We start from the raw sequence: 57,671 nt of genomic DNA, 5'->3' as shown, positions 1-57,671 counted from the left end.
TCTTTAACAATTTCAGAAGCTACTTTATCAGAAGTTCCTCCATTCAATCCGTTATAAACCTCTACTAAAGTTTTGAAAACTCCACTTGGCTTCAATCTATATCTTGAATCTGAGTTAGCACCAGTCAAACTAAGGTTTGATTCAACCTGGATGTGTCTCAACATATCAGGACCTGGTTTTCTAGCTGCAGCATAAGAAACTTCTAAGCTAGAAGCGTTATAATCTCCTAAGAAATCTGCATTGAAAGAAACAACTAACTGAGACGTGCTAAGGTCGTAAACCGGTAATGCTCTTTGTCCGAAAACTTCCTGAGCTGCGTCTAATGCAGCGGCGTAAGGAATTGCATCGTAAGTTACTAATTCAGCAGAAGGATATTTAGCTTTGAAATCTCCAAACAATTTTTTGAAAGTTGGACTTGGGAAAGAGTGAGATAATACTACAATCTTTTTTCCACCAGCCTGAGATTCTGCTAAACCTTTTAGGATAAAATCATCAACTTTATTGAAATCTTCTTGCTCATCTCCATTCAAAGCGGGTTTTTTCACTTTATCATTATCATAAAGAGAAAGAACACTTGCCTGAGCTCTTGCATTAGTAGTTCCAAGAGAACCTGCAGCAGGATTAGGATCAATTCTGATTGGACGACCTTCTCTTGTTTTAACTAAAACGCTAGAAAAATCAAAACCATCAAAATATGAAGACGCATAAAAATTAGGAATTCCCGGAATAATATCGTGTGGCTTAACCACATAAGGAATTGTTTTGATAACCGGAGCTTCACAAGCCGCCAAAGTTACAGCAGCTGTAGAGAATCCTAACAACTTAAGAAAATCTCTACGAGACGTTCCTTCTTTATTAGAATCATCTAAGAATTCTTCAACCGGAATTTCATTCTGGAACTCTTTAGCAGCCAACTTTCCATTCAAAGTTGGATCTTTTAGTTCGTGAATACTTCTGAATTGTATTTTATTTGAAGCCATTTATACTTCTAATTTTGTTATTAATAATGACATTTACCACACTCAAGACCTCCAATTGCATCTACAGTGATCTTGCTTCCTTCACCATATTGTTTTTTCAACTTATCATGCAGATTTTTGAAGTATTCTTTATTATAACCGTTGTTCATATCTACTTCTGTAGTTCTGTGACAATCGATACACCAACCCATTGTGAAGTTGTTAGCCATCTGAACCACGTTCATTGTATCTATTTTTCCGTGACAAGCTTTACAAACAACATCAATCTTGTTAGCAGCATCTTTTTGTTTAGCGTTGAAGCTATTGATAATTGCCTGCTCGCCAGCTACAACGTGCTGAGAGTGATTGAAATATACGAAGTCTGGCATATTGTGAATTCTTGTCCACTCTACCGGTTCTGTTTTACCAGTATAAGCTTGTTTAGACTCATCCCAACCTACGTGTGCATAAAGCGTTTTGATTTGACTTGTGTAGAATTCTCTGTCTTTTCCTGGCTCGATGTATTTACCTTTATACTCAGAAATAGATCTGTGACAGTTCATACAAACGTTAAGAGAAGGTATCTCGGAAACTTTACCATACTTGGCACTTGAGTGACAAAGCTGACAGTCGATTTTATTTTCTCCAGCGTGGATCTTGTGAGAGAAGTAAATTGGTTGTTCAGGAGCATACCCTTTATAAACACCAACCCACATCAACCAGTTCCAAACACCGTAAGCAGCGAATAACGCCAACAAAGCAACGATGCCTTTTCCTACATAACTGTACTTCTCATATAAAGCAGAGAAAGAAACAACTCTTGTAGAATTAAGTTCTGATAATTCTGGAGATTGTTGAATTTTTACTAATTGACGAATTTTAAGCAACAACCAGAATAATAATCCCGCGATAGCGATCAAAGCCGCAATCATAATTTTAGAATCCAACTGTTGAGCTTTTGCAGCTTCGATAGATGCAGTAGTATCTACTGTTGCTGCGCCATCAGCTTCTGCTACTGGCTCTTCTTTTGGAGGATTGGTGGTATATTCTAAGATATCATCGATATCCTGATCAGAAAGTTTCCCTTCGAATACCTGCATCGCAACTTTTCCATTTTCTTCATAGATTTTGTTTGCGTATGCATCACCAGATGCTCTAAGCTTCTCATTATTGCTGATCCACTTATGAAGCCAGTCAACATCCTGACCGTCTTTTTTAACTTTTTCAACAACACCGCCAAGTGCAGGTCCTACAATTTTTTTGTCCAATGCGTGACAAGCAGTACAGTTTGCTTTGAAAAGCTCCTGTCCTTTTTTAGGATCACCTTGTGCATAAACGGAAGCGCCGGTTGATAACAATAGACCAATTGCTATCAGACCCTTTTTGTAATGCTTTCTCCAACTAATCATTTATATAATCTTGGGTTAGTAAAATTTATTGAGTTTACATTCAATTCCGCAAAAATAGCACTTTAACAAAAATTAAGACGACCTTATCGGATGGTTTTTGTCAAATCTAATTAATTTGTAAACGTTCTAAATAACAGAGTTTGCGTTTCATTCAATTTATTTTAAATTTGTAAAAAATAATTTTTAAATGAACCATCTGTTTAAGCTTTTCATCTTTTCAGCACTATTTTGTTTTTACCAAATTGATGCTCAATATGTTGTAAAAAAAGATACTTTATCGGGAACTGAACTTTCTTTCTCTCTAGACGAGCGTGTAAATGATGCTTTGGAAAAGATTGAGGACAAATGTGACCGTAATGCAAGTGCTCCTGTAAAAGCCCCAACAAAAGTTCTTGTTGCTAGCAGAGAACTTACAAATGCTGAAATTTGCAGAAAGAATCCAAAAATTATGGGTTTCAAAATTCAGGTAGTGATTGTAAAGAGTAACGATGAAGCTAGAAAAATTGCTACAGAATTCAGAGGTAACTTCAGAAATCTAAAAGTAGAAACCGATGCTTCCCTTAGACCTAACTATAAAATATTGGCCGGAAGTTACTTCTCTAAACAAAGTGCTTCAGACGATTTGAGGAACGTCTCGAAGTTGTATCCTTCGGCAAGAGTCATTCCCTACGCTGTCTTTTGTGTAGAAGCTAAATAAAAAAATAATTATTATAATCAAAAACAAAAACGCCTTCAGAATTCTGAAGGCGTTTTTTATCTGTAGTAAGTTTCCAAAAATTGGTAAAACTCTGTCAATCGATAATAATTATTAATTCCAAGATAGATTGTCATGATTAAAAGCAATCCGTAAAATAAACTTAAAGTAAGGCTTTTGTCCCGATAACTATAAAATAACCAACCTATCAAAAGTGGATAAACAAACACGAAATGTCCGCCGTAAATATAGGACGTATGCAGCCCGAATTTCAAAACGCAATGAACTAAAATATCAAATAAGAATGTCATTACAAGAATCCAGATCAGTTTGTTTCTGTAATTCTTGAAAACACTCCAAATCATTAATAATAAAATCAATCCGATAAAAAAATAAGGAATCACTGATGTGTAAACATCCATAAACAAAGCCTTATATTCAAAACCTTTTTTGTTGTGATAATCTCTGATAACCAAACTTGGAAACAAAATATTCCCGCCAAAAAACCAAGAGTAAATCATATCCCAAAGTGGCGTCACTTTTGGCTGAGAGAATTTATCATATTGCTCTTCGGTTTTGTTGAGGAAATTTTGGAAATTAAAATTCAGCCTCAACATAAAAAGGAATACAAAAACAACAACCGAAGTTGCAATTTTCGCGACAGCCATCCCGAGTTTTTTCCAGTTCCAGAAGATTTTCTTTTCAAACAGAAACGGAATATAAACTTTGACAATATTCGTAATCGTTAATCCACCGATAAAAACAGAACCAAAAATAGTTGCTCCAAACGAAATCGGCTTATCTTCCTGAATTTTCTTCGCAGAATAATAATAGAAAATCGAAAGAAACAGTAATGTATAAGTATAAGTTTCCGGCGTGAAACTCAACAAAATATTCGTCACAAACAATCCGTAAAATGCTAAAATTAATAAGCTGATTTTTATTGGAAGCTGGATAATATTATTCAGATACTTGAAGATTTGAACATTGGCAAGAGAAATTACAACGGTTGAAAATAATGATAAAATCAACCTAAAAACCGAATCATACCGATTTCCAGAAATCCATAATGCAAAATCCCTGATGCAATCGAAAAAATAATTGGACAAAGGATGTCTCTCAAAACCGCCACCAGTCTGAACTATCGCTCGGTTATCAAAACTGAAATAACCATCCCAGGGGATTCTGTCATCATAAACGATTCGGAAATCCTCTGCAATAAACCAGGCATTGGCTCCGTAAAGAATGATGAAGAAAAGAAAAATCAGTAATTCTGTTTTATTTGACGGAAAGACGATTTTCAAAAAGGATAAAATTTTGTTCAATAGTTTCAAACTCAAATATTTTCTGCAAAAATAATGTTTAAACTTAAATCTCGAAATCAATTTTACGAACTACAAGACAATTGACTACAACCTGTTTGATTATCATATTTCGATGGTCTCCTTTGATTGAACTCCGGAAAGCGGTTTTCATAAGGATTTTGTAAAGCTTCTTTCAGTTTGAAAAACATTTTGTAATCGCCATTTTCCGCATCTTGAATAGCTTCGAATAACAAATAATTTCTTAGAATGAATTTCGGATTTGTTTTAGACATTAGTTCCAAAGATTCTGTCTCTGAGATTTCATTTTTGAGCTTTCTTTCCTGATATTTTTCGATAAAAATTGACAGTCTTTTCAATTCATTTTCATTCAGGGTTCTGTAAAAAGAATTAGAAAAATCATCGGTTTTAATTTCTGAAATTGATTTTTCAAGGCTTTGGAAAAATAAAGTGTAATCCAAATTCAAATCCTGCATCAGCTGTTGCCATTCTGTGAAGAATTTTTCATCTTCTGCCAAAACCTCATCGAAACCAAATTTATCGGCTAACATTTTGTCGTGTTCTGTCCAGAATCGTTTTGCGTAATCGTCCAGAATTTTTTCCATAATTTCAGAATCGTTAATCAAAGGAAAAATGGCGTTGGCTAAAGCTGCTAAATTCCAATGAGAAATTTGTCCTTGTTTTCCAAAAGCATATCGTTTTCCCGGCAGATCCGTGGTGTTTGGCGTGAATTCCAGATCATAACCATCCATCATAGAAAATGGCCCATAATCTATCGTCAAGCCAAGAATCGACATATTGTCGGTATTCATCACACCGTGAACAAAACCAACGCGGTACCAATCGATTATCATCTTCAAAGTTCTGTAGCAAATTGCTTGAAACCATTCAATGTATTTATTTGGATTATTCTCTGTATTAATTTCCGAATAAAAATTTTCAATAGTATAGTCAGCTAATTGTTTTAATAAATCAGTTTGGTTTCTTGCGGACAATAATTCAAAATGTCCAAAACGAAGAAAAGATTCAGCCGTTCTTACAACAACTGCACCTTGCTCTTTTTGTGGATTTCCAGAATATTGGATATCCCGAATCACATCTTCCCCAGTTTTGGAAAGACTCAAAGCTCTGGTTGTAGGAACGCCAAGATGGAACATCGCTTCACTCATCAGATATTCCCTTATCGAGGAACGCAAAACCGCTCTTCCATCTGCGTGTCTGGAATATGGTGTTGCGCCTGCTCCTTTCCATTGGATTTCTGTTTGATGATTTCCGTTAATGATTTCGCCTGCATAGATTGCTCTTCCATCACCCAATTGTCCTGCCCAATTTCCAAACTGATGTCCGGCATAAGCCGTTGCGTATGATTTTATATTATCTGGAAGATTTTGCGCTGCTAAAAAGTCTTCATTATTTTCTAATTTTCCCAAACCAATTTCTGTCGACAACTCTTCATTAAAATCAATTAATTCAGTTTGATTAAAACAGGCAGGCTCAACAGAAGAAAACAATACATCAGGTGTTTGTCTCTGCATTAGATTTCCAGAGACATCTCCTGGAAATTTCTGAGTGAATTTTTGGGTAATACTTTTTATATTCATGTATCAAAAATCCCGCAATGCTGCGGGATTTATTTATTTGTTAAAATCAATATCTTCTCCTGAGTTCAAAGCCTCATTAGAATTATCTTCTTTTTTCACTGGTTTGTCAGGAACTTCTTTTACAGGATTTTTTAGTTCGTCGATGGTCTGTAATCCACCATCATCACCATACCCGTTTCTTAGATTATTGAGATCTGAACAACTTCCAGTCCAATTGGTTGGTTTGATAAATTTATCTTCCGGCAGAATATTCAAAGCTTTATCTGCGAACACTTTCTTCATATAAATAGCCCAAATCGGAAGTCCCATTTTTGCGCCTTGTCCTTCACCTGTGCTCCAGAAGTGTGTTGCTCTGTCTTCCCAGCCAACCCAAACATCGGTTGCCAATTTAGGAACAATTCCGACAAACCATCCATCTGAGTTTTTCTGTGTTGTACCTGTTTTACCCGCTATTTCTACACTGGCAGGGATCCCTCTTCTTCTCAATTCTCCAGAAGCCGTTCCAAATTCTGTTACACCTTTCATCAAATCGATCATAGTGTAGGCATACATCTCATTCATTACTTCTTTCACTACTGGTTTCACCTCTTTTATTACTCTTCCGTTGGCATCTTCTATCCTCCAAATCATTTCTGGCTTTGTGTAGTTTCCAAAATTGGCAAAAGTACTGAACGCGCCTAACATTTCATAAATCGTAATATCAGAAGTACCTAAAGCCATTGGCAAATGCTTATCAATAGGGCTGGTAACTCCCAAATCTCTTGCTAATTGGATGACATTTTCCGTTCCAGACATTTCAGCTAATCGAATTGCTACTGGGTTTAAAGATTTTGCAATACCTTCTTTCATCGTAACACTTCCTCCGCCACCTTTCACATACCAACTTCCTTTGGCATAGGGCGCATTGGAAATCGTTGAGCAAGGAGTCATTCCTAAATGCATAATTGCAGTTGCATATACAAATGGTTTGAAAGTAGATCCTACCTGTCTTTTACCTTGCTTTACGTGGTCATACTGGAAATGTTGCCAGTTGATACCCCCAACCCAAGCTTTGATATCTCCAGTTGCTGGTTCCATAGACATCAATCCGGCTTGTGCAATCTGTTTGTGATAACGGATAGAATCCCAAGGTGACATTTCTACTTCTTCCTCTCCTTGCCAAGTAAATCTGGTCATTTTTGTAGGCTCGTGGAAATCCATCATAATCGAATCTTCCGACATTCCTTCAGCTTTTAATTGTTTGTAACGTCCTGTTCTTTTAACTGCGGACATCATCAGATCATTAATCTGAGTTTTGGAAAGATTATAATAAGGACGATTGGGGTTACGTCTCATTTCATTATCAAAGTTTCTTTGAAGATCAGTCAAATGTTCTTTGATGGCTTCTTCTGCATATCTTTGCATTCTGGAATCCAAAGTCACATAGATTTTCAATCCATTCTTATAAAGATTCAGTTCTTTGCCTGTTTCTTTTTCATAAGATTCTAAATATTGCTGAATCTCTTTTCTCAAGTAGAATTTGTAATAAGAAGAATAACCTTCTTCCACTGTTTTGATTTCGTGGAAATCCACAACGATCGGTGTTGCTACAGCTTGATCATAAGTAGATTGATCTATGTAACCAGTTTCTAACATTTGCTTCAAAACAACATCTCTTCTGGTTTTTGCTCTTTCAGGGTTTCTGTACGGGTTATTTCTTCTCGGCGCTTCCAACATTGCTACAAAAGTCGCAGCTTCTGGCAATGTCAACTGATTAACAGATTTGTTGAAATAAACTCTGGAAGCCATTTCAATTCCTTTTGCATTGAAAAGGAAATCCATTTTGTTGAAGTATAAAGCAACAATTTCTTCCTTCGTATAACGTTTTTCAAGACTTACTGCAACGCACCATTCTTTCAGTTTTTGGAACGCTCTTTCTATTTTGTTCTGAGACGCATTTCCTGTAAACAATAATTTTGCTAACTGTTGTGTAATGGTAGAACCTCCACCTCTTTCTCCACCAAATCTTACAGCTCTAATAATTGATTTCAAATCAATACCAGAATGTTCCTTAAAACGCTCATCTTCTTTAGCTTGCAGAGCATAAACCAAATATGGAGGCAACTGTTTATAAGTTACTGGCTTAGTTTTTTCTTTCTCGAATTTCCCTAACAAAACGTTATCGGAAGAATAAATTTCCGAAGCAACATAAATATCAGGATTTTCCAACTCTTTTACATCTGGCATATCTCCGACGAAACCTTGAGAAACGGCGAAGAATAAACCAGAAATACCCAGCACAACAGCTAAAAATCCTATCCAAATGAACTTGATCCATTTTCGGATTTCCGATTTAGCTTTTCTCTTATCTGGCAGAGGGAAAGTTTTATTTTCAGCTTTTTTATTTTCCATTAATAAATTATGGCTTTAAGTTTTGAATTTTAATACCTAAATCTTCTATTCCCGGTAAGATATTTTTCCTCATTGCCTGTACAACTTTCACAGAATAATTACCGTTTTGAGGGAATTTGTAATTAAGCTTATATTGAAATAATGTTTCCTTTGTATCTCCAAATCCCGTTCCCAACCACTCTCCATTTGGTTTTGCCAAAACATAGTTGAGTGTATCTGTAGCAATTGCTTTTTTATTGTTTTCAACAGTCGCAATCAACCTAAGATTACTGTAAGGATAATCATTATTATTACGAACTACAAAAGTGATATTTTTCTGATTCTGAGCATCAGTTACATCAAAATCAAACTGTTGAACTTTCTTTTTATCCCATTGGTTACCAACATCATTTACCAACACTTTATCATCTCCGTTCTGGCAAGAAAAAAGTGAGATCAATAGAACAAAAGCAAAAAGTGATCTAAGCATTCCCTTCATTTTTAGGAGGTGTTTTCTTTTTCGGTTTTTTGAACGGTTTTTTGTGCGTTTTATTTTCCTGAGCTTGATTATTATCTGTCGCCTGAACACTTGGAGTCACCGATTTGTTTTCTACCGGCTTTTGTCCTTTCTGGCGATTTCTATTATGATTTTGCTTCGGATTTTTATTTTCTGAAACTTGCTGATTATCAACTGCTTTAATTTTTGGAGTAGCAGATTTGTTCTCTCCAGGTTTTTGTTCATTAGAACGATTTCTGTTTTCCTGCTGACGAGGATTTCTATTATCCTGTGATTTCGCAGGTCTGTTATCAACTTGTCTCGGGTTTCTATCTCTGTTGCTCTGACCGCTTCTTGGTTTTTTGAATTTCTTCTCAAAACGATCAACACTATTTTCCTGAATCAAATCCGAAGTTACCAAAGGATTTTCAACAACTTTCAGATCTTCCAAAGCAGGTGCTTTTTCACCATTTTTATTAATGGCAATCAACTTCTTCACTTCATAAATATCCAAATCATACCAAGCCATAGAATTCTCTACATAGGCAAACCACATTTTCTTTTTGAAAACATCGATTTTGATACAAAAAGCTCTTCCTTTCTCGGTATTCAGAACTGTGCTCGATGATGGAAAATCTCTAAGAACATCCAGATAACTATCCAGTTCGTAATTCAGACAACATTTCAGTTTACCACATTGTCCAGCTAATTTTTGAGGATTGATACTCAGTTGCTGATATCTTGCCGCATTGGTATTAACAGAACGGAAATCGGTCAGCCAAGATGAACAGCACAATTCTCTTCCACAAGAACCAATTCCACCGACTTTTGCAGACTCTTGACGGAATCCAATCTGCTTCATATCAATCTTCGTGCGGAAATTGGAAGCATATTCTTTTATCAACTGGCGGAAATCAATCCTGTTGTCCGCTGTATAATAAAAAGTGACCTTGGAGCCGTCTCCTTGGTACTCTACATCTGTAATTTTCATTTCAAGATTGAGTCCGTAAGCTATTTTACGGGCATCAATCTTGATGTTATTTTCTTTTTTTCTAAGATCTTGCCATGTTTCAATATCTTTTTGATTGGCAAGTCTATAAATTTTAAGGGCGTGCTCTTCTGGAACATTCTTCTTTTTCATTTGGATTTTAACCAATTCTCCAGCAAGACTTACTACACCTATATCGTGACCCGGACTAGATTCTACAGCAATGATACTACCAATATGCAAGGGCAGGTTGTTGACGTTTTTATAATATAATTTACGATCGTTTTTAAAACGAACTTCCACATATTCAGAACTTTTAGATTTTGAAGGATCAATATCAGAAAGCCAGTCAAAAACACTTAATTTATAACTATTCCCGCAGGTATCTACACTACTACACCCATTAGCGGACTTTGTGCCGCAAGAATGGGAAGAATCGCCGGATGTTTTACATCCACAACTCATATTTTATTTTTTATGTCTGATTGCAAAGTTAATATAATTTTTATTTAAGCTTAACGATAATATCTTTTAAAAATATTTTTTTATTAAATTTAAGTTAATACTGAATTAATATTAACAATTAATCAAAAAAAATAGCTTATTGTTAATATTTAATCAAATTCAATATTAGTAATTTATTATGATTTGCACTGTATTGTTTAAAGTTAAACTAAATTAAAAAAAAACAACAAAAACAATATAATTTCCTAATATTCAGAAACATAAAACAAAACTCAACTTAAACAATTATTCTACGAATAGCAATGTTTAACATTTTTTATGTTTTTTTTCGATTGTTATTAAAATAATTATAAATTTGGAACATTAATAATAATTATATGAAACGAATTTTAATATCAATGGCATTAGCAGCCGGAGTTATGACCTACGCTGGAGGTTTCCGAGTATCTCTACAAGGTGTTAAACAGCTGGCGATGGCTCACACTAGTGCTCACGCAGAGGATGCAAGTGTTGCATTCTTCAACCCAGCAGGGATTTCTTTCATTCCTTCAAAACTAAGTGTGGTAGCAGGAGGTTTTGGAGTATCAAATCAGATAACATATCAAAACACAAGTACGCTGCAGCAAACCGAAACAGACAATCCGCTGGGTACGCCAATTTATGCCGCAATAGCATATAAGGTTTTGGACAATCTTTCTTTAGGTTTTAGTTTCTCTACACCTTTTGGAAGCACTATCGAATGGCCAAGCGATTGGGAAGGTAAAGAAATCGTTCAGAAACTGGAACTGAAAAGTTATTTCTTCCAACCAATGATTTCAGTTAAACTGGCACCTTGGGCATCTTTTGGAGCAAGTTACATCTACGCCAAAGGAAAAGTGGACTGGACAAAAGCTCTGACTCAATACGGCGGACAGCTCAATCTTTTAGATGACAGCGCTACAGGACATGGTTTCGGTTTTGGTTTCTATTTCCAGCCAAATAACAATTTGGATGTCAGCGTAGCATACAGATCACCAGTGGATATGAAGGCAAAAGAAGGTAAGGCAACTTTTACGGTGCCATCTTCTCTGCTATCTAATTTTAATAGTGGTTCGGACAATTTCAAGGCTACACTTCCTCTTGTGGACGAATACACGATTGGTGTTACATACAAAGTTACACCTAAATGGTTAATTTCTGCGGACTATAATTACCACGGTTGGGAAAGATACAGCAAGTTGACACTTGACTTCAGTACAGTTGCAGCAGGAAATCAGCCAAATGATCCAACCGTCTCCGTATCACCTAAAAACTTTAAGAATACATCCAGTGTGCGTATCGGAACACAGTATGCGTTTAACGATATGATTTTTGGTAGATTGGGTTGGTACTATGATCAGTCACCTTATGCAGACAAAGATTTTATCCCTGAAACACCTTCTTTTGACAATTATGTTATAACAGGTGGTGTAGGATTTAAGTTCAACAAACTTGGAGTAGATCTTTCCGGAGCGTATGCAATGCCAAAGAGCAGAACATTTAACAATCCCAACCTGAATTTTTCGGGGCAGGCAAAGGCTGATGTATTCTATTTTGGTCTTGGATTATCTTATAACGCATTCTAATATTTGAATTAATTATGAAAAAATTATATATATCAACAGTAGCTGCAACGCTTTTACTTGCGACAAGTTGTCAGACAGATTTTGAAAACAGTACAGAGGACGTTGTAGTAACTTCAGGTGAAGCTAATTTCTCTAAGTATGTGTCTTTAGGAAATTCTTTAACTGCTGGTTACAGAGATGGTGCTCTATATGCAGACGGACAGAACGAGTCTTACCCAAGTATGATTGCTAAACAAATGCAATCAGCGGGTGGTGGAGAATTCAAGCAGCCATTGATGCCCGATAACAATGGAGGTCTACTACTGACTCTGCCGACAGGAAATGTACAGATAGCAGATACCAAAAGAGTAATTACCGGCTTCAGTGCAGGAACACCTACAATAGCTTTTGCTAATGATAACAAAGCAGCTACTATTACCAATACTGTGTTAACAGGCCCATTTAATAATATGGGAGTTCCTGGTGCAAAAGTATCACATCTGTTAGCTCCTGGTTATGGAAACGTTCAAGGTATTCTTGCAAAAACAGCTAACCCTTATTTTGTTAGATTTGCATCAAGCCCAACAACTTCTGTTATCCAAGACTTTTTAGCACAGAAACCAACATTTTTCAGTTTATGGATTGGCAATAATGATGCTCTTCTTTATGCTTTAGCTGGTGCTGATGATACTGTTGAAACATTAACTCCTGCAGATCAATTCGGAACCTATTATAATCTCTTGGTGTCTCAAATCAAGACTTCCGGAGCGAAAGGTGTAATTGCAAACATCCCAAATGTAACAACAATTCCTTCTTTGACAACCGTTCCTTATAATCCGTTAACAGCAACGTTGCTTGGTAAGGGAGATGTAAATGTTGGAAACGCTACGATTGACCAACTAAATAGTAGTTTATATGGACCACTTAATCAAATTTTAACTGCTTTGGGAGCTGGTGACAGAATTAAACCATTATCAAAAACTGCAACCAATCCTTTATTGATTTTTGATGAAAGCCTTCCTAACCTAGGTAATGCTATAACAACAGCCGCTTTAGCATCTGGAAACCCACAATTGATGGCGTTAGCACCTTATCTTGGTGCTACCTATGGTCGCGCCAGACAGGCTAAATCAACAGACCTTATCCCTTTGACTACGTCTGGATCAATTGGTACTGCTGCAACTCTTCCTCCAGGTATCCCAGCTAGTTTAGGCGCAAGAGGTGTTGCTTACCCGTTTGAAGACAAATATATTTTAACAAGCACAGAAGCTACAGCTATTGACACTGCAATTAACAACTATAATGTTATTATTAAAAAAGCAGCTGACGATAACGGTTATGCTTTTGTAGATGCCAATGCTAAAATGGTCGAATTGAATTCTGCATCTGGAATCCAGTGGGATGGCGTAAGATATTCTGCAAAATTTGTAACTGGAGGAGCTTTCTCTCTTGACGGAGTGCATTTAACCGGACGTGGTTATGCTATTATTGCTAATGAATTCCTTAAAGCGATCAATACGAAGTACAAATCCAATCTTCCTATGATCAGCCCGAATTCTTATTCCGGTGTTACTTTTCCTTAATCAGAAATTAACTTCAATATATCAATGCCGTCTCGTTATTCCAGCGAGACGGTTTTTTGTTGGTATCAAATAATATTTTCAAAATATAAAAATTTGATTATTTTTACAAAATGCTTTCAAAAAGAGTCAAATACGCGATCAAAACTTTGCTTTTCCTTAACAGGACGAACAATGCTTCATTATTTTCCGCTAAAAAAATATCGGAGAACGAACGTATTCCGCTCAAATTTTTGGAACAAATCCTGCGTGAACTTAAGCAAAACAAAATTCTCAAAAGCGAAAGAGGTGCTGAAGGTGGCTATACTTTTATGAAAGATCCTGCTGACATCAAAGTTCTGGATGTGATTAGAATTGTAGACGGACCTGTTGCAATGTTACCTTGCGCATCACTCAATTTTTATGAAAAATGTGCGGACTGCACAGATGAAGCTACTTGTGGCATCAGAAAACTTTTAATCAATGTTCGTGACAGTATGCTTCCAATTTTGGATACAAGCATCGCTGATATGACGAAATCTGAAAAGTTCCCTATCTAAACTATGTTCACAGACGAATATTTTATGAAGATGGCTTTCCAAGAAGCTCAATTCGCTTTGGAAAAAGATGAAGTTCCAATTGGTTGCATCATTGTTTCAAATGATAGAGTGATTGCTAGATCTCATAACCTTACAGAAACACTTACCGATGTTACGGCTCACGCAGAAATGCAGGCCATCACCTCAGCGGCTAATTTTCTTGGTGGGAAATACTTACAGAATTGTACTTTATATGTGACATTAGAGCCTTGTGTGATGTGTTCCGGAGCTTTGGCTTGGTCACAAATTTCGAAAGTGGTGATTGGCGCTAGAGATGAGCAAAGAGGTTTTATCAACAAAGGATTATCTCTTCATCCAAAAACCGAAGTTGTGACAGGTGTTTTGGAAAACGAATGTTCGGCAATCGTAAAAGACTTCTTTAAAAACAAAAGATAACTATAAGTCTTTCCCCAGGTAATACAAACCTTTCAAAGTGTGAAGTTTATCCGCAATATTGATTTTATTAGTCAAAGGTTTATAAACGTGGCTTACACCGCCGGTTGCGATAACGAAACAGTTATCATTAACCTCATCATTAATCCTGTCTATAAAACCTTCTACCATACCAAGGAAACCGTAAACCATTCCGCTTTGCATACAAGTAATCGTATCCAAACCTAAAACAGATTTCGGCTTTACCAATTCGATTTCCGGTAGTTGGGCGGTTCCTTTTATCAAACTATTGAGTGAAGTTATAATTCCTGGCGCGATGATAACGCCAACAGTTTCTCCATTCTCCGTAAGACAACTTGCTGTGAGCGCAGTTCCAAAATCCAAAATGATTTTTTTATTTCTCGGATATAGATTATGCGCCGCAACAAGATTTGCATAGATATCTGTCCCCATCTGTTTGGACTTTGGAATCACTCCGGATGGTATATTTCTGTCAACAATTATCGGAATTTTCTGATGAATTTTCTTAATCGAACTTGCTACCACTTTCGTTAATTGTGGTACTACAGAACCAATAATGACTTTATCAATCTTATCAATCTCGATTTTATAAGTCTGATAAAGCATCAGAATCTGAACAAAAAGTTCATCCGTAGTTTTATAGGGTTTGGTATTAATAACCCAAGAGATGTCGCAATTGTCATCATCAAACAACCCGAAACGGATATTGGTATTTCCTATATTGATTACAATGGAATTCATTTTTTGATTTTTGTCCGAAGTCCGATGCTGGAAGACGGAAGTTTTTTACCTATAGACTATAATATTTTTTGAATTGAAATCTTCTGACTTCTGACATCCTTCTTCTGACCCTTATTTCACTTCCAAATAATTATCCTGAGGATTAACATCCGCTAATCTTTGGCTGAAATCTATTCCCATTGCTGATAACTGAGATTTTGTATATGGAATCGTAAAGCTGTACTCCTGCTGAGTCCAAGCCCAGTAAGGTAAAGTCTGAATATTACCGTAAATGTCCTTCGTCTTCCAAACTCTGGTCAAATTCAACGGAATATTATAATTGATAACTTTTTTATCTTTTGTCAAAATACTGAAATCAATCGGCATCGGAACACCGCCTTTATTCACCAAAGTAATAGTTGTTGATTGAGGGTCATATTTCACATTCTTGATTCCGTAATCAATTGTTTTGGTTGTGTTAATCCAATAATGCTGGAACCATTTCAAATCCATCCCCGAAACCAATTGTGCAATGTGGATAAAATCTCTTTCCGTTGGATGTTTCATCGCCCATTCGTCGTAATATTTCAGCATAATTTTACTCAAATTTTCTTCACCCACGATGTAACCCAACTCTACTAAAAACGTTTCTCCTTTGATATAACTTGCATAAGTATAAGCTGTTCCGTTATCGTGATGATCACCTAACCAAACTGCAGGTTCCTCTTTACCCGATTTTGCGAAATTAGCATACGCTTTCAAAGCACCAACAAATGGATTCGGTTGTGATTCTCTTGGCGGGAATAATCTGTAAGAAACAAAATCTTCTGCATACTGCGTGAAACCTTCATCCATCCAAGGTCTCACACTTTCGTTGGTTGCCAACATCTGCTGAAACCAAGAATGCGCACCTTCGTGGAACATCAATCCGCTGAGACCTTCTACTGAATTTGCTTCGCCTAGAATCATCGTACACATTCCGTATTCCATTCCTCCATCGCCACCTTGAATGAATGAGTAACTTGGCCATTTGTAACGTCCGAAAGTCGCATTCATCAACTGGTAATATTTTGTGATGTATGGTTTCATTTCTGACCAATATTTTGTTTTTTCAGATTTTTGGTAAACCAAATAAACTTTTGGTCCATCCAAAATCGGGAAACTTTCCACTGAGTAATCTCTGTCAGCCGCCCAAGCGAAATCCAGAATGTTTTTCGCTATCCATTTCCAAGTCACTTTATTAGAAATATCTTCTTTTATCGTTGCACTGCTGTCATAACCTTTTACTTCCGTTGGATTTTCCAGATTTCCTCCAGCACCTATGATATAATCTTTATCGATTTTGATATTCACTTCATAATCCGAAAATGGTGCGTGGAACTCTCTTCCAACATAATCAAACGCAGCCCAACCGTCATAATCATATTCAGCGATTTTTGGATACCATTGTGTCATTGTCATATCGACACCTTCGCGGTTGTTTCTTCCAGCTCTTCGGATTTGCATTGGGATATTGGCGTCCCATTCCATTGTGAAAGTGGTGGAGGAATTTGGTTTAATTGCTTCTACCAAGAAAACCTTCATCACAGTTCCCTGAATCTCGAATTTCAAATCTTTTCCGTTCTGCTTTATCCAACGGATATTCTGTGCACCTTCTTCATTTTTAGGAATCTCTGACAATCTGGAAACCACTGTATTCCCTACTCTTTTTGCCAATCTTCCATCGGCGTTCACACCTTGAGACTGCACACGCTGGTCCATCATAGAACCTGCTTTGAAAGCGTTCCAATACAAATGAAAATAAGCGACTTTCAACTCATCTGGTGAATTGTTTCTATAATCCAAAGTTTGTTTTCCTTGATAAGTGAAATTAGCGGCATCCACATCAATATCCATTTTGTATTTAGCATATTGCTGATAATAAGGATTTTGCTGAGCGGATAAGAGAAAAGAGAAAAGAGAAAAGAATAAAGATATTTTTAGTTTTTTCATAGGAATATGATTCAACCTAAAAGGTTTGTTGATAATAATTTTACCAAAAATACTAAGTTTTTGTTGAATGGCAAGTGTGAAACCATATAAGGTCAGCTGTGAATGGAAATTTTGTAGATTTGAAAGAAGTAATAATGTTTATGAAAAAATTATCAGATATTATTAAAGAAAAAATCCAACAAGAAATTATTTCAGGAAGATATCCATTTAAGTATTCTTATGAACAGTTTCAAATGGACGCGAACAACTACAAGGAACTTACAGATTCCGTTAAATTATTAAATACTGAATTGAGAACAGATTTAGACTTCGAAGTTGAGTATTTTGATTTCATAATTAACAAAAACACTCAATTAATTTTATCGTTACGGGAATATTTTCAAATTTCTGAAAAAGCAGAAAAGGATTATTCTACAAGTGAATATTCATATAATGTCATTAATCATTTTTGGATGATTTTCACAGTTATATCAAATAATTATATTTCCTTAAAAGATTTATTTTTAAACGGTAAAGACTATCAAGGTAAAGTATTATTTAGAAATACGATTGAATTAACTGAACTTTGCATCAGCATTCTTGGAGATGAGGAATTTTACAATTTTTTCAAAAAGGAAAACAATATAAATCATCCATCTAAAAATTATCAGACTATAAAATTTGATAGTATCAAGAAAAAATCTAATAAAATTATTCAAGAAATTAAAAAACTTCCAAACAATAATATTGACAAGGAATTGTGGGATGAATATTTAAAAATGAGAGATGAATACTATGATGATGCTTCTAAGCATATACATTCTAACTTTTTCAATTTAATGTTAAATAGTCATATACCTTTAAAGAATTTTGGCGAATTAGATTTATCGGAATCCCTTGTTCATAATCTCACAGGAATAATAAGTTCGAAAACTGAAAAAAATATTGAACAGGTAATTTTATACGATTCTATCTCATATATGATTTTGATGATTCTTTTAGTGGATAATCACAAATTACATTTTTCAAAATTGGATTATAAAACTAACTATTTAACAATATTATCTGCAAATAATTGGGAGTTATTGAAATTTAGAAAGAAACATTGAATTTATTTTTTATAATCCAAAAACATTTCCAATAAATATGTTCAGATTCCTACGGAATGACAAAAAAGTGTTTTTATGTTGATTGTTGTTTTATGTTTAATCTGCAGTCCGACTTGAGCGGAAATCCTTTTTTGCTTGGCTTCAAATTCTATTTAATGAGAAACTTTCTGCAAAAAAGATTGGGAGCGGAAGGCGGATTAAGCTGCCCCAAATTTAATCAATCCTAAAAACCGGATAAAGACGATGCGTTTTCTCGTAATAGTCCGAATGCTTATAAACCCAATCCAACTGAGCTTGTCCGTCTTCTGCAAATTTTGGATTAATGGATTTTTCCAATTCGAAAGCGGTTTTCAAAGCTTTGTTATCTTTCAGAAGTTGGCTCGCTGTATCTTCGAAAACATAAGCCGAATAATATTCTTTCTGACCCAGAATCGCATCAAAGAAATTCCAGTTGAAATAGGAATCAACCGCTTCTGGCTCCAAAGTTTCTAACAGAAATTTCACACCGTCTTGATCCAATGGAACCAGAAAATCGCCAGTTCTGAATTTGGTTTTTCCCGATTCTTTGGTCACAAATGTGTCGTAATGCAGATAATGACCTTCGTAAGGATTCTGAACGGTTTTAAAATCTTTTATTCTGTATTGCTCCACCACAATCGTCGAATCCTGTTTGATTGGAATCATTTTGATTTGATTGAGTTTCAGCAAATCGATGATTTTCCATTCGGATTGTGGAATGACGTAATATTTTGGAATCGTGATTTCTTTTGCCGGAACATAAGTATTGTAGAATTTGACAGGTTTTGAAAACTTAGAATTTCTGTCGTACCAAAGTCTCGTTTTTCCGGAAACATCGCTTGGCTTATATTTGGCTTCAAATCCTTTGAAATCGATGTTCTCATACTTTGTAGAATCGAGTTTCCAAGCCAAAGCATATCGGTTTCCAACTTTGTATTGTTTCAGATTTTCAGCTCTTTTTTGCTGAATGGTTTTATAATTTTCATCGATATAATTAAGATTGTCAACCATATAATCGTAAGTGACTTTCACACGGTCTTTGTAAGGTTTCAGCATATGCGTTTCCACAACCGTCCCGATAGAATTGAAGAGCGTTGTGTAGCCTGTCGCATATCTCGGAGAATCCACAAAAGCAGGAAAACCACCATCCGGAACATCGCCGTGAATATTGACATAAGGAACAGAAATCACGCCTTTTTTCTCCATATTTTTCAGAAGCGTTCTCTGCATTTCGTCATTGAAATAATTGCCGAGAACATTCCCCAATCTTTCCTTATTTGTCGAAATATAAGTGAAAGTGTATTGATAATCTGCGCCATTACTAACGTGATTATCAATAAAAACATCAGGTTTCAGCCACCCGAAAATCTGCTGGAAACTTTTGGAATTTTTTGAATCTGTCTTGATGAAATCTCTATTCAAATCAAAATTCCTAGCATTGCCACGAAAACCATATTCTTCCGGACCATTTTGATTGGCTCTGGAGAAACTTCCTCGGTTCAGCATTCCGCTCACATTATAACTGGCAATCGCAGCGAAGATGACGTTCTTCGGCGCCTTGATTTTTCCGGTTGCCAAGTCTCTCATCAACATCATTGTTGCATCAATTCCGTCTGGTTCTCCTGGATGAATGCCATTATTGATAAACAAAACAGACTTTCCTTTTCTCGCTTCTTCGAAACTTTTTCCTGATGGATTAAAAATCACAACATCGATTGGCGCGCCGTTGTCATCTTCGCCTTTAGTTTCGTAACTGATTGACGGATATTGTTTTGATAATTCCTGATAGAACTTTCGCATTTCATCAAAAGTCGTAGTTTGATTATCGTTGCCTTTTTCGTAAGGTGTTTGGATTTGAGAATAGCCGAAAACCGAAATTAGGATGAATAGGGTGGAGAGATTTTTCATAGTACAAATGTAGAAAACTCGAGATTTAATAAAACAAAAATCCACAGAATTTCCTGTGGATTATATTTTTAAAATGAATAAAGATAATTAGTCATTCAACTTCAAAACAGCCATAAACGCTGACTGTGGAACCTCAACTCTACCAATCTGTTTCATCTTTTTCTTACCTTCTTTTTGTTTCTCCAAAAGTTTACGTTTTCTGGAAATATCTCCACCGTAACATTTTGCGGTAACGTCTTTTCTCAAAGCTTTGATGGTTTCTCTCGCAATAACTTTTGTTCCAAGAGCTGCTTGAACCGCAATATCAAATTGTTGTCTAGGAATCAATTCACGAAGTTTTTCACACATTTTTTTACCGATGTGATAAGCATTAGAATCGTGAATCAAAGAAGATAAGGCATCTACCATATCGCCGTTGATCAAAATATCCATTTTCACTAACTTCGAAGCTCTAAATCCAATTGGATGATAATCGAATGATGCATAACCCTTAGAAATAGACTTCAATCTGTCATAGAAATCGAAAACAACCTCAGCCAAAGGCATATTGAAAATTAATTCAACTCTTTCGGAAGTTAAATAACTTTGATTAACAATTTCGCCACGTTTCTCGATACAAAGTGTCATTACGGAACCCACAAAATCTGATTTTGTAATGATAGAAGCTTTGATAAAAGGCTCTTCCACTCGATCCATTATGGACGGATCCATCATTTCCGATGGGTTGTTGATTAAGATTGGAACTTCTGGTTCTTTTTTAGAATATCCAAAATAAGATACGTTTGGAACTGTCGTAATCACATTCATATTGAATTCTCTGTCCAAACGTTCCTGAACAATTTCCATATGCAACATTCCTAAGAATCCGCATCGAAAACCAAAACCAAGTGCTGCAGAACTTTCCGGTTCGAAAACCAAAGAAGCGTCATTCAGTCTTAATTTTTCAAGAGAGAATCTTAATTCTTCAAAATCCTCAGAGTCAATTGGATAAATCCCCGCAAAAACCATTGGTTTTACTTCTTCAAAACCTTCAATCGGCGCTGCTGCAGGCTTGTTAAAAGATGTGATTGTATCTCCAACTTTTACTTCACGAGCATCTTTGATACCTGAAACCAAATAACCTACATCGCCACATTCCACAGTTTTCTTTGGAACTTGTTTCAATTTCAAAGTACCAACTTCATCAGCACCATATTCTTTACCTGTAGCGAAAAATTTGATTTTCTCGTTTTTAGTAATGCTTCCGTTAACAACTTTGAAATAAGCTTCAATCCCTCTAAACGGATTATAAACAGAGTCAAAAATCAAAGCTTGAAGCGGCGCATCTGGATCACCAACCGGCGCCGGAATTCTTTCAACAATTTGTTCCAATAAATGATGAACACCTTCGCCTGTTTTACCAGACACTCTCAAAACATCTTCATATTCGCAACCGATAAGATTCATAATCTCGTCAGTCACTTCTTCTGGGTTTGCAGAAGGAAGGTCAATTTTATTCAGAATTGGAATAATTGTTAAATCATTTTCCAAAGCCAAATACAAATTACTAATCGTCTGCGCCTGAATACTTTGAGCAGCATCAACAATCAAAAGCGCTCCTTCGCAAGCAGCGATAGAACGGGAAACTTCGTAAGAGAAGTCAACGTGTCCTGGTGTATCAATTAGATTAAGAACAAATTTTTCTCCTTTATATTCGTAATCCATTTGAATCGCGTGAGATTTGATCGTGATTCCACGTTCTTTCTCAAGATCCATATCGTCTAAGGTTTGCGATTGCAATTCCCTTTGACTAACAGTGTTTGTATATTCTAAAAGACGATCTGCCAATGTACTCTTACCGTGGTCGATATGCGCAATGATGCAGAAATTCCTGATATTCTTCATTTATAATTCTTGTAATTTGCAAAGATAAAAAAAGAGACCGAAAAGTCTCTTAAAAATATTTTTTATGAAATTTACTTTTTAAAAATGTAATCGCCTGTAAGTGGGTCAATATAAATATTATACTTTTCTTCTTTCTGTAGTTTCTTATTTTTTGCATTAGCATCTATAGCTCCCGCAATACCACCTACAAGCCCAAACATTCCGTATGTTGAATCCATTTGAACTGGGAAAAGTGTACCATAATTCGTAAAAACATAAAATCCTTTATCATCTTTAAACATTTCTAAAAACCCACTAAATATATGATGATACATCTTTCCATTTTCTACATAAGCAAACATTTTGTGTGCAGGAATTTTTTCATCACCTTTCTTAGCTCTTAATACTTCACCTTTGGAATTTTTAATCAACTCATAACCTTCTAACGGTTTTCCGTCAAAAAAAGATTTATAATCTGGATAAACCCCATCCTTGATTTGATTACTTTTAAAAAGAGGTAATTCTTTAGTAATTATGTCAGCATATTGTGGAAGCTCATTTTCATTAATTTTCAAATCTGAAGGTTTGGTTGTGTAAGAATTTTTAATAAACTCGTGCAATAGATTTGAAACAGTAAGAGACAATCCAAAAGGAGATTTCGGTAGATTTGGACTGATGTTAACAACTTTATTAATTCTATCTAAATAGTAAAATCCTCCATCTTTTGAGATGAATGAACTAATCATCACTTCCACTTTTGGAACTGCAGCACCTTGCTCCTCATCACTGAAAATTTTAAGATTTTCTAAAAAGATGACAATATCAATAGTCCCAACAGCATTTTTATTAGAAGAAACAAACCAATTATCTATACTTTTCTTTGCATCATTATCTGGAAATTCAAAACGGTATGTTTCTTTTTTATGAGTAATTGTGCCCACTTCTTTATCTTCTCGGTTGTCAATAACAGATAAAGATTTAACAGTCTTTGTATTATCTCTGATAGATTCGTTCAGCTTTATTGTTACTGTTTTCTGAGAAAAAAATAAGACTGGAAATAATAGAAGAAAATATTTGATTTTCATTTTAATTAATTTTTTTTTGCAAAAGTAAATTATTAGTGTTTACTACAATCTATATTATATAAAATTAATTTTATGAATCAAATAAGCAAAGTATTATAAACGTTAATGTTTCATAAAAAAAAGAGAATGATGAAAAAAGTTTTATTTTTGCAAATTAATTAGAATCAAGTAAGCAGAATTATTCTGTGCGGAATTATGAAGAAATATATCAGTTTAGTAGTATTATCTATGTTTTTGCTGTCTTGCAAAACTGAAATGGATCAGGCGATGAAGAGTGCCGACAAAGATTTTATCTTAAAAGTTGCAAACGAAAAATTTGCGAAGAAAAAGTGGGCAGATGCCTTGGCTTTATATGACAGATTGCCAAATCTTGTGGCTGGAACAGATGATGCTCCAAACGTGGTTTTCAACTCCGCGTATGCCAATTATTATGACAAAAATTACAGATTAGCGGCTAATCAATTCAAAAATTTTGCTATTAGTTTCCCTCAGGATTCTAGAAAAGAAGAAGCAGCTTATCTATCAGCTCTTTGTTATTATGAAGGATCTTTGCAGTATAATTTGGATCAAAGTAATACAGAATCTGCCATCACAGAATTACAAGGTTTCATTAATGATTATCCGGATTCTGAGCGTTCTAAAAATATCAACCAATTGATTGATGAATTAGCTTACAAACTGGAATTCAAAGCTTTTGAAAATGCGAAGCAGTATTTCAAAATGGGAGAATACAAAGCGGCTACTGTAGCATTTGAGAATGTTTTGGAAGATTTTCCAGCTACAAAATTGAAATCAAAAATTTATGATCTTTCTTTAAAATCTAAATATGAATTAGCTATCAACTCCATTTATGATTTGAAAAAAGAAAGATTAGACACGGCGGCTGCTTTTGCTAAAAGAGTGAGCACAGAGTTTCCTAACTCAGAATATTCTAAAACAGCTGATGATCTTTACGCAAAATTGGAAGACGAAAAAGTAAAATTCGCCAAAGTTCAAGTAGAAGTAGAGAAAAGAAAAGCAGAATATGAAGCTAAGGTAAAAGATGCTGAAGCTAAAGAAAACGAGAAAAAAGATCTGGCACAGGAGAAAAACCAGCTAGAAATGCAGAAAGCTGCAGAGCAGACGAGAAGAGACAGTGCGAAGATCAATTCGTCTGAGCCTCAAGCTACTTTTAAGTTTAAAAGATAATTACTATATTTGCATTCTCAAAAATATTTCCAGTCCAAATGAGTATTAAAGATACAAAAGCTGAAGTAAGTACAATTACTTACGACAAAGATAAAATCGAAGAAAAAGTAGGTAGCATCTATGAGGCTATCGTAATCATGGGTAAAAGAGCAGAGCAAATCAATGCTGAGATCCGTTCTGAACTACATGGAAAATTGGATGAGTTTGCTGTTCACAACTCTACTTTGGAAGAAGTTTTTGAAAACAGAGAACAAATCGAAATCTCTAAACATTACGAAAAACTTCCAAAACCAACTTCTATCGCTTTGAAAGAATGGTTGGATGATGAAATCTATTTCAGAAAAACTGAAGAAAAGAAATAATCTAATAGATTAAAGATATCAAAACCGTCTCGTATTAATTATGCGAGACGGTTTTTTTGTTAATAAAATTATTAATACTTTCGTTAATAAAAATCAAAGTAAAAATGAGCTTGCAAGGCAAAAAACTGATTCTTGGAATTACCGGCGGAATTGCTGCTTACAAAATGAATTATCTCGTTCGGGATTTTGTAAAAGCTGGCGCAGAAGTCAAAGTTATTATGACTAAGTCTGCAGAAGATTTCGTTTCACCGTTGACTTTTTCTACGCTCTCAAAAAATAAAGTTTACAACGATTTTTATGATGACAACAAAACTTGGAACAACCACGTTGAGTTGGCACTTTGGGCAGATTTGATTTTAATTGCACCTTGCACGGCTAATACTTTAGCAAAAATCACCAATGGACTTTGTGACAATTTTCTGATGGCAGTGTATATGTCTGCAAAATGTCCTGCTGTTGTAGCGCCCGCTATGGATTTGGACATGTATGCGCATCCAACGGTAACGAAAAATCTTCAAACTGTGGAAAGTTTTGGTCATCAAATTATTCCAGCAGAATTTGGAGAATTGGCGAGCGGACTTGTTGGACAAGGGCGATTAGCAGAACCTGAAACCATTTTCAAATTTGTCGAAAATCAATTTTCTGACTCCGAGAAAAACTTAACTGGAAAAAGATTCTTGATTACAGCTGGCCCCACTTACGAAAACATTGACCCTGTGAGATTTATCGGCAATCATTCTTCCGGAAAAATGGGATTTGATCTGGCAAAAGAAGCTGCGAAAAGAGGCGCAGAAGTCATTCTAATTTCCGGACCTTCTTCTCAGAAAGTGGTTGATAAAAATATCACGCTTCACAAAGTCACCTCTGCTCAGGAAATGTTTGATGAAGTTTTCAAATATTACGAAAATACAGACGTGGCAATTATGAGTGCCGCAGTTGCAGATTACACGCCGAAAGTTAAAGCGACAGAAAAAATCAAGAAAAACGACAACGAATTAACGATAGAATTGGTTAAAAACAAAGACATTCTCAGAACAATGGGCGAACAAAAAAAGAATCAATTTTTAGTTGGTTTTGCATTGGAAACTCAGAATGAAGAAGAAAATGCAAAAGGAAAATTAGTCAAGAAAAATCTGGATTTGATTGTCCTTAATTCTCTTCGGGATGAAGGCGCAGGTTTTGCCAATGCAACAAACAAAGTCAAATTTTTCACGCCCACCGAAGAGCAAGCTTTTTCCTTAAAAACCAAAGAAGATGTTGCCAAAGACATCCTGAATTTTATTGAACAGAAATTGTAAGAAAGTCCAGAGTTTTTCGTTATTATTTTATCCTTGTTTCAGATTATTTTCTTTGACAAAGATTGCTTATTTTTACAAACCTATTTATGAGAATGAAAAAACTACTTTATATAATTTGTGCTTTATTTTTCGCTCAAACTGCTTATTCGCAAGAGCTTTTGGCAACGGTACAAATCAACAACCAACAAATCGCAGGGAGTAATACGCAGGTTTTCAGAACTTTGGAAAAGTCATTGCGTGACTTCATCAATAATACAAGCTGGACAGGGAAAAAACTTCAGAACTTCGAAAAAGTGAAGTGTAACTTTGCAATTGTTATTTCAGAACGCCCTTCCAACAACAGCTTCAAAGGTTCAATAGTGGTTCAGGCAACCAGACCTGTTTTCAATTCTCAATATGAAACACCTTTGATGAACATTAATGATACTAATTTCACTTTCGAGTATAATGAAAATGAGAATCTTGTCTTCAATGAAAGACAATTTTCAGGGAAAAACCTCATCGATGTTATCAGTTTTTATATTTATGTAATTCTTGGTTATGATGGCGACAGTTTTCAATTGAAAGGCGGGCAACCTTGGTTTGATAAGGCTTTCAAAATTGCGCAAAACTCTCAAAATCAAAACTATGACGGATGGAACGCAATAGAAAGTCAAAGAAACAGAGGCTCATTAATTTCCGGACTTCAAAACGAAAATACATCTACGCTTAGAACGGTTTATTACAGCTATCACAGATCGGGATTGGATAATTTGGCAAAACAAGATCAAAATCCAGCAAAAAAAATCATTGCAGAATCTTTGATGCAATTGAAGTTCTATGAGAATAATTTCCAGATGAACTACCCGTTCAGTGTTTTCTTGGAAACAAAAAGCACAGAGATTTTCAATATTTTCAACAACGGACCTAATACTTCTGTGAATATCAGTGAACTGAAAACGATGATGAGCACGTTCTCTCCGAAAGACATTGATACCAAATGGGATAAGTGGAAATAATAATTTTTAATAGCTAATTATTAATTGTTAATTCATTATGCTTTCTAGAATTTTTATTCAAAACTTTGCTTTAATCGATCAGTTAGACATCGATTTAAAAAACGGATTACAAGTCATCACCGGAGAAACTGGAGCTGGAAAATCTATTATTCTCGGCGCCCTTCGACTGATTATGGGCGAAAGAGCTGATGTGAAATCTTTTGCTAAATCTGATGCTAAAAGTATTGTAGAAACCGAGTTCCGAATCACTGAAAACTTCAAAGATTTTTTTGAAGAAAATGATTTGGATTATGAAGAGCAATCCATCATCAGAAGAGAGATTCTGCCAAATGGAAAATCGCGTGCTTTCATCAATGATGTTCCTGTAACCCTGGATATTCTGAAAGAATTGTCATCGAAACTGATTGACATCCATTCTCAATTTGAAACTTCCAATCTTTTTACCGAGCAATTCCAATTCGGAATTCTGGATGGATTGGCAAAAAATAATACGCTGTTAACTGATTATCAAAGTCAATATTTCAGTTATCAAAATATAAAACGAGAAATTGAACAACTGAAATCTGCACTGGCTGAGAATAATAAAGAATCTGATTATAAGAACTTTTTGTTGGCTGAATTAGAAGAAGCTCAACTCGAAAATATTGATTTTGAGGACTTGCAAAAGCAACTCAATACTCAGGAAAATGCGGAACAAATCAGTGAACAACTTTCTCAAGGTCTTTCCAAGTTAAATCAGGAAGATTTTGGGATTTTAACCAGTTTGTTTGATGTTAAAAATAAGATGCAGAAATTGTCTGAATTATCTTCTGAATATGAAGAAATCAGCCAACGTTTGGAAGCTTCCTATCTGGAACTAAAAGATATCAATTCCGAAGTAGAATCCAAGGCCGAAAATCTTGAAATTAATCCGGCTTTGCTTCAGCAATTGCTGACATCTGTTAATAAAATCAATGCATTATTTTTGAAACATCAAGTTCATACTGTTGAAGGATTATTAGAGATTAAAGATGAATTGTCTTCTAGTCAAAGTTCGCTAGAAACAATTGAAATTAAAATTGAAGAAAAAGAAAATCAACTTAAACATATCGATATTCAATTAGCTTCTCTGAGCAAAAAACTCTCTGAAAACCGAATTAAATTTTCTGGCAGTTTAGAACATAAAGCCAAAGAAATCTTCGCTCAATTAGGTTTGGAAAAAGCCATTTTAAAGATTGATTTATCTGATTCTGCCACTTACAATCTTCACGGGAAAAATAATATTCAGATTTTGTTTCAGGCGAATTCAGGTTTTCCATTAAAGCCTATTCAAGGTGCAGTTTCCGGTGGAGAACGTTCAAGAGTAATGCTTGCCATCAAAAAAATAATGGCAGAAAACAATGCGCTTCCAACTTTAATACTTGACGAAATCGACACTGGAGTTTCCGGAAGAATTGCTGAAGAAATGGGGAAACTGATGAAGGAAATGTCACAAGACTTGCAACTCATCGTTATCACGCATCTTGCGCAAGTTGCTGCAAAAGGAAATCAGAATTACAAAGTGGTGAAATTTGATGAAAATACGGTTACAAAGACTACGATTGTCAAGCTTTCAGAAGATGAAAAATTGAATGAAATTGCACAGCTGATTTCTGGTTCCAAAATTACCGAAGCAGCTATTTCTCAGGCTAAAGAATTAATTGGATAATTTATTGTTGATTCAGCTCCAATAAAGGATCGATATATTCTCTATCGTTACTCAATCTTGGAACTTTGTTTTGTCCGCCTAATTTTCCGCGACTTGCCATCCATTCATAAAACAGATTGGGTTTTGCAGAATGAATGATTGGCTTTCTCAGCGTAATATCATTGTAACGTTTCGCTTCGTAATCGGAATTCAAAGTTTTGAGTGTTTTGTCAAAGACTTCTGTAAATTCATCAATACAGCTTGGTTGTTTGGTAAATTCGAAGATCCATTCGTGGCAGCCTTTGCTATTATTAGTCATAAAAACCGGTGCTCCTGTGTAATCAGAAATACTTGCATTTAGGTTCTCACAAGCTATTTTGAGAGCCGTTTCCACATTATCAATCATCAATTCCTCTCCAAAAGCGTTGATATAATGTTTGGTCCTACCAGAAACTTTGATTCGATAAGGTTTGATGGATGTGAATTTGACAGTATCGCCAATCAGATAACGCCAAAGCCCACCATTTGTAGTGATGACAACTGCGTAGTTTTTATTGATTTCCACTTCAGAAATTGGGATGGCGTTTCTACTTCCAGAATAATATTCGTCCATTGGGATGAACTCGTAGAAGATTCCGTAATCCAACATCAGTAGCATCTCATCGCTTCCAGCTTGATCTTGTATCCCAAAAAATCCTTCTGAAGCATTATAAATCTCATAATATCGGATATCTTTACCGATAATATCTTTGTATTGATTTTTATAAGGCTTAAAGCTAATTCCACCGTGGAAGAATACCTCCAAATTAGGCCAAAGTTCTCCGATGTTATTTTTACCTGTTTCCTGCAATGTTCTTTGTAGAAGCACCATCATCCAACTTGGAACCCCCGTCAAACTTCCAACATCTTCATTCTTCACTTCGCCAATGATAGCTTTCATCTTACTTTCCCATTCGGACATCAATGAAATCTTCTTACTTGGAGTGTTGATAATTTCTACCCAGAAAGGAAGATTTTCAATTAGAATCGCAGACAGATCTCCAAATTTCGTATTGAAATCCTGATAGATTTCTGCACTTCCTCCCAATCTAAGATTTTTGTGTTGGAAGAGCTCACTTTCCGGATGATTGTTCACATAAAGCGCCACCATATCTTTCCCAGCCTTATAATGGCAATCCTCAAGGCTCTCTGTTGTAATCGGGATGTATTTGCTTTTGGCATTGGTTGTACCGGAAGATTTGGCAAACTGCTTTATCACTCCTGGCCAGAAAACATCTTTGTGTCCTTGCCTTGCCCTTTCTATATATGGTTCGAAATCCTCATAACAAACAATTGGGACTTTTTTCTGAAAATCTTTATAGTTGGCAATGGTACTGAAGCCATACTTCTGCCCATATTCTGTCTCTTCTGCATGGAAAAGCTGGGAAAACAAAAGACCTTCCTGTGTCTCCACCGGATACTTTATAAAATGTTCAATCTGATCCATCCGTTGAAGAATAAACCAATTGACTACTGAATTAAAAAGTGCTTTCGTTGCCATCCTTCACAAATATAATAAATTTTGAGAATGGAAAATATTTTGTTTGAAGAAAACAAAAAAGCCGTAAAAAAATTCTACGGCTTTGGCTTTTATATTTTAATAATTAAATCTAATTATTACTCTGCAGAAGCTTCTGGAGCTGCATCTGCTACTACTTCTTCTTCGTCATCATCTTGTCCTGCAGCCGCATTTTTGCTAGCATTTCTAGACATCTTAACAGCAACTACTACAGCGTTGTCTGGATGCATGAAAGAATATTTGTCATTTTTAAGACTTTCTACATAGAATTTGTTTCCAATCTTAAGAGCAGTAATATCCACAACGATCTCGTCTGGCAAATTAGCTGGGATAGCTTTTACTTTTAGTTTTCTGAAAGTTTGTCTAAGAACACCTCCGGCAACAACACCTTTAGAACGTCCTGTGATTCTTACAGGAACTTCCATAATTACTGGTTTGTCATCAGATAATCTGTAGAAGTCTGCGTGAATAATTTTGTCTGTAAGCGGGTGGAACTGAATATCTTGAAGAACTGCAGGGATTACCTGTCCGTCAACCTCAATAGATACCGTGTGTGCTTCAGGAGTATAAACCAAACCTTTGAACGCTTTCTCTTCTGCAGAGAAGTTCAATGGCTCGCCGCCTCCGTAAACAACACAAGGAACTAATTCAGCATCACGTAAAGCTTTAGTAGACTTTTTGCCCACGCTTTCTCTTTTTGTACCTTGAATTGTAATAGATTTCATTTTGTATAAAATTATTTTAAGGGTGCAAAGATATTAATTTTTTTTAAATAATAAACTTCTCACTTATAGATTTGTGCTCGTGTACCATTTTCATTACATCAGAGAACAATTGAGCACAAGACAATACTTTTATTTTGGAGGATTGACCTTCTTTCACTGGGATAGAATCTGTTACAATAACTTCTAATAATTTAGAATTCTCGATATTCTCATAAGCTTTTCCGGAAAGTACACCGTGCGTTGCCATTGCTCTAACAGATTTTGCTCCTTTTTCTATCAAGATATCTGCAGCTTTACAAAGTGTTCCAGCTGTATCAATCATATCATCAATCAGAATCACATTTTTGTCTGTAACATCTCCGATTAGGAACATCTCTTCTACCACGTTGGCTTTTTTTCTTTCCTTGTAAGCAATTACAACATCTGCTCCCAAATGACCTGCATAATTCTTTGCTCTTTTCGCACCTCCCATATCCGGAGAAGCAATCGTTAGATTTTCTAAATCAAGAGATCTGATATAGTCTACAAAAATTGTAGAGGCATAAAGATGATCCACAGGAATCTCGAAGAAACCTTGGATTTGATCTGCGTGAAGATCCATTGTCATAATTCTGGTAGCTCCTGCAGCAGTCAAAAGATTAGCCACTAATTTAGCTCCGATTGGTGCTCTAGGCTTGTCTTTTCTATCTTGTCTTGCTAAACCGTAGTAAGGAATTACAACTGTAATATTTTTGGCTGATGCTCTTTTCGCCGCATCAATCATTAATAACAATTCCAAAAGATTATCGGCGGGAGGAAAGGTAGAAGCAATGAGGAAAACACGCGCTCCTCTTACAGATTGTTCCAAAACTGGTTCAAATTCTCCATCGCTAAAATGTTGAAAATTGATAACTCCTAATGGCTGCCCATAGCACTGAGCAATTTTTTCTGCCAACTCGTGGCTGGTTCTTGTAGAAAACAAATAACTTGCTTGATCTGACATTTTTACTTTTTTGCAAATTTAAAAAATAATGAAAAATCTGAAAATTGATTTTCACTTTATTATAAAAAAAGACCAAAATATTTCTATTTTGGTCTTTTTATTTCTTAACAATATTCTTCAAAAGCAGCCTGAAGATTCGCTGCGATCGCGCCTGCAGGATTACCTTCGATGTGGTGTCTTTCTAACATATGCACCAACTCTCCGTCTTTGAAAAGTGCTACACACGGTGAGCTTGGAGGGAATGGAGCTAATAGCCTTCTTGCTTCTGCTACAGCCTCTGTATCAAAACCTGCGAAAGCTGTCACCAAATGGTCTGGTTTCTTTTCGCCTGTCAAAGAATAAACAACGCCCGGTCTTGCAGCTCCTGCCGCACATCCACAAACAGAGTTGATAACTAATAGTGTTGTTCCGCTTTGTTTAAGCGCTTCATCAACTTGTGCTGGTGTGGTAAGGTCTGCAAACCCTTTATCTGTAAGTTCTGCCTTCATTGGCAATACTAAATCTGCTGGATACATATTAAAATATATTTTAGGTTAATTTCTGAACTGCAAATTTAATCAATTATTATTTTGATTATTACATTAATGATTCTATTAAAATTATACCAAATATCTATTGCGCCATTTTGACCGATACATAACTTATGACGATTAGTTTTTCAGTTTGTTTTTTCGCAGTTTGCCAATAAAAAACCCAAAATCCGAAGACATTGGGCTTAATCAAATCGATATGCAAATTAAGTATATCCAGTTTTTATAATTGATAAAATATAAATGATGAATGATATCAATTATCGTTTATCAACTATCATATATAAATTAAGAAAGTAATTTCTTAACCATTTCGGAAATACTTTTTCCGTCTGATTTTCCGGCTAATGCTTTGGAAGCAACGCCCATTACTTTTCCTAAATCTTTTAGAGATTCTGCTCCCGTTTCAGAAATGATTTTCTTGATTTCTGATTCCAATTCTTCTGCAGACAATTGTTTCGGAAGAAACTTCTCAATTATTCTTGATTGCGCTTCTTCCACTTCAGCAAGGTCCGTTCTTCCCTGAGCCGTAAATTGGTCATAGGAATCTTTTCTCTGCTTTATCATTCTTTGCAAAATCGCAATCTCTTGTTCTGCTGAAACTTCAGCACCCCTGGCTTCGGTTTGCAACAAGATAATTTGAGCTTTCACAGCACGAAGAGAATCTAGAGCAACTCTGTCTTTCTCGCGCATTGCGGTTTTTATCGCGTCGCTTATTATAGTTTCTAAACTCATAATCTTAATCTACATCTTTGTTAAGGAAACGATTTTCTCTCAACTGCATATTCCCATTATTATCAGACAAATAAGTGTTGATATTTTGGTCAGATGCATTAGAACCATCGATATTGATATTCTTTCTTTTGAAAGCCGGAACTGTTTCGAAAACATTCTCATTATCCAATTGCTGGTAACGGGAATTGAATTCTCTCAACTTGTTTCTTCTTTCCATTGCTTTTGAAGAATCCGGAGTTTTGTTGAAGAAAGTGAATCCGCTTTCAGTTTCCTGAACTGGCTCAGACTTTTTCTCTTCTACAATTTCTTCCTTAGTTTCTACAGCGAAAGAAAATCTTGTTGGTTCTTCAATTTTTTCCTCGATGATTTCGTTAACGATCTCTTCTCTGATTGGCGTTTCTTCGATTACCGAATCTTTGATTTCAGAAATAACTTGCTTTTCAATCACAGGAAATTCTTCTTCAATACTTGGTTCGTTGATTGTGAAAGTCACTTCAACATGCTTCTCAATTTCTTCTTCTTTGAAAGACGCTTTTGGCTTGTCCTCTACTTCGAAAGAAAAAGATTGTGCTTCCAAATCTACTTCTTCATAAGCATCTTCTTCAAAAGTAAAAAGGTTATATTCTTGCTTTCCGCTGTTCGAATTATAATCGTTTGAGAAATCTTGGATTCCCTCGTTTTCGATGATTTGAGTTTCAGTTTCAACTTCTTCTACAAGACTTTCTGCAACGGAATTAGTTGGAAAGTTAGAAGTTCCAAAATCGTCATCATCTTCTAAACGAAAAAAATTCTTTCCCGATTGTACTTCTTGTTTTGTCTCTTGCTGAGCTCTGCTTTTGAATGGCGATTCTCTGTGAGATGAAGAACTTGGTCTGTCTTCCAAAGAATACTTGATAGTCTCAGTTACACCAGAATGTTTTTTGTTATCGTTTGAAAAACCAGTTGCAATTACCAAAACGCTAACTGCATCTCCTAATTCTTCGTCTGTTCCAACTCCGAAAATGATGTCTGCCGTATTTCCAGCTTCTTTCTGGATATAATCCATAATCACACCGATTTCGTCCATCGTCACTTCGGAAACACCACTTCTAATCAACAGTAGAACGTTTTTCGCACCAGTGATTTTGTTGTCATTCAATAAAGGAGAATCCAATGCTTTTTTAACAGCTTCTTCCGCTTTTTTCTCACCAGTTGCAACACCAGTTGACATCAATGCTGTTCCGGAATTAGCCAAAACAGATTTAGCATCACGGAAGTCAATATTCACATCGAAATAACCTGTAATAACTTCTGCCATTCCTTTTGCCGCATTCGTCAAAACTTCATCGGCTTTGGAAAATCCTTGTTTGAAACCTAGATTTCCGAATTGTTGTCTCAATTTATCATTATTAATTACAATCAAAGAATCAACATTATTTCTCAATTTTTCCAAACCTAAATTAGCTTGGTCCAATCTTCTTTTTCCTTCAAAACTAAAAGGTACGGTTACGATTCCCACTGTCAGAATTCCCATTTCCTTTGCCACTTTTGCAATCACGGGCGCCGCACCGGTTCCAGTTCCACCGCCCATTCCGGCAGTGATGAAAACCATCTTGGTATTTTGTCCCATTGCTGCTTTGATATCGTCGATACTTTCAATCGCCGCTTTTTCTCCAACTTCTGGGTCTGCTCCTGCACCTAGACCTTCCGTCATCGTTACTCCTAACTGAACTTTATTAGAAACCGGATTGTTATCCAAAGTCTGGGCATCTGTATTACAAATCACGAAATCTACGCCGTAAATCCCCTTCTCGTACATATGTTTCAAAGCGTTGTTTCCACCGCCCCCAACACCAATTACTTTGATGATGGCAGAATTCCCTTTTGGAAGGTCAAATGAAAATCCTTGTGTATTATTTATATTGTCCATAGTATGTTATTTTTAAATTTTGTTAAATCGTTAAATTGTTGATTTGCAAAATTGGCTTTTGCTGGTTTTACGATTCCACGATTTGGCAATTTTACAATTATTAATTACTCTTCTACTTCCTCGAAGAATTTTTTCACTTTATCCATTAGAGATTGTCCGAACGTTAGTTTGTTTCGTCTGGCTTGTTCTTGTGGTTTTGCAATTTCCGCTGGAGGCTCGATGATGGAAGATGGAATATTTTCCCCTTCGGTTTTTGGGTTGGCAACTTCCAACTTGTGACTTCCCTCTTCTTTCTTTTCTTCGATAATTTCTTCTTCAGTTGGAACGATTTTTTTATCTCTGATTTTAAGACTTTCCATCAATAAACCGATTGATGTTGCAAATTCCGGTCCTTTAAGATACTGATTTTTATCGTTCGCCACATACTCGTTAGCAAAACCAATTCTGCTGTCAAAACCTGTTGTGTAATTCGCTAACTGACGAAGGTTTCTCAAGTTGGAACCACCACCAGTCAAAACGATTCCTGCAATCAGTTTTTTCTTTTGTTCGAAAGCGCCGTAAGCCTTTAATTCAGTATTGACCATTTCAAGAATTTCTTCAACTCTTGCATTGATAATCTGCGCTAAAACTTTAAGCGAAATTTCTTTGTCTGGACGACCGTGTAATCCTGGAATCGTTACGTAAGTACTGTCTTTTTCCAATTCCGGAACAGACGAACCGAATTTCACTTTCAGTTGTTCTGCGTGTTTCTCGATGATTGAACATCCTTCCTTGATATCATCAGTGATAATTCCACCTCCGTAAGGAATCACGCAAGTATGACGAATGATGTTGTCTTTAAAAATCGCGATATCCGTAGTTCCACCACCGATATCAACAATCGCAACACCAGCTTCTTTTTCTTCTTTTGTAAGAACCGCTTCAGACGATGCCAAAGGTTCTAATGTCAAAGCTTCCATCTCCAAACCAGCTTCACGAACGCATCTTGCAATGTTTCTGATAGAACCCATTTGTCCCACAACAACGTGGAAATTAGCTTCTAATCTTTTGCCGTGCATCCCGATTGGCTCCTGGATTTCGCCTTCAGAATCTACTTTGTATTCCTGAGGCAAAACGTGGATAATTTCTTCGCCAGGCAACATTACCAATTTCTTTACCTGGTCTTTTAGTTTCTCGATATCATCTTCTGTGATGTATCTATCCGGATGCTCTCTCATTATATAATCCGAATGTTGGAGAGAACGGATATGTTTTCCTGCAATTCCTACAGTTACCTTGTGGATAGGAACACCTGCGCTGGATTGCGCTTCCGCCACTGCAGTTTTGATGGAATTGATGGTTTGGGAAATGTTGTTCACAATTCCTTTGTGAACACCAAGACTTTTAGCCTTCCCAACGCCCAGGATTTCGATTTTCCCGTGAGCGTTACGTCTGCCGACAATGGCGACAATCTTAGTTGTCCCAATGTCCAGACCTACTGAATACTCTTGATTTTCCATTATATGCTCGATTTGATTTTTTTTAATTTTTAACGCAAAGTCCGCAAAGTTTTATTTTACCATTATTATGCTTTTAAGTTCGCAAAGGCGTTTCACTCAGCTAAGACTTTATCTATTTATTTCTAATTTATTCTACTACTACTTTTGCTTTTTTCTTTTTATCAGAAGACGATTTGGAAGAGGTTTCCTTTTTCTTTTCCGTAGATTTTTTCGGTTCAGATTTCTTCTCTACTTTTTTAGGTTTTGAAGATTCTTTTTTGACTTCTGATTTTTTAGGTTCAGCTTTTTTTATTTCTTTTTTCGGTTCCGGTTTGGATTCCGTTTTTTTAGTTTCTGTTTTTTTCATTTCTGGCTTCTGACTTCCATTTTCAAGCTTTAACTCAATTTTTGGTGCGTTTCTCAGAATACTGTCGTTTTCTTTGAAATAAGGATTTAGTGTGGTTACAATTTGATTATTGTATTTAACCGAAATCTTTTTGTACTTATTCGGATTCTGATAAACCAGATATTTCTCTACAAAAGTTTTAAATCCTTTAACCTTGAAATCAATATTTTCTAAATCTCCAATCTCAACTTTGTAATTCCCATCGCTTGTCAGAAGATTATAATTGTCTTTTTCTTTTTTAATTCCGATGAAATATTTTTTACTGAAATCATCTTTATCAATTTTCTCAATCAACTTTCCGAGTTCCTGATATTCCGAAGCATCAACATCGCCCATTACCAACATACACGGATAAGAAAAGTTACTCGAAATCGGGAATTCTACGCCTTTTTCGTCTACGTAAAAATCCTTTCCGTTTTTATTTAATCTGAAAACAGGAATACGTTGTTTGATATCGACATTCAAGTTTCCGTTCAGATTCATATAAACATTAGCACTATCAACAAACGGAATCTCATTAATCCTCTTCTCCAATTCCGGAATCTTAACATCGCCAATCTTTTTCGTTGGATTATATTGTTTTACCAAATCTTTGATATCCTTCTCATCCACAAAATAAACCGGCGTTTTGGTCTGGTTCATATTGATAGATACATTCTCCATCTTAGCGTTATTGAAACGTTTCAATGAGAAACTGAGCAGAAATCCAAAAAGGACGACTGTCACCAATATCTTCAATATTCTCCACTTGTTTTTCATTCTTCTTTATTTTTAACGCAACGAGCGCTAAGTCTTTTTTACATTAATGCTGATTATTTTCGTTCACAAGGGCGCTTTGCTCAGCTATTTTATAATTTATTTACTACTCTTTTTACTCCATTTTTGAATAACATTGAATGAAAATTTAAAATCATTCCCAGCTTCATTTCTGTTAATCTTAAATAATTTAAAAGCTGGAAAAAATGATAATCATTAATTTCTGGAACTGCTTTTATTTCTATAATTAATTTGTTTTCGATTAATAAATCGACTCTAAATGCTTTTTCAATAATCAAATTTTCATATTCAACCTTAATATCTTTTTGCCTTTCAACAATCAATCTTCTTTCCTTCAGTTCATAAGCCAGACACTCTTCATAGACATTTTCGTAAAGACCAACTCCAAGTTTGCGATGAATTTTCATTCCTGCATCAAACACAATACTTGAAATTTCGTTTTCATTCATTTATTTTCAATTTTCATTTGCTGAGTGAAATGCCTTAGCGTTCCGAAAATTTTTCAATTTTATAAAAATCTCCTTGCGAACCTTGCGTTTAAAATCAAACATTCGGAAGCCATTCCATAATCGGGTCATAAAGTGTATCAATATTTCCCGCTCCGGCTGTCAATAAAATATCAAAGTCTTTTTCTTTTATCTTTTCAAAAGTTTTCTGCAACGTGCAGACTTCTTTGTTTTCTGTTTCAATTTTCTCAGATAACCAAGTTGAGGTAATCCCTTCAAAATTTTCCTGAAGCTCTCTCGCAGGATAAATATCGAGTAACAACAAATCATCTCCATTTTCCAGACTTCTAGCAAAATCTTCTGCAAAATCTCTTGTTCTGCTGAAAAGATGAGGTTGGAAAACCACCAACAATTTCTTGGTCGGATAGAAAGTTTTAATCGAACCAATGACTGCATTCAGTTCTGTTGGATGATGCGCATAATCGTCGATATAGATTTTTCCGTTATCGAAAATATGTTTCGTATATCTTCTCTTGATGCCTTTGAAACTGGCAATCGCCTTTTTCAAGGTATCGAAATCGACACCTAAATTGCTCAGAATCGCCAAAGCAACCGTTGCATTTTCAACATTATGAATTCCCGGAATTTCCCAAACAAAATCTTCAATTTTCTGCGTTGGTGTATGAAAATCGAAATAGATTTTATCGTGATCCATTCTCAGGTTATCAGAATAATAATCCGCTTCTTCATTCACTGCATAAGTCTTGTGTTCTCTTCCGATTGCAATTCCTTTTCTAACAAACAACTTATTGTCATTTGGAACCAAAGCTGCAAACTGACGGAATCCTTCTTCAATATGAAGTCTATCTCCGTAAATATCCAAATGATCTGCATCAATTGATGTTACAACTGCCCAATCTGGAGAAAGGTTTAGGAAACTTCTGTCATATTCATCCGCTTCAACCACAGAAAATTGATTGCCGTTATAATCAAAATTAGATTTGAAATTCTCAGAAATTCCGCCTAAAAATGCCGAGGACGGAAGATTAGCTTCTTTGCACAAATGGGCTATTAATGTAGAAGTTGTCGTTTTTCCGTGCGTTCCTGCAACGGCGATACAATCTGTATTTTCAGTAATCAATCCTAAAACTTTTGCACGTTTCAAAATTTCAAAACTTTCACTAGCGAAGTGATCCAAAATTCCGAGTTTCTTAATTGCAGGTGTATAAATAACCAAAGTCGATTCTTTATCCAGCGCTACAATTGTCTCATCAATCACATCTTCAAATGTAATATCAATACCTTCAACACCAAGCTGAGCCGTCAGTTTTGTTGGCGTTTTATCATAACCCAAAACATTTTTGCCGTTGGCGTGAAAATATCTCGCCAGCGCACTCATCCCAATCCCACCGATTCCGATGAAATAAAAGTTTTGATATTTGTTTAAGATGCTCATTTATTAATAGTTATTTACGAAAATTGACTCTAATTACAGGTTTCGGTGTTTTTGACAAATTAATTTTATATATAAAATCTTTATCTCTATAAAGAGAGACAACAGCATATTTTATCGAGTCATTATTTTCACATTTTGCATCGAAAACCATTAAATCCATAAAATCCGAAGGGCGATTAGGCGTGATTGAATTGTTAAACTTTCCAACTGTAATTTTACCTGTCTTTTCCAATAATTTTTCACACAATTTCTTCAAATTTTCAGGTGCTAAATCTTTTTTTGTATTTATATCTATATTGTATCCTTGAATTTCAGAATAATCTTTATTGTTACATTTATTAAAAAATTGTTCTGCAAATCCTTTTATTTTACTAATCCTTTCTTGTGTTGCAAATTTTTCTGGAGTAGGTTTATAAAAATCAGAAGCACAACTACAGAAAAGCATTAGAGACATTAACCAAAATAGTTTTTTAATCATTTCTTTGTGTTATTTATTTAATCACTTTAAAAATCTCATCTACAATACCTTCCGCTGCTTTTGGCTTTGCAAAGAACTCTAGATTGGCTGAAATTTCATTTCTAAGATTTTCGTTCTCACAGATTTCTGAAAGTGTATTCCAGAATTTATCCTTCATCTCAGAATCTTTTACCATTCTCGCCGCATTTTTCTCAACCAGAGTCAATGCATTTTTGGTCTGATGGTCTTCCGCCGCAAATGGAAACGGAATCAGTAAAACTGGTTTTTTCGCAACAGCCAATTCTGAAATCGCAATCGCGCCAGCTCGGGAAACAATTACATCCGCCGCTGAATACGCCAAAGCCATATCGCTGATAAATTCTCTTATGAGAATTTGGTTGTCGGTTGATTGTGGATTGTTGTCGGAATTCCCATCAACTAACAACTGATAACTATCAACTATACTTTTAAAATCTGTTTTTCCTGTCTGCCAGATTAATTGATAATCTTTTTCTTTAAGTTTATCAAAATTATCTTTCCAGCCGTTGTTCAAAGTTCTGGAACCAAGAGAACCGCCAACTGAAAGAATCGTTAATTTATTTTTATCTAAACCTAATTTTTCTTTAGCTAAATCCTTATCAATCAAATCTGTTATGATATTCTGACGAATCGGATTTCCTAAAAAGTAAGTTTTCGTGCCGTGGAAAAATTTCTCCATATCCGGATAAGCCGTGAAAACTGCTTTCGCTTTTTTAGCATTGAAAACATTGGTCTTTCCTGGCAAAGAGTTCTGTTCCTGAATAAAAGTTGGAATTTCCATTTTTGCAGCAATATACAAAGCTGGCCCGCTTGCGAAACCACCAGTTCCAACCGCAAAATCCGGTTTGAAATTTTTGATGATTTTCTTAGCTTTTATCAAGCTGGAAATGATTTTGAACGGCAACCCGATATTTTTCAGAAGATTACCTCTGTCAAATCCAGCGATATTCAATCCTTCTATTTTGAATCCGGATTGAGGAACCTTTTCCATCTCCATTTTTCCGTTCGCACCAATGAACAAAAACTCTGCATCGGGAAATCTTTTTTGGATTTCCTGAGCAATCGCAACAGCCGGAAAGATATGTCCACCAGTTCCTCCGCCACTCATTAATATTTTAAGTTTTTTGCTCATTTACGCAATATCATTTATTTCTTCAATACTTTGTTTTTTGCCCAAACCTTCTTCATCAAAAACCTGAATTCTGGAACTTACGTTCAGGATAATTCCTAATTGAATATAGGTTACCAACATCGATGTTCCTCCATAACTTATCAATGGTAAAGGCTGACCTGTTACCGGAATCAGATTTACTGCAACTGCAATATTTACTGATAATTGGACAAAAATCATCAGTCCAATCGCTAGAACCAGCAATGACCCAAAAAATGCGGGCATTTTACTGGCAATCATCACAATCCTGATAATCATTATCATATAAAGGCTAATTAGAACAAACGCTCCAATCCAGCCGTACTCCTCCACAATAATTGCGAAAATAAAATCCGAAACCGATTGTGGTAATGTCTGTTTCAAAGCACTTTTTCCAGGTCCAATTCCGTTAAATCCGCCGTGTACAATCGCGGCTTTTGCCTGCATCACCTGATAGTTTTTGGCCTTGATACTTTCGTCCTCAACATCAGCTGTTTTTTTGGAACTCGTAAATGTTTCAATACGGCTCATCCACGTGTGAACACGGTTTCCACCGATTAAATTCGTATTCAGAGCAATGACTAAAAACATTACAATGAAAACCACTGAAAGCGATATAAATCCCGCGACATATTGCCAAGCTAACTGTCCAATAATCAAGATGATAATAGACACCATCATAATCATTAAAGCGGTAGAACCGTTATCTTTCGCTACCAATCCAAACACAATGAGAATGGGTCCGAAGATGTAAATCACATTCTCTAGCGGTAATCTTTCTCTTTTGATTTTTTTGGTTAAATATCTGCACAGATAGATAATCAGCATCAAATAAGCGAATGACGAAGGCTGAAACGATATCGGTGTTCCCGGAATTTTTAACCAACGCGAAGCACTTGCACCTTCAATCTTTTGTCCTGTGAACATCGTAATTAACAACAATCCAATCGTGAACAAAAGCAAAATGGAACTCAGTTTTCCGATGTGCTCGTACTTTACTGTTCCTACGAAACGCATAATTCCCAAACCAATGAATACGAAAACGATATGTTTGAAAACGTGACCTGTTGTAGTTCCGTTGTTCACGATATATTCCAGATTCGAACTTGCGGAATAAACCGGAAATACGGAAAGGAAGGAAATCAAAATGATAACCGACCAAAGGACTTTATCTCCTTTCAGCAGTTCGAATTTGTTTTCTGTAGTTTGGTTTTCCATTTATATTATTTGTATGATGTAAAAAGTATGATGTACAGTGTACTTTCTACTTATTACTTTGTACAATTCTAATTCTTAATTGTCAATTCTTCTAAAACTTCTTTTTTGAATTGATTTCCACGGTCTTCATAACCATTGAACAAATCAAAACTTGCGCAGCAAGGCGACAATAAAACCACGTCTCCTTTTTCTGCAAGCGATTTAGAAACTTCTACTGCTTTCTGCATACTCGAAGTGTCATAAATCTGTGTTTTTTTATCTTTAAAGAAGTCAATAATTTTAGAGTTATCAATTCCCAAGCAGACAATTGCTTTTACTTTTTTCCTAACTAATTCTTCGATTTCGGAGTAATCGTTTCCTTTATCTTTTCCGCCAACAATCCAGATTACCGGTTGCTTCATACTTTCTAGAGCGAAGTAAGTTGCGTTCACATTGGTTGCCTTACTGTCGTTGATGAACTTCACACCTTTGATTTCTGCTACAGGTTCCAACCTATGTTCTACAGCTTGGAATGTCATTAACGAATGTCTGATACTTTCATTACTGATTTCCAACAACTTTCCGGCAATACTCGCCGCTAAGCTGTTCGCCACATTATGTTTTCCAACCAATGATAATTCGTCAATCTTCATCGTGAATCCTTCATTGATATTGACTACAAAATTCTCATCAATCGAGAACGCACCTTTTTCTAATTTTTCCTCTAGCGAAAATGGAACTTTAGTTACTTTCAAATCCAATTTTTCAAGAATCGATTTGCTCATTTCATCATCTTTATTGTAGATGAAAAAATTATTAGCATCCTGATTTTCAGCAATTCTGAATTTAGCCAAAGCATATTCTTCATAATTGTAATTGTACTGGTCCAGATGATCTTTTGACAAATTCAATAATAATGAAATGTAGGGTCTAAAATTCTGAATATCATCCAATTGGAAACTACTCACTTCCAATACATAATAATCAAAATTCTCCTCAGCCACCTGTTTTGCAAAGCTTTTTCCGATGTTTCCGCCCAATCCTACATTAAAACCATCTTCCTTCAAAATGTAATAAATCAAAGACGTTGTCGTGGTTTTTCCATTACTTCCTGTAATCGCAATAATTTTCGCATCTGTAAATTCTGATGCAAATTCAATCTCAGAAGACAATCTGATTCCTTTCTCCTGAATCTTCTGCACCATTTCCGCCTTTTTCGGAATTCCAGGACTTTTGATGACCCAATCGGCATTCAGGATTTTTTCTTCTGTATGAGTTCCATCTTCGTAGTCTATCCCAAGCTTATCTAATTCTTTTTTATAATTCTCACGGATTTTTCCCATGTCCGAAAGAAAGACTTCAAAGCCTTTAGCTTTTGCCAGATACGCAGCTCCAACGCCGCTTTCGCCTCCTCCAAGTATTACTACTCTCATAACTATTTTGTAAAATGTATTTTGTACAAAGTAAAATGACTTATAAATTGTACATCAACTCATTATTAATTTTAATTATTCTGTAAAAAATACATTATATATTATACTTTTCACATTTTACAGTTCTCTATCTAGTTTTCAAAGTGATTAGACAAATAATTGCCAGCATAACACCTATGATTATCATTCGATTCACGATTTTACTCTCGTGAAAACCTTCTTTCTGATAATGATGATGTAGTGGAGACATCTTGAATAATCTATTGTTTTGAGCATATTCCAGCCCATGTTTTTTCTTTCTGTATTTGAAAACCATCACCTGCAAAATCACGGAAAGATTTTCTATTAGAAACACACCGCAAAGAACAGGAATCAATAATTCTTTTCTAAGAATAATAGCTAAAACCGCGATTACGCCACCTAACATCAGACTTCCTGTATCACCCATAAAAATCTGTGCTGGATAAGTATTGTACCAAAAAAAACCAATCACAGCTCCCACCAAAGCAAGCGCAAAAATGGTGGTTTCTCCCATATGTGGGAGGAACATAATATTCAAATAATCTGCAAAGATGATGTTTCCAGAGACGTATGCAAAGAATGCCAACGTCAGTAAGATTACGGCACTGGTTCCTGCGGCTAATCCATCAATCCCATCAGTAATATTGGCTCCGTTGGAAACTGCTGTTACAATGAAAATCACGATTGGAATAAAGACAATCCAAGCCCATTCGTGCGCTTTTGCATCATCCATCCAGAACAAAATTCCACTATAATCGAACTCATTATTCTTTGTAAAAGGAACTGTAGAAACCGGAATTTTCTCGTCCGGCATAAAGTTCTGTTCTACATTATTTCTATTGATAACCGTTGCATCGGCATATTTTCTCTTAACCTCAACATCAGGATGGAAATACATTGTAACTCCGACAATTAGGCCTAAACCAACCTGTCCAATTACTTTAAATTTTCCACTTAAACCGTCTTTATTTTTCTTAACTTTTTTTAGATAATCGTCCAAAAATCCAATCGCTCCCATCCATAAAACTGAGATAATCAAAAGAACGATGTACACATTGGTAATTCTTGTAAATAATAAAACCGGAATGATGGTTGCCAAAATTATAATCAAACCGCCCATTGTTGGTGTTCCTTCTTTTTGTTTCTGCCCTTCCAGACCAAGATCTCTTACCAATTCTCCCATCTGTTTTTTTCTTAGGTAATTGATGATTTTTTTACCGTATGCCAAGGCAATTATCAGCGAAAACAAAACGGCCATCGCTGCCCGGAACGAAATGTACTTGAACAAATTCATTCCCGGAACGTGAATCCCATGAGCAGTTAAATATTCATATAGATAATATAGCATGATGTTCTATTTTCCCATTAATTGTAATAATTCCCTAATCGTTTCCTTGTCATCAAAATGATGTTTCACACCATTTACTTCCTGATATGTTTCGTGACCTTTTCCCGCCACCAACACAATATCTTTTGGTTCGGCAAATTTAATTGCCATTTTTATGGCTTCTCTTCTGTCAGGAATCGAAGTGTATTTACTAAAATTCTGCGGTTGAACACCCGCTTCTATTTCTTTGATAATCTGCGTTGGCTCTTCAGTTCTTGGATTGTCCGATGTGATGATTGCCAAAGTCGATTTTTTGGTTGCAATGTCTCCCATTTCAGGACGTTTGGTTTTGTCTCTGTCGCCTCCGCAACCGAAAACACAAATCAATCTTTCGTTTTTGGTTCTGATTTCGTTGATGCTGTCCAACACGTTTTCCAATGCATCTGGCGTGTGAGAATAATCGACCACGAAGAAAATTCCGCTGTCGGATTTTATCGTTTCGAATCTTCCATTCACTCTTTTCAATGTTGAAATCGCCTGAAGAACTTCCGTTTCGTCCATTCCTAATTCCAAGGCAATTCCGTAAGCCAACAACAAATTATAAGCATTGAATTTTCCTGTCAATGTTGTCCAGAATTCTTTGTTATTGAAATTCAGCAACATTCCGTTGAAATCTATTTCCACAACTTTTCCGTGGAAATCTGCCATCGTTTTCAAAGCAAAAGTTTTCTTTTTCGCTTTGGTATTCTGCAACATCACTAGACCGTTTTTGTCATCGGCATTCGTAATCGCAACTGCAGAATCTTCCAACTCGTCGAAGAATCTCTTCTTAGCGTAGATATAATTTTGGAAAGTTTTGTGATAATCCAAATGGTCGTGCGTGATATTCGTAAAACCGGCGATTTTGAAATGTAAACCTTCGATTCTGTCTTGGGAAATTCCGTGAGAACTTACTTCCATAAAAGCATATTCGCATCCGATTTCAACCGCTTTTGCCAACATTTGATTTAGACGAATCACATCCGGTGTTGTGTGTGTGGAAGGAATAATTTCGTCTCCGATTCTGTACTCAACAGTAGAAATCAAAGCAGATTGATAACCCAAATTTTTGAAAATATCAAATAATAAAGTTGTTACAGAAGTTTTTCCATTGGTTCCGGTAACACCAATTAAGTTTAATTTCTCAGAAGGATTTCCGTAAAAATTAGAAGCCAAATGTCCTAAAGTTTTGGAAGAATTTTCAACTTTCAAATAAGTTACTTCCTCATTAATTTCTGAAGGCAATTCTTCACAAACTATCGTTTTTGCACCTTTTTCGATGCTTTGATTGATGTAAGAATGTCCGTCTGAAATCGTTCCTTTCAATGCAACATACAAAGAATTTTCAACAACTTTTCTGCTGTCAAAAACCAATTCCGAAACTTCTCTTTCAAGAGTTCCGATAGTTTCCAGAATATGGATTCTTTGTAATAAGTCTTTTAAAATCATATATCTAAGCTTTCGCTTTAATTTTTAGTTTTGAAGATTCAGATAAATTCTCTGGTTTTTTCCAATGTTTGCACCTTCCGCCGGAAATTGTCCTGTGATTTTTCCAACACCTTTGTAATCTACTCTATAACCTAGATTTTCAAGCTGAGGAATCACATTCTTTCCAATCATTCCCACCAAATTCGGCATCGAATCTTTTCTGACATTTAACTTTACATTTGGTGCAGTCATTTTGTTAAGATTAACTTTATGTTCCACCAAAAGGTCTTTCTCAACATTCAAAGGTGTTTTCAAGAAAGTTTTTCCTGCAATTTCTTTGAAAACTGGCGCAGAAACTGTTCCTCCATAAAAACCCTTTGATGTATCTGGCTGATTAATAACTACGATACACGTATATTTAGGATTGTCAGCTGGATAAAAACCCGCAAATGATGCCTGGTATTTCATTGGTCCTGCTTTCCAATATTCAAATCTTGCTGTTCCGGTTTTTCCTGCAATTTTAAGATTCGGAGTATAGATACTTTTTGCCGTTCCTTTTTCAACTGCTTTTGTCAAAGCGTGTGTCATCATCGTAATCGCTTTATCAGAAGCCATTTTCTTAACCATAATCTCAGGTTTCGCTTCATAAAGAACTTTACCATCTTTCATTATTTTGTCAATGAAAAGAGGTTTTACCATCTTACCTTTATTAGCGATACCATTATAAAAAGTAACCAGCTGCAACAGCGGAAATCTTGACGAGTAACCATAAGCCAAAGAAGCCAATGTGGCTTTGTTCCAACGCTTGCTCTCCGGCGTTTGGATGGATGGCTTTGCAATTCCCGGCAATTCGATTTGCATCTTATCGAACATTTTCCATCGTTTCAAATGGTCTATGAAAACCTGAGGTTTATCCGCGTAATGTGTTGTAATTAATTTCGCAGCACCAACGTTACTTGATTTTGCCAAAACATCGCTCACATCATAAGTTCCACCACCGTGACCGTCTGTAATTCTTTGTCCTGCATAGTTCCAGATTCCGTTTCCAATGTTGACTTTCGTATTTTCATCGATGAAGCCATCATCCATTGCAGCCAGAAGTGACACTGTTTTGAATGTGGAACCTGGTTCCTGAGCGTCTTTTACAGTATAATTGTAAGCGTCAACATAAATTCCCGGTTCTGTTCTTCTAAGGTTTACCATAGCGCGGATCTTCCCGCTTCCTGTTTCCATTACGACCACCGAACCGTGATCTGCATCGAATTTGATTAATTGATTTTCCAATGCCGAATGGGCAATATCCTGAATCCTTAAATCAAGAGTAGTATAAACATCTTGTCCGTCAACTGGCTCTTGAACTTTCCAATAATCGATTGGCTTCCATTGTGTAGAAGTGATTTTTTGCTCCAATCTTTTCCCATCAATCCCTGTTAAAAACTTACTGAATGCGCCTTCTAAGCCGGATTTTGATTCGCCGTTGTCCGCCCCGATTGTTCCAGCTCCGATTTGAGTTGTTGCTAATTCTCTCCGAAAATTTCTTTCTACAATGAAACCGCCTTTATTTTTTCCTTTTGCGAAAATCGGAAAATTGCGTATTCTGTCATATTGATCAAAATCGAGACCTTTCACCAGCAAATAATACTGGTTATTCTTCTGATTCTGAGCATCTAATTTCGCCCTAAAGTAGCTACGCGGTTTATCAAACATCTTGCTAAGAGAATCTGTAAGAGCTCCAACGTTATTGGAATAGATAGTATCTCTCATAGATTTGAAATCCAGATAGATATCGTAGCGCATCACCGTTGTAGCCAGTATAGATCCGTCCGATGCAAAAAGATTACCCCGAGCTGCTTTTAAAGTTGCTTCTCGGTAATTTTTACTGATATAGTTATCCTCAAACTCCTGAACATTAGTATTCTGCAGGATCAAAATTCTGGCAAGAAAAATGATAAACAAAATGAAAGCTCCCAACACAAAAAGGTAGCCCCACTTCAACGCATTGGAACGCTTTTTTTCGTAATTGTTATTGGGCTGCTTTATCATCTATACTGTCTACTTTTATCAATAATTTCATCGGGTGGCTTTCCAAACTCACCAAAGAATCCTGAACCATTTCTTTTCCCAGTTCGGATTCCATTCTAATTTTTATCAATCGGCTTTGTGCAAAAGCATTTCTAGATTTGTACTCTTCTTTTTCTTCTTTAAGTTTATTAACGTGCTCAATCTTCTGATTCACCAAGTGATTACTATAAATCATCACCATCAACAATCCGAAAATGAACAGAAAATATTTGTAATGTGCTTTTACCTCATCACGGTTAAGAAAATTCCCTTTTATGATATCCATAAAAGTGAGTTTCTTTTTCTGCTTATTATAGGTTGTCTGCTTTGCCATTTTTGGTTGTTTGTTTTCGGTTGACAGTTGATAGATTTAAAACATCTTCAAACAACTATCAACTAAAAACCATCAACTATAATTTTATTCCAATTCTCATTTTTGCACTTCTCGCTCTTGAGTTTTCTTCTATTTCTTTATCATCCGGAATGATTGCTTTTGTTTTCAATAATTCAAAAGCTTTTGCATAATTTCCGTAAATATCACGCTGAGGTTCACCTTCGAACATTCCGTTTTTCAGGAAACGTTTCACCAATCTGTCTTCCAAAGAATGATAAGAAATCACAACCAACCTTCCTTCAACTTTTAAAATCTTGTAGGACTGAACGAGCATTTCTTTCAGAACTTCCAATTCCTGATTGACTTCAATTCTTACGGCTTGAAAAACCTGAGCAAAGAATTTATTTTGTTTAAATGCAGGAATATAACTGAACAGATTTTTTAAGTCCTCAGTCGTTTCAATCTTTTTTGATTTTCTATGATGGACAATTTCTCTCGCCAATTTTCTAGCTTCTCTCAGTTCTCCATAGTGGTAAAAAATATCCGCCAATTCTTCCTCTTCATAATCGTTGATGATTTTCTTTGCATCAAGACCTTGCATCACATTCATTCTCATATCAAGAGGTGCATTGCTTCTCGTAGAAAATCCACGTTCCGCTTCATCAAACTGATGAGAAGAAACGCCCAAATCCGCTAAAATACCATCAACTTGAGAAATTCCATAAGCCAACATCGAGTTTTCCAAAAACCTGAAATTCTGATTGACCAAAGTAAATCTCGGGTCATCAATCGTATTTTTCAGCGCATCCAAATCTTGGTCAAAAGAAAACAACTTCCCTTTATCGGAAAGCCTGCTTAAAATCTCTCTAGAGTGACCGCCTCCACCAAAAGTACAGTCCACATAAATCCCGTCTGGATTGGTAACCAGAGCATCTACACTTTGTTTTAATAAGACAGGATTGTGATACATTGTTTTTATAATTGATGAATGATGATTGATAAATGATTTAATTATTCGGTTTATAAAACCTTTTAATTATTCTTTCTTAATTATTAATTTGATTCGTCTGAATCAAGATTTCCCATCACGTTTTCTGCAAGATTGGCGAAGTCTGCTTCACTGACAGAAATGACTTGCTCATAAGCTTCTTTATCCCAAATCTCGACGAGTTCCCCTGCGCTTGTGATGACGATATCTTTGGTCAGATTGGCATATTGTGTCAAATCTTTACTGATTTGCAGACGACCAACATTGTCCATCTCCACAGTTTTGACTCCAGCCGTAAACATCCTGATGAAATCTGCATTTTGTTTGATAAATCGGTTGAGACCGTTTATTTTTGTCATCAGTTTTTCCCAGGGCTTCATCGGATAGACCTCAAGACACTTTTGAAACACCGAACGCTTGATCACAAATGGCTCATCCGCAAAGTGTTCCATCTGCTTCGTAAGCGAAGCAGGCAGTTTGATGCGTCCTTTGTCATCTATTTTGCACTCGTATGTTCCAATGAAGTTTTTCATTTGGAGCAAATTTATATAAAAATCTACCACATTTTACCACTTTTGCCCACTTTTATACTTAATGTTTATAACTTTTTGTTTTCACAGCTTTGTTGGCTAATGATTTGATTTAAAATCTATTAAAATTAATTATTGCGAAAACCTTTATTATAAAGCCTTTGCAATGAATGATTTAAAAAATTCGGTTAGAATTGTTTCATTATTTAAAATGATTCTAACTAAAATTTCAAATTACCTATATTTGTTATTATGAATTATTTAGAAGCACTTAACTGGCGATATTCTGTGAAAAAATTTGACGGAAGAAAGATTTCTTCTGAAAAATTGAACAACATCCTGGAAGCAGGACGACTGTCTGTCAGCTCATTAGGACTACAACCTTATCATCTCTTGGTTGTGGAAAATGATGAGACGATTCAGAAATTGATTCCGGCTTTTTATAATCCGTCACAAATATCGACTTGTTCGCACTTGATTGCTTTGGTCACAAAAACTCATATTAATAAGGAATATGTTGATAATTACTTCAGTCATATTATTAATGAACGCGGTGTGACTTTGGAACAATTGTCAGCTTTTAGAAATAATATCAATCTTTTCTTAGAAAATTATACTCAGAAAGAACTGGAAAGTTGGTCCGAGAAACAGAGTTATATTGTTTTAGGCTCATTAATAATGGCATCTGCAGAAGAAGAAATCGACACTTGTCCAATGGAAGGTTTCAAATCTGAAATCATAGAAGACGTTTTGAAAATCGATAAAGAGAATGAGAAAGTGGCTGTTGTTTTGGCTTTAGGTTATCGCGCGGAGGATGATATTTTTCAGAATTTCAAAAAAGTCAGAAAACCTGCGGATAAGTTCATCAAATTTCTGTAATTTTAATTATTAATTCAAATAAAATGAATGCTATCAGACAAATCGTTGAGGTCAAAAACCATAAGTTAAACATCGAACTTCCAGAAAACTTCGATGCAGAATATGCTGAGGTTATCATTTTTCCGAAAGAAGAAGAACTTGATTTTGAAATTTCTGAAGATGAGAAAGCATTGATGAGAAAGCGTGTTGCAGAAGCTAAAGAAGCAGATTTTGAAGATTGGGACGCTATTAAAGATAACTTTTTATAATGTTCAAAGTTTCAATTCTAAAAAGTGCGAAATCTGACCTTAGAGATGCAAGTGATTATTATGGAGCAATTTCTAAAGAACTTAAGGCAAGATTTCTTACTAATTTCAATAATACATTAAACCAACTTAAAGAAATCCCCTATTTCCAAATAAGATTTGATGAGTTTCGTCTGAGGCAAGTCAAAAACTTCCCCGTTATGATTCATTATATTATTAATGAAGAGGAAAAAGTAGTCAAGGTTTACGGCATTCGTTTTGCCAAATCCAATCCTGACAGTCATCCAAAGATTTAATATCTTTAATAATCCTACAATTTCAAAATTAAAATGATAAAAACAGACGTTCTTGTAATCGGTTCCGGAATCTCGGGCTTATCTTATGCCATCAAAATTGCCGAACAATTACCTGAAACTAAAATAACAATCGTCACCAAATCCAACGAGGACGAAAGCAATACCAAATATGCACAAGGCGGATTGGCAGTCGTAACGGATTTTTCCAAAGATAATTTTCAAAAACATATTGACGACACTTTACGAGCCGGAGATTACATCAATGACCCAGAAATTGTAAAAATGGTGGTGGAAGAAGCACCTCATCGTTTTAATGAAATTGTGGAATGGGGCGCAAAATTTGACCAAGAAAAAGGAAAATATTCATTAGGTAGAGAAGGTGGACATACGGAAAACCGAATCGTACACCACAAAGACATCACAGGTTTCGAAATTGAAAGAGCTCTTTTGGAAACCGTTCGGAACTCACCAAATATCGAGATGTTGCCTCATCATTATGTCATTGATTTGATAACTCAGCATCATGTTCCGGGTAAAGAATTGGACAAAGGAAACATCCACGGTTACGGTGCTTATGTTCTTGATGCGCAAAATAAGAAAATCAAAAAAATCACTTCTAAGATAACTTTGGTTGCGACCGGCGGCGCTGGTCACGTTTATAAAAACACAACCAACCCAATTATTGCAACAGGAGACGGAATCGCTTTTGTTCACAGAGCTCAAGGGAAAGTTTCGAATATGCAATATTATCAGTTTCATCCGACGGCGATGTATTCTAAAAGAGACGGAATGTTGTTTTTGATTTCCGAAGCTGTTCGTGGAGACGGGGCAAAACTTCGTACCAAAAATGGAAAGCCATTTATGCAGAAATATGATGAACGCGAAGAATTAGCGTCTCGTGACATTGTTGCAAGAGGAATCGATAATGAATTGAAAATAAGCGGAGATGATTATGTTGGTTTGGATTGTCGTGAAATGGACAGAGAAAAATTCATCAATCACTTCCCAAACATCTATCAAAAATGTCTGGATGAAGGAATTGACCCTTTCAAAGAATTGATTCCGGTTGTTCCGGCTTGTCATTATTTAATGGGCGGAATCGACACTGATAAATACGGACAATCTTCTATTAAAAATCTTTTTGCCGTTGGAGAATGTACGAATTCCGGTCTTCACGGCGCGAATCGTTTAGCTTCGAATTCTTTATTGGAAGGTTTGGTCTTTGGTCACAATGCGGCGATGAAAACGGTTGAACTGTTGAAAGAAAATGATTTTAATTTCGACGACTTGAAAGCTGTCCCGGAATGGAATGAAGAAGGAATGAAAATGATGGATGAAATGGTTCTTGTAACTTATCTCAGAAAACAACTTCAGGAAATGATGAGCGACTTGGTCGCCATCGTAAGAAGTAATGCGAGATTGGAATTGGCGAAGAAAAAACAACGCGAAATTTATGAAGCCGTAACAGAACTTTATAATTATTCCATACTTTCGCCTCAGCTATCTGAACTGAGAAATCTTGTGAATGTCTCTTATCTGATTATTAAACATTCTCTGGAAATGAAAGAGAACAAAGGCGCATTTTATAATAAAGATTTGGCAACTAAACCATTATTGATAAAAGAAAATTAAAAAGCAATGAAAAGACCAGCATACGCATCCGATAAAGTTTTAAAAGAATTCATCCGAACGGCTTTGGAAGAGGACATCCAAGACGGTGACCATTCTACATTATCAACCATCCCAAAAGATTTGGAGCAGAAAGCACAGCTTTTGGTCAAAGAAAACTGCATTTTAGCTGGTGTTGAATTAGCAGAAATTATTTTCAAATATTTTGATAAAAATCTCAATGTTGAAGTTTTTATCAAAGATGGTCAGCCTGCTAAAAAAGGCGATATAGCTTTTATCGTTTCAGGCAAAGCGAGGTCGATTCTTTCCACTGAACGTTTGGTTCTGAACTGTATGCAAAGAATGAGTGGCATTGCTACGATGACTCACGATTGGGACTCTCGCTTAGTCGGAACTAAGACAAAACTTCTGGACACTAGAAAAACAACTCCTAATTTCCGAGTTTGTGAAAAATGGGCGGTAGCCATAGGTGGCGGCACCAATCACAGATACGGACTTTATGATATGATAATGCTGAAAGACAATCATATCGATTATAACGGAAGCATTACCAATGCCGTGAAAATGGCAAAAGATTATGTCAAAAAAAACAAGCTGAAACTTAAAATTGAGGTTGAAACACGTAATCTTGAAGAAGTTGAAGAAGCTGTAAAATCTGGTGCTGACAGAATTATGTTTGATAATATGGATGTGGAAATGATGGCTAAAGCTGTAAATCTAGTTAATGGAAAAGCTGAGACAGAAGCAAGCGGTGGAATTACGCGCGAGGTGCTAAATTCGGTGGCAAAAACTGGCGTTAAATTTATCTCAGCGGGCGCAATAACCCACTCTTCGAGCAATATCGACCTGAGCCTCAAGGCTTTAAAAATTTAACACTTTCTTAACAGGAGTTATCATTTTTTTTAAGACTTTTGCGACATAAATCTTAAAGAAATGAAAAAGACTTTAATTGTTGCAATTTTACTTGCCGGTTTTTTCACAGCATCTGCACAGGTAACAACCAGTAGTGTAAACGGAATTGTTACTCAATCTGCAGGCAAAAAAACTGCTGGGGCAACTATCAAAGCGGTTCACCAACCTTCGGGAACTGTATATTCTGGAGTGTCTAACAGCTCTGGTTATTTCAATCTACCGAATCTTCGTGTTGGAGGTCCTTATACAATTGAAATTACCTATGCTAATTTGAGACCAGTGATATACAATGATGTATATCTACAATTAGGAGAGCCTTTTGCTGTCGACGCAACATTGACTCAAGAAAGCGAAACTTCTATTGAAGCAGTGAAAATTGTAGCGGTAGGAAGAAATTCTAAGAAGAATGGAGCAACAACTGTTGTCGGACGAAAACAACTAGAGAGCATGCCTACTCTAAGTAGATCTCTTCAAGACTTTACTAGACTTACGCCACAAGCTAACGGAAACTCTTTCGGAGGAGCTAATAACAGATACAACAACATTACCATTGATGGCGCTGTAAACAATGATGTTTTTGGACTTTCTGGTTCTGGTACACCTGGGGGACAAGCTGGTACTCAACCAATCTCATTGGACGCTATTCAAGAACTTCAGGTAGCTCTTGCACCTTTTGACGTAACACAAGGAAACTTTACAGGCGCTGGAGTCAATGCAGTTACAAGATCTGGAACTAATAAATTTGAAGGTTCATTATATTTCTTCGGAAGAAATGAAAAAACAATTGGTAAAAGTGTTATTACTGGCGAAAAATCTTCAAAATTCAGTGATAGCCAATACGGTTTAAGAGTTGGAGGTCCATTGATTAAAGATAAATTATTCTTCTTTTTCAATGCAGAATCTGGAAGAAGAACTTCTCCTTTAGCTTTCAATGCAGGTGAAGCCGGAAGCACTATGACCAATGAAATTGCTCAGCAAATTGCTGATTATACCCTTTCAAAATATGGATATGATGTCGGTAGCTACGGTCCTCAGGATATCCAGACTCAAAACAATAAGTTCCTTGGTAAGATTGACTGGAACATCAACGACAAACACCAATTTACTCTTCGTTATAACTACATTGATGCCTTTGATGATAACTTATCAAGAAGTGCTAACTTTTTCAGATTTGGAAATAATGCATACAAATTCACGAACAAACAAAGTAGTTTGGTTGCTGAATTAAGAAGTAACTTTAACAGTAGTTTCTCCAATAATTTAATCTTAGGATATTCATCTATCAAGGATAGTCGTGATACAGCAGGAAGTCCTTTCCCACAAATTACTATCTTGAATATTGGAGGAGTTTCTGGAGCATCTGCAGAATTTGGCTCACAAAGAAGTTCATTTGCTAATGAATTAGATCAAACTATTTTCGAAGTTACTGATAACTTCAAATGGAATATTGGAAAAAACACATTTACTTTAGGAACTCATAACGAATTCTTTAGTTTCAGAAACTTATTTATTAACAACCTAAATGGTAGGTGGGATTTCAACAGTGTAGCAGATTATTTGAACAATGTACCTGCGAGAGTTAGAGCCACTTATTCTCTTATTCCTGGCGAATCAAGACCTGAAGCTAAGTTCAGTGCGGCTCAATTAGGTTTCTATGCTCAAGGAGAATCTGAGGTTTTCAAAAATTTTAGATTAACTTATGGTATCAGATTAGATGTTCCAATCATTGGAGATAAGCCTTTGAGAAATCCAAAAATCGAAGCATCTTTCCCTGGATACAGAACTGACAATACACCTAGCGGTCAATTATTGTGGGCACCAAGAGCTGGATTTAATTATAATGTAAACGGCGACAGATCTCTAGTACTACGTGGTGGTGCTGGTGTATTCACCGGAAGAGTACCTTTCGTTTGGTTATCTAACCAATTTACAAACAGCGGAATGTTATTCGGTACTGTTGATGCAAAAACTACGGCTATCAACGGTGGCAATGGATTCGACCCAAATATCGAAAATCAACAAAACATGGGTTCAGGATCTAAGCGCACTGAGGTTAACTTAGTAAGTGATGACTTCAAAATCCCTCAAGTATTGAGATTCAATTTAGCAGGAGATTTCAAATTACCTGGAGGAATCAATGCTACTTTGGAAGGTATGGTTTCAAAAACAATGAATAACATCGTATATTCTGATATCAATATCTCTGGAAGTAATGGAAACATCAATCCAGCTTTATCAGGTGGTGCAGATGTAAGACCTAACTATGCGGGACAGAGAGTAAACTCTACCGACTTTACAAATGTTATTCTAATGAGTAACTCAAGTAGAGGTTATACTTACAGCTTAACAACTCAATTACAAAAATCATTCGGTTTTGGATTAGATTTGATGGCTGCTTATACTAATGGACAATCTGCTTCCGTTAATGATGGTAACAGTAGTACTGCATTATCTAACTGGGAGTTTACACAAATAGTTACAAGTCCAAATAATCCTCCTCTTGCAAACTCAAACTTTGATATCAGACACAGAACTATTGGAAGTGCTGGTTATAAAATAGAATACGGTAGAAACAAAGCTTTCTCAACTGGATTCAGTTTGTTCTACGCAGGAACATCTGGTTCCCCTTTCACTTACTTATATAATGGTGATGTGAATGGTGACGGAGCTTTCTCTAACGACCTACTTTATGTACCAAGAAACGCAAGCGAAATTAAATTGGTTGCATTGACAGGATCTAATCCCGCTACAGCTGCACAACAATGGGCTGCATTGGATGCTTTCATTGAGCAAGATCCGTACTTAAGAACTAGAAGAGGACAATATGCTGAGAGAAATGGCGCTAGAACACCTTGGGAACACAAATTCGATTTGAGAATTACTCAAGATTTGGGAATTACTATCAAAGACAGAGTTCACAGATTCCAATTGACATTTGATATCTTCAACGTAGGAAATCTTCTTAACAAAGATTGGGGGAAAAGCTACTTCGTATCTAACAATGCTTATCAGTTAATTACTTACACTACTTCTGGTGGTGGTGGTTATACTTTCAGAGC

At 35.8% G+C, this 57,671-nt stretch carries 49 protein-coding genes (2 of these 49 running past the window's edge); 17 read left to right on the top strand and 32 right to left on the bottom strand.

The features are described from left to right. Together V7P73_RS02925 and V7P73_RS02920 are read right to left on the bottom strand one after the other, a co-directional pair. On the bottom strand, positions 1 to 980 hold the 5' end (the start) of the coding sequence (locus V7P73_RS02925) for a TAT-variant-translocated molybdopterin oxidoreductase (protein ID WP_333851337.1). 2,077 nt of this gene lie to the left of the window's left edge; only the first 980 of its 3,057 coding nucleotides appear in the window; it begins with the start codon at positions 978 to 980; its stop codon lies off the left edge, out of view. A gap of 20 nt (positions 981 to 1,000) precedes the next feature. Further along, entirely contained in the window at positions 1,001 to 2,368 is a 1,368-nt protein-coding gene (locus V7P73_RS02920) for a c-type cytochrome (protein WP_333851336.1), read from the bottom strand. Between the two features lie 187 nt (positions 2,369 to 2,555). On the opposite strand from V7P73_RS02920, the gene V7P73_RS02915 reads away from it, so the two are divergent. Then, positions 2,556 to 3,065, top strand: coding sequence for an SPOR domain-containing protein (locus V7P73_RS02915; protein ID WP_333851335.1), 510 nt, complete (start codon positions 2,556 to 2,558; stop codon positions 3,063 to 3,065). A 56-nt stretch (positions 3,066 to 3,121) separates the two neighbouring features. On the opposite strand, the gene V7P73_RS02910 is transcribed toward V7P73_RS02915, so the two are convergent. The 5 genes from V7P73_RS02910 to ricT all read right to left on the bottom strand — a co-directional run bounded on the left by V7P73_RS02910 (position 3,122) and on the right by ricT (position 10,304). Beyond that, positions 3,122 to 4,366 (bottom strand): DUF6080 domain-containing protein, encoded by a 1,245-nt coding sequence (locus V7P73_RS02910; RefSeq protein WP_333851333.1) that lies wholly within the window; start codon positions 4,364 to 4,366, stop codon positions 3,122 to 3,124. An 83-nt stretch (positions 4,367 to 4,449) separates the two neighbouring features. Further along, the gene (locus tag V7P73_RS02905; RefSeq protein WP_333851332.1) at positions 4,450 to 5,985 is read right to left on the bottom strand and encodes a protein adenylyltransferase SelO; all 1,536 of its coding nucleotides are present in this window, start codon (positions 5,983 to 5,985) and stop codon (positions 4,450 to 4,452) included. A 33-nt stretch (positions 5,986 to 6,018) separates the two neighbouring features. After that, positions 6,019 to 8,376, bottom strand: a complete 2,358-nt coding sequence (locus V7P73_RS02900) for a penicillin-binding protein 1A (RefSeq protein ID WP_333851329.1) — start codon at positions 8,374 to 8,376, stop codon at positions 6,019 to 6,021. Between the two features lie 7 nt (positions 8,377 to 8,383). Further along, positions 8,384 to 8,845, bottom strand: coding sequence for a gliding motility lipoprotein GldH (locus tag V7P73_RS02895; protein WP_333851328.1), 462 nt, complete (start codon positions 8,843 to 8,845; stop codon positions 8,384 to 8,386). Continuing rightward, positions 8,838 to 10,304 (bottom strand): PSP1 domain-containing protein, encoded by a 1,467-nt coding sequence (gene ricT / locus V7P73_RS02890; protein WP_333851326.1) that lies wholly within the window; start codon positions 10,302 to 10,304, stop codon positions 8,838 to 8,840. Before ricT ends, V7P73_RS02895 begins: the two co-directional genes overlap by 8 nt. Positions 10,305 to 10,681: 377 nt before the next feature. Between ricT and V7P73_RS02885 the strand changes: the two genes are divergently transcribed. The 4 genes from V7P73_RS02885 (at position 10,682) to V7P73_RS02870 (ending at position 14,441) form a co-directional block, all read left to right on the top strand. Next, complete coding sequence (locus tag V7P73_RS02885; RefSeq protein WP_333851324.1) at positions 10,682 to 11,908, top strand: OmpP1/FadL family transporter; 1,227 nt, start codon at positions 10,682 to 10,684, stop codon at positions 11,906 to 11,908. A 14-nt stretch (positions 11,909 to 11,922) separates the two neighbouring features. Next, complete coding sequence (locus V7P73_RS02880; RefSeq protein WP_333851322.1) at positions 11,923 to 13,470, top strand: G-D-S-L family lipolytic protein; 1,548 nt, start codon at positions 11,923 to 11,925, stop codon at positions 13,468 to 13,470. Between the two features lie 110 nt (positions 13,471 to 13,580). Continuing rightward, positions 13,581 to 14,006: an RrF2 family transcriptional regulator gene (locus tag V7P73_RS02875; RefSeq protein ID WP_124801034.1), complete on the top strand. Its 426-nt coding sequence runs from the start codon at positions 13,581 to 13,583 to the stop codon at positions 14,004 to 14,006. A gap of 3 nt (positions 14,007 to 14,009) precedes the next feature. Beyond that, positions 14,010 to 14,441 (top strand): nucleoside deaminase, encoded by a 432-nt coding sequence (locus tag V7P73_RS02870; RefSeq protein WP_333851320.1) that lies wholly within the window; start codon positions 14,010 to 14,012, stop codon positions 14,439 to 14,441. Here the strand turns inward: V7P73_RS02870 and V7P73_RS02865 are convergent, their stop codons facing one another. Together V7P73_RS02865 and V7P73_RS02860 are read right to left on the bottom strand one after the other, a co-directional pair. Continuing rightward, positions 14,442 to 15,200: a type III pantothenate kinase gene (locus tag V7P73_RS02865; RefSeq protein WP_333851318.1), complete on the bottom strand. Its 759-nt coding sequence runs from the start codon at positions 15,198 to 15,200 to the stop codon at positions 14,442 to 14,444. A 111-nt stretch (positions 15,201 to 15,311) separates the two neighbouring features. Then, on the bottom strand, positions 15,312 to 17,171 hold the full coding sequence (locus V7P73_RS02860; RefSeq protein WP_333851317.1) for a M1 family metallopeptidase: 1,860 nt from the start codon (positions 17,169 to 17,171) through the stop codon (positions 15,312 to 15,314). 119 nt (positions 17,172 to 17,290) lie between these two features. On the opposite strand from V7P73_RS02860, the gene V7P73_RS02855 reads away from it, so the two are divergent. Then, positions 17,291 to 18,259, top strand: a complete 969-nt coding sequence (locus tag V7P73_RS02855; RefSeq protein ID WP_333851316.1) for a hypothetical protein — start codon at positions 17,291 to 17,293, stop codon at positions 18,257 to 18,259. 213 nt (positions 18,260 to 18,472) lie between these two features. Here the strand turns inward: V7P73_RS02855 and V7P73_RS02850 are convergent, their stop codons facing one another. The 3 genes from V7P73_RS02850 to V7P73_RS02840 form a co-directional block, all read right to left on the bottom strand. Further along, complete coding sequence (locus tag V7P73_RS02850) at positions 18,473 to 20,185, bottom strand: M14 family zinc carboxypeptidase (RefSeq protein WP_333851315.1); 1,713 nt, start codon at positions 20,183 to 20,185, stop codon at positions 18,473 to 18,475. Positions 20,186 to 20,272: 87 nt separating this feature from the next. Then, positions 20,273 to 22,069 carry a translation elongation factor 4 gene (gene lepA / locus V7P73_RS02845; protein WP_333851313.1) on the bottom strand — a complete coding sequence of 599 codons (1,797 nt, stop codon included), beginning with the start codon at positions 22,067 to 22,069 and terminating at the stop codon, positions 20,273 to 20,275. A gap of 71 nt (positions 22,070 to 22,140) precedes the next feature. Then, on the bottom strand, positions 22,141 to 23,133 hold the full coding sequence (locus V7P73_RS02840; RefSeq protein ID WP_333851311.1) for a hypothetical protein: 993 nt from the start codon (positions 23,131 to 23,133) through the stop codon (positions 22,141 to 22,143). Between the two features lie 195 nt (positions 23,134 to 23,328). Here V7P73_RS02840 and bamD point away from each other — a divergent pair, with 195 nt between their 5' ends. From bamD to V7P73_RS02815, 5 genes are all read left to right on the top strand, one after another. Further along, positions 23,329 to 24,321 (top strand): outer membrane protein assembly factor BamD, encoded by a 993-nt coding sequence (bamD, locus tag V7P73_RS02835; RefSeq protein ID WP_333851309.1) that lies wholly within the window; start codon positions 23,329 to 23,331, stop codon positions 24,319 to 24,321. A 38-nt stretch (positions 24,322 to 24,359) separates the two neighbouring features. Next, positions 24,360 to 24,683 (top strand): DNA-directed RNA polymerase subunit omega, encoded by a 324-nt coding sequence (locus V7P73_RS02830; RefSeq protein WP_248875547.1) that lies wholly within the window; start codon positions 24,360 to 24,362, stop codon positions 24,681 to 24,683. A gap of 104 nt (positions 24,684 to 24,787) precedes the next feature. After that, positions 24,788 to 25,981 carry a bifunctional phosphopantothenoylcysteine decarboxylase/phosphopantothenate--cysteine ligase CoaBC gene (coaBC, locus tag V7P73_RS02825; RefSeq protein WP_333851305.1) on the top strand — a complete coding sequence of 398 codons (1,194 nt, stop codon included), beginning with the start codon at positions 24,788 to 24,790 and terminating at the stop codon, positions 25,979 to 25,981. A 92-nt stretch (positions 25,982 to 26,073) separates the two neighbouring features. Beyond that, positions 26,074 to 26,979 carry a type IX secretion system protein PorD gene (gene porD, locus V7P73_RS02820; RefSeq protein WP_333851303.1) on the top strand — a complete coding sequence of 302 codons (906 nt, stop codon included), beginning with the start codon at positions 26,074 to 26,076 and terminating at the stop codon, positions 26,977 to 26,979. A 37-nt stretch (positions 26,980 to 27,016) separates the two neighbouring features. Continuing rightward, positions 27,017 to 28,666, top strand: a complete 1,650-nt coding sequence (locus V7P73_RS02815; protein ID WP_333851302.1) for a DNA repair protein RecN — start codon at positions 27,017 to 27,019, stop codon at positions 28,664 to 28,666. A 1-nt stretch (position 28,667) separates the two neighbouring features. On the opposite strand, the gene V7P73_RS02810 is transcribed toward V7P73_RS02815, so the two are convergent. The 20 genes from V7P73_RS02810 to mraZ form a co-directional block, all read right to left on the bottom strand. Next, positions 28,668 to 30,185 (bottom strand): GH3 auxin-responsive promoter family protein, encoded by a 1,518-nt coding sequence (locus V7P73_RS02810; protein WP_333851300.1) that lies wholly within the window; start codon positions 30,183 to 30,185, stop codon positions 28,668 to 28,670. 116 nt (positions 30,186 to 30,301) lie between these two features. Continuing rightward, the gene (locus tag V7P73_RS02805) at positions 30,302 to 30,928 is read right to left on the bottom strand and encodes a 50S ribosomal protein L25/general stress protein Ctc (RefSeq protein WP_333851299.1); all 627 of its coding nucleotides are present in this window, start codon (positions 30,926 to 30,928) and stop codon (positions 30,302 to 30,304) included. A gap of 43 nt (positions 30,929 to 30,971) precedes the next feature. Beyond that, entirely contained in the window at positions 30,972 to 31,910 is a 939-nt protein-coding gene (locus V7P73_RS02800) for a ribose-phosphate pyrophosphokinase (protein ID WP_333851298.1), read from the bottom strand. 104 nt (positions 31,911 to 32,014) lie between these two features. After that, positions 32,015 to 32,425, bottom strand: a complete 411-nt coding sequence (locus V7P73_RS02795) for a BrxA/BrxB family bacilliredoxin (protein ID WP_333851296.1) — start codon at positions 32,423 to 32,425, stop codon at positions 32,015 to 32,017. A gap of 303 nt (positions 32,426 to 32,728) precedes the next feature. Further along, on the bottom strand, positions 32,729 to 33,175 hold the full coding sequence (locus V7P73_RS02790; protein WP_333851294.1) for a GatB/YqeY domain-containing protein: 447 nt from the start codon (positions 33,173 to 33,175) through the stop codon (positions 32,729 to 32,731). A 4-nt stretch (positions 33,176 to 33,179) separates the two neighbouring features. Continuing rightward, positions 33,180 to 35,084, bottom strand: coding sequence for a cell division protein FtsZ (gene ftsZ, locus V7P73_RS02785; RefSeq protein WP_333851292.1), 1,905 nt, complete (start codon positions 35,082 to 35,084; stop codon positions 33,180 to 33,182). 104 nt (positions 35,085 to 35,188) lie between these two features. Continuing rightward, positions 35,189 to 36,583: a cell division protein FtsA gene (ftsA, locus tag V7P73_RS02780; protein ID WP_333851290.1), complete on the bottom strand. Its 1,395-nt coding sequence runs from the start codon at positions 36,581 to 36,583 to the stop codon at positions 35,189 to 35,191. A gap of 127 nt (positions 36,584 to 36,710) precedes the next feature. Further along, positions 36,711 to 37,727 (bottom strand): cell division protein FtsQ/DivIB, encoded by a 1,017-nt coding sequence (locus V7P73_RS02775; protein ID WP_333851288.1) that lies wholly within the window; start codon positions 37,725 to 37,727, stop codon positions 36,711 to 36,713. A gap of 89 nt (positions 37,728 to 37,816) precedes the next feature. Continuing rightward, positions 37,817 to 38,194, bottom strand: coding sequence for a GxxExxY protein (locus V7P73_RS02770; RefSeq protein ID WP_333851286.1), 378 nt, complete (start codon positions 38,192 to 38,194; stop codon positions 37,817 to 37,819). A 94-nt stretch (positions 38,195 to 38,288) separates the two neighbouring features. Beyond that, positions 38,289 to 39,647, bottom strand: a complete 1,359-nt coding sequence (gene murC, locus V7P73_RS02765; protein ID WP_333851284.1) for a UDP-N-acetylmuramate--L-alanine ligase — start codon at positions 39,645 to 39,647, stop codon at positions 38,289 to 38,291. Positions 39,648 to 39,657: 10 nt separating this feature from the next. After that, positions 39,658 to 40,125 carry a hypothetical protein gene (locus tag V7P73_RS02760; protein WP_333851282.1) on the bottom strand — a complete coding sequence of 156 codons (468 nt, stop codon included), beginning with the start codon at positions 40,123 to 40,125 and terminating at the stop codon, positions 39,658 to 39,660. A gap of 13 nt (positions 40,126 to 40,138) precedes the next feature. Continuing rightward, positions 40,139 to 41,275 (bottom strand): undecaprenyldiphospho-muramoylpentapeptide beta-N-acetylglucosaminyltransferase, encoded by a 1,137-nt coding sequence (gene murG, locus V7P73_RS02755; protein ID WP_333851280.1) that lies wholly within the window; start codon positions 41,273 to 41,275, stop codon positions 40,139 to 40,141. Continuing rightward, entirely contained in the window at positions 41,276 to 42,511 is a 1,236-nt protein-coding gene (locus V7P73_RS02750) for an FtsW/RodA/SpoVE family cell cycle protein (protein ID WP_333851278.1), read from the bottom strand. Positions 42,512 to 42,579: 68 nt separating this feature from the next. Beyond that, positions 42,580 to 43,923, bottom strand: a complete 1,344-nt coding sequence (gene murD, locus V7P73_RS02745; protein WP_333851276.1) for a UDP-N-acetylmuramoyl-L-alanine--D-glutamate ligase — start codon at positions 43,921 to 43,923, stop codon at positions 42,580 to 42,582. A 127-nt stretch (positions 43,924 to 44,050) separates the two neighbouring features. After that, positions 44,051 to 45,292, bottom strand: a complete 1,242-nt coding sequence (gene mraY, locus V7P73_RS02740; protein ID WP_333851274.1) for a phospho-N-acetylmuramoyl-pentapeptide-transferase — start codon at positions 45,290 to 45,292, stop codon at positions 44,051 to 44,053. 6 nt (positions 45,293 to 45,298) lie between these two features. Next, positions 45,299 to 46,759, bottom strand: a complete 1,461-nt coding sequence (locus V7P73_RS02735; protein WP_333851272.1) for a UDP-N-acetylmuramoyl-L-alanyl-D-glutamate--2,6-diaminopimelate ligase — start codon at positions 46,757 to 46,759, stop codon at positions 45,299 to 45,301. Positions 46,760 to 46,783: 24 nt separating this feature from the next. Continuing rightward, positions 46,784 to 48,781, bottom strand: coding sequence for a penicillin-binding transpeptidase domain-containing protein (locus V7P73_RS02730; RefSeq protein ID WP_333851271.1), 1,998 nt, complete (start codon positions 48,779 to 48,781; stop codon positions 46,784 to 46,786). Further along, entirely contained in the window at positions 48,762 to 49,133 is a 372-nt protein-coding gene (locus V7P73_RS02725; RefSeq protein ID WP_313600242.1) for an FtsL-like putative cell division protein, read from the bottom strand. Before V7P73_RS02725 ends, V7P73_RS02730 begins: the two co-directional genes overlap by 20 nt. 76 nt (positions 49,134 to 49,209) lie before the next feature. Continuing rightward, positions 49,210 to 50,103 carry a 16S rRNA (cytosine(1402)-N(4))-methyltransferase RsmH gene (gene rsmH / locus V7P73_RS02720; RefSeq protein WP_333851268.1) on the bottom strand — a complete coding sequence of 298 codons (894 nt, stop codon included), beginning with the start codon at positions 50,101 to 50,103 and terminating at the stop codon, positions 49,210 to 49,212. An 83-nt stretch (positions 50,104 to 50,186) separates the two neighbouring features. After that, on the bottom strand, positions 50,187 to 50,654 hold the full coding sequence (mraZ, locus tag V7P73_RS02715) for a division/cell wall cluster transcriptional repressor MraZ (protein WP_116034593.1): 468 nt from the start codon (positions 50,652 to 50,654) through the stop codon (positions 50,187 to 50,189). A 249-nt stretch (positions 50,655 to 50,903) separates the two neighbouring features. On the opposite strand from mraZ, the gene V7P73_RS02710 reads away from it, so the two are divergent. The 6 genes in view from V7P73_RS02710 to V7P73_RS02685 are tightly spaced (at most 60 nt apart) and all read left to right on the top strand, a layout consistent with a single transcriptional unit that may run on beyond the window. Further along, positions 50,904 to 51,530: an NAD(P)H-dependent oxidoreductase gene (locus V7P73_RS02710; RefSeq protein WP_333851265.1), complete on the top strand. Its 627-nt coding sequence runs from the start codon at positions 50,904 to 50,906 to the stop codon at positions 51,528 to 51,530. A gap of 23 nt (positions 51,531 to 51,553) precedes the next feature. Beyond that, positions 51,554 to 51,778: a hypothetical protein gene (locus V7P73_RS02705; protein WP_116034596.1), complete on the top strand. Its 225-nt coding sequence runs from the start codon at positions 51,554 to 51,556 to the stop codon at positions 51,776 to 51,778. After that, the gene (locus tag V7P73_RS02700; protein WP_124801065.1) at positions 51,778 to 52,071 is read left to right on the top strand and encodes a type II toxin-antitoxin system RelE/ParE family toxin; all 294 of its coding nucleotides are present in this window, start codon (positions 51,778 to 51,780) and stop codon (positions 52,069 to 52,071) included. The genes V7P73_RS02705 and V7P73_RS02700 overlap by 1 nt, the downstream gene beginning before the upstream one ends. Positions 52,072 to 52,104: 33 nt before the next feature. Then, a complete protein-coding gene (gene nadB / locus V7P73_RS02695; RefSeq protein ID WP_333851263.1) occupies positions 52,105 to 53,703 on the top strand; it encodes an L-aspartate oxidase in 1,599 nt (532 codons plus the stop codon). 6 nt (positions 53,704 to 53,709) lie between these two features. After that, positions 53,710 to 54,573, top strand: a complete 864-nt coding sequence (gene nadC, locus V7P73_RS02690) for a carboxylating nicotinate-nucleotide diphosphorylase (RefSeq protein WP_333851262.1) — start codon at positions 53,710 to 53,712, stop codon at positions 54,571 to 54,573. A 60-nt stretch (positions 54,574 to 54,633) separates the two neighbouring features. Beyond that, positions 54,634 to 57,671, top strand: the 5' portion of a protein-coding gene (locus tag V7P73_RS02685) for a TonB-dependent receptor (RefSeq protein ID WP_333851261.1). 82 nt of this gene lie beyond the right edge of the window; only the first 3,038 of its 3,120 coding nucleotides appear in the window; its start codon is at positions 54,634 to 54,636; its stop codon lies beyond the right edge, outside the window.

This window comes from Epilithonimonas sp. (assembly GCF_036780765.1).
Lineage (GTDB): Bacteria > Bacteroidota > Bacteroidia > Flavobacteriales > Weeksellaceae > Epilithonimonas.
This window is presented reverse-complemented; position numbering and strand designations above follow the sequence as displayed.

What these genes read in the sequence shown, in the direction of transcription:
- V7P73_RS02885 (WP_333851324.1), top strand. Translation starts at nt 10,682, where the DNA reads ATGAAACGAATTTTAATATCAATGGCATTAGCAGCCGGAGTTATGACC.
- V7P73_RS02775 (WP_333851288.1), bottom strand. Translation starts at nt 37,727, where the DNA reads ATGAAAAACAAGTGGAGAATATTGAAGATATTGGTGACAGTCGTCCTT.
- V7P73_RS02750 (WP_333851278.1), bottom strand. Translation starts at nt 42,511, where the DNA reads ATGGAAAACCAAACTACAGAAAACAAATTCGAACTGCTGAAAGGAGAT.
- V7P73_RS02900 (WP_333851329.1), bottom strand. Translation starts at nt 8,376, where the DNA reads ATGGAAAATAAAAAAGCTGAAAATAAAACTTTCCCTCTGCCAGATAAG.
- murD (WP_333851276.1), bottom strand. Translation starts at nt 43,923, where the DNA reads ATGAGAGTAGTAATACTTGGAGGAGGCGAAAGCGGCGTTGGAGCTGCG.
- ricT (WP_333851326.1), bottom strand. Translation starts at nt 10,304, where the DNA reads ATGAGTTGTGGATGTAAAACATCCGGCGATTCTTCCCATTCTTGCGGC.
- murG (WP_333851280.1), bottom strand. Translation starts at nt 41,275, where the DNA reads ATGAGCAAAAAACTTAAAATATTAATGAGTGGCGGAGGAACTGGTGGA.
- V7P73_RS02810 (WP_333851300.1), bottom strand. Translation starts at nt 30,185, where the DNA reads ATGGCAACGAAAGCACTTTTTAATTCAGTAGTCAATTGGTTTATTCTT.
- V7P73_RS02870 (WP_333851320.1), top strand. Translation starts at nt 14,010, where the DNA reads ATGTTCACAGACGAATATTTTATGAAGATGGCTTTCCAAGAAGCTCAA.
- V7P73_RS02850 (WP_333851315.1), bottom strand. Translation starts at nt 20,185, where the DNA reads ATGAAAAATCTCTCCACCCTATTCATCCTAATTTCGGTTTTCGGCTAT.
- ftsA (WP_333851290.1), bottom strand. Translation starts at nt 36,583, where the DNA reads ATGGAAAATCAAGAGTATTCAGTAGGTCTGGACATTGGGACAACTAAG.
- V7P73_RS02760 (WP_333851282.1), bottom strand. Translation starts at nt 40,125, where the DNA reads ATGATTAAAAAACTATTTTGGTTAATGTCTCTAATGCTTTTCTGTAGT.
- V7P73_RS02920 (WP_333851336.1), bottom strand. Translation starts at nt 2,368, where the DNA reads ATGATTAGTTGGAGAAAGCATTACAAAAAGGGTCTGATAGCAATTGGT.
- V7P73_RS02705 (WP_116034596.1), top strand. Translation starts at nt 51,554, where the DNA reads ATGAATGCTATCAGACAAATCGTTGAGGTCAAAAACCATAAGTTAAAC.
- V7P73_RS02790 (WP_333851294.1), bottom strand. Translation starts at nt 33,175, where the DNA reads ATGAGTTTAGAAACTATAATAAGCGACGCGATAAAAACCGCAATGCGC.
- V7P73_RS02730 (WP_333851271.1), bottom strand. Translation starts at nt 48,781, where the DNA reads ATGATAAAGCAGCCCAATAACAATTACGAAAAAAAGCGTTCCAATGCG.
- V7P73_RS02815 (WP_333851302.1), top strand. Translation starts at nt 27,017, where the DNA reads ATGCTTTCTAGAATTTTTATTCAAAACTTTGCTTTAATCGATCAGTTA.
- murC (WP_333851284.1), bottom strand. Translation starts at nt 39,647, where the DNA reads ATGAGCATCTTAAACAAATATCAAAACTTTTATTTCATCGGAATCGGT.
- V7P73_RS02905 (WP_333851332.1), bottom strand. Translation starts at nt 5,985, where the DNA reads ATGAATATAAAAAGTATTACCCAAAAATTCACTCAGAAATTTCCAGGA.
- mraY (WP_333851274.1), bottom strand. Translation starts at nt 45,292, where the DNA reads ATGCTATATTATCTATATGAATATTTAACTGCTCATGGGATTCACGTT.
- V7P73_RS02840 (WP_333851311.1), bottom strand. Translation starts at nt 23,133, where the DNA reads ATGAAAATCAAATATTTTCTTCTATTATTTCCAGTCTTATTTTTTTCT.
- bamD (WP_333851309.1), top strand. Translation starts at nt 23,329, where the DNA reads ATGAAGAAATATATCAGTTTAGTAGTATTATCTATGTTTTTGCTGTCT.
- rsmH (WP_333851268.1), bottom strand. Translation starts at nt 50,103, where the DNA reads ATGTATCACAATCCTGTCTTATTAAAACAAAGTGTAGATGCTCTGGTT.
- V7P73_RS02865 (WP_333851318.1), bottom strand. Translation starts at nt 15,200, where the DNA reads ATGAATTCCATTGTAATCAATATAGGAAATACCAATATCCGTTTCGGG.
- V7P73_RS02795 (WP_333851296.1), bottom strand. Translation starts at nt 32,425, where the DNA reads ATGTATCCAGCAGATTTAGTATTGCCAATGAAGGCAGAACTTACAGAT.
- V7P73_RS02880 (WP_333851322.1), top strand. Translation starts at nt 11,923, where the DNA reads ATGAAAAAATTATATATATCAACAGTAGCTGCAACGCTTTTACTTGCG.
- porD (WP_333851303.1), top strand. Translation starts at nt 26,074, where the DNA reads ATGAAAAAACTACTTTATATAATTTGTGCTTTATTTTTCGCTCAAACT.
- ftsZ (WP_333851292.1), bottom strand. Translation starts at nt 35,084, where the DNA reads ATGGACAATATAAATAATACACAAGGATTTTCATTTGACCTTCCAAAA.
- V7P73_RS02735 (WP_333851272.1), bottom strand. Translation starts at nt 46,759, where the DNA reads ATGATTTTAAAAGACTTATTACAAAGAATCCATATTCTGGAAACTATC.
- V7P73_RS02860 (WP_333851317.1), bottom strand. Translation starts at nt 17,171, where the DNA reads ATGAAAAAACTAAAAATATCTTTATTCTTTTCTCTTTTCTCTTTTCTC.
- lepA (WP_333851313.1), bottom strand. Translation starts at nt 22,069, where the DNA reads ATGAAGAATATCAGGAATTTCTGCATCATTGCGCATATCGACCACGGT.
- V7P73_RS02700 (WP_124801065.1), top strand. Translation starts at nt 51,778, where the DNA reads ATGTTCAAAGTTTCAATTCTAAAAAGTGCGAAATCTGACCTTAGAGAT.
- coaBC (WP_333851305.1), top strand. Translation starts at nt 24,788, where the DNA reads ATGAGCTTGCAAGGCAAAAAACTGATTCTTGGAATTACCGGCGGAATT.
- V7P73_RS02830 (WP_248875547.1), top strand. Translation starts at nt 24,360, where the DNA reads ATGAGTATTAAAGATACAAAAGCTGAAGTAAGTACAATTACTTACGAC.
- V7P73_RS02915 (WP_333851335.1), top strand. Translation starts at nt 2,556, where the DNA reads ATGAACCATCTGTTTAAGCTTTTCATCTTTTCAGCACTATTTTGTTTT.
- V7P73_RS02805 (WP_333851299.1), bottom strand. Translation starts at nt 30,928, where the DNA reads ATGAAATCTATTACAATTCAAGGTACAAAAAGAGAAAGCGTGGGCAAA.
- nadB (WP_333851263.1), top strand. Translation starts at nt 52,105, where the DNA reads ATGATAAAAACAGACGTTCTTGTAATCGGTTCCGGAATCTCGGGCTTA.
- mraZ (WP_116034593.1), bottom strand. Translation starts at nt 50,654, where the DNA reads ATGAAAAACTTCATTGGAACATACGAGTGCAAAATAGATGACAAAGGA.
- V7P73_RS02875 (WP_124801034.1), top strand. Translation starts at nt 13,581, where the DNA reads ATGCTTTCAAAAAGAGTCAAATACGCGATCAAAACTTTGCTTTTCCTT.
- V7P73_RS02895 (WP_333851328.1), bottom strand. Translation starts at nt 8,845, where the DNA reads ATGCTTAGATCACTTTTTGCTTTTGTTCTATTGATCTCACTTTTTTCT.
- V7P73_RS02725 (WP_313600242.1), bottom strand. Translation starts at nt 49,133, where the DNA reads ATGGCAAAGCAGACAACCTATAATAAGCAGAAAAAGAAACTCACTTTT.
- V7P73_RS02770 (WP_333851286.1), bottom strand. Translation starts at nt 38,194, where the DNA reads ATGAATGAAAACGAAATTTCAAGTATTGTGTTTGATGCAGGAATGAAA.
- V7P73_RS02800 (WP_333851298.1), bottom strand. Translation starts at nt 31,910, where the DNA reads ATGTCAGATCAAGCAAGTTATTTGTTTTCTACAAGAACCAGCCACGAG.
- nadC (WP_333851262.1), top strand. Translation starts at nt 53,710, where the DNA reads ATGAAAAGACCAGCATACGCATCCGATAAAGTTTTAAAAGAATTCATC.
- V7P73_RS02710 (WP_333851265.1), top strand. Translation starts at nt 50,904, where the DNA reads ATGAATTATTTAGAAGCACTTAACTGGCGATATTCTGTGAAAAAATTT.